This is a genomic window from Streptomyces sp. NPDC001606 (genome assembly GCF_053596835.1).
This window is the reverse complement of sequence record NZ_JBSFHC010000007.1, coordinates 54,387-110,897: the sequence shown is the minus strand read 5'-3', so window position 1 is coordinate 110,897 and position 56,511 is coordinate 54,387. Positions and strand designations below refer to the sequence as shown.

The following is a 56,511-nucleotide window of genomic DNA, read 5'->3' as shown; positions in this document are numbered from 1 at the left end:
GGACACCCGGGCGGCCTGCTGGACGTGCACCGGGCCACGGCCGCCGCGCTGCGCGCCGCCGGCTGCGAGATCGTCGTCATCCCGGACGGGCTCCAGACGGAGGAGGGCTACGTCATGCAGTTCGCCGACGTGGCCGTGCTGGAGCACGGGGCCACGCTGTGGCACACCCACTCCGGGGCGCCGATGCGGGCCATCCTGACGGGGCTTGAGCGGGCCGGGCGTCCGCTGCCCGATCTGGTGGTCGCCGACCACGGCTGGGCCGGGTACGCCGCACAGCACGGGGTGGACTCGGTCGGGTACGCCGACTGCAACGACCCGGCGCTGTTCCTCGCCGAGTCCGAGGGCACCCTCCAGGTCGCCGTCCCGCTCGACGACCATGTGCCGAGCCCCCGCTACTACGACCCGATGACCGCCTATCTCCTCGCGGAGGCCGGGCTGTCGGCCTGAGCCGCGCACATGCCCCGACACGAATGTGCGGTCCCGCGACGGGGCCGCACATCGTGTGTCAGGACGCTGTGGGATCAGTAGCCGCCACGGCCTCCGTGGTCGCCACCGCCGCCGTAGCCGCCGTGGTCTCCGAAGTCGCCACGGTCGCCGTAGCCGCCGTGGTCACCGCGGTCTCCGCGGTCTCCGCGGTCGCCGTAGCCGCCGTGGTCGCCACGGTCGCCGCGGTCGCCGCGGTCGTCGTGACGGTTGTTGAAGCGGCCGTTGTCGCAGTCGTCGTCGTTCCACCAGCGGTTGTGGCGGTTGGAGTCGTCGTCGCAGGACCTGCTGTAGGAACCGTGGTCGTTGTGGTGTGCCGGGGCCGCTGAGGCGGTGCCCGCCGCGCCGAGCGCGGCTCCGCCGGCCAGCGCAAGGCCGGCTGCGGACATCGCGACAAGACGCCTCGTGCGCTGTGCTCGCATGGGAATTGCCCTTCCGTTCCATCGTCTCTCGCGGCTCCGGACGGGGACGCGAAATGGATGGCCGTCACCGCGTGCGGTGGAAAGCGATCGCGGCACGGTCTTCAGGTTCACCGCAGATCGTTCCTTGGAACGGCGGGCACCGCCGACGCCTGCGAGTCACCCGTGCGCCTCACGCGCCCCGGGTGTGCGGCTGAGGTCCGAGACGATCCGGTACCTCGTCGGCCGGGCATGCCGTCCACTGCGGCTTTCACTCATGAGCCTAGACCCCCACGGGGCACGCGCAACCCGGGCGGAACGGCTCAGCGCGGGACGCGGACCACGCCCTCCTGGATCACCGTGATGGCGAGCTGTCCGTCCTGGGTGTAGATCCGGGCCTGGCCGAGGCCGCGGCCGCCGTGCGCGGAGGGCGACTCCTGGTCGTACAGCAGCCATTCGTCGGCGCGGAAGGGGCGGTGGAACCACATCGCGTGGTCCAGCGAGGCGCCCACGACGTCGCCGACCGCCCAGCCGCCGCGGCCGTGCGCGAGCAGCACGGAGTCGAGCAGGGTCATGTCGGAGACGTAGGTGGCGAGGACGACGTGCTGGAGCGGGTCGTCGTCCAGCTTGCCGTTGGTGCGGAACCACACCTGGCTGTGCGGTTCGCGCGGCGCGCCGAACTCGCCGTACGGCGGCTCGTCCACATAGCGCAGGTCGATCGCCTCGCGGGCCTCCAGGAAGCGCTCGACGACGTCGGGGGCGAGGTGGTCGTAGCCGCGCAGCCGCTCCTGCGAGGTGGGCAGGGTCGCCGGGTCCGGGGCGGGCGGCATCGGGGCCTGGTGGTCCAGGCCCTCCTCGTACGTCTGGAAGGACGCCGAGAGATGGAAGATCGGCTTGCCGTGCTGGACCGCGACCACCCGGCGGGTGGTGAAGGAGCGGCCGTCGCGGATGCGGTCGACCGTGTAGACGATGGGCGCGCCGGGGTCGCCCGGGCGCAGGAAGTAGGCGTGCAGGGAGTGGGCGGGACGGTCCGCGGGGACCGTCCGGCCGGCCGCGACCAGCGCCTGCGCCGCCACCTGTCCGCCGAAGACCCGGGGGACCACGGCGGAGCGGGACCGGCCGCGGAAGATGTTCTCCTCGATCGGCTCGAGGTCGAGCAGATCGAGGAGATCCTGGAGTGCCTGGCTCATGGCAGACAGTTGTACCCGCCAGTCGTTTCCTCGGTCTCGCGGACCCTTTACAGGCCCATGTCCTTGGCGATGATCGACTTCATGATCTCGCTGGTGCCGCCGTAGATGCGGTTGACGCGGTTGTCCGCGTACAGGCGGGCGATCGGGTACTCGTTCATGTAGCCGTAGCCGCCGTGCAGCTGGAGGCAGCGGTCGATCACACGGTGCGCGACCTCGGTGCAGAACAGCTTGGCGGAGGCGGCCTCGGCGGGGGTCAGCTCACCGGCGTCCAGGGCCTCCGTGGCGCGGTCGGCGACGGCCTCGGCGGCGTCCACCTCGGCCTGGCAGGCGGCCAGCTCGAACTTGGTGTTCTGGAAGTGGGCGACCGGCTTGCCGAAGACGGTGCGCTCCTGCACGTACTGCTTGGCGAACCGGACGGCGGCCTTGGCCTGGGCGTAGGCGCCGAAGGCGATGCCCCAGCGCTCCGAGGCCAGGTTGTGGCCGAGGTAGTAGAAGCCCTTGTTCTCCTCGCCGAGCAGGTCCTCGACCGGCACCTTGACGTCGACGAAGGCCAGCTCGGCGGTGTCGGAGGTGCGCAGGCCCAGCTTGTCCAGCTTGCGGCCGACCGAGTAGCCCTCGGACTTGGTGTCCACGGCGAACAGCGAGATGCCGTGCCGGCGGTCCTCGGCGGTCGGCGCGGCGGTGCGGGCGCACACGATCACGCGGTCGGCGTGGACGCCACCGGTGATGAAGGTCTTGGCGCCGTTGAGGACGTAGTGGGTGCCGTCCTCGGAGAGCTTGGCGGTGGACTTCATGCCCGCGAGGTCGGAACCGGTGCCCGGCTCCGTCATCGCGATGGCCCACATCTCCTCGCCGGTGACGAACTTCGGCAGGTAGCGCTTCTTCTGCTCGTCGGTGGCGAGCATCTTGATGTACGGCAGGGCGAGCAGCACGTGCACGCCGGAGCCGCCGAACTGGACGCCGGCGCGGGCGGTCTCCTCGTACAGGACGGCCTCGAACTTGTGGCTGTCCAGGCCCGCGCCGCCGAACTCCTCGGGCACGTTGATGCCGAAGATGCCCAGCTCGCCGAGCTTGTAGTAGAAGTCGCGGGGAGCCTGACCGGCGGCGAACCACTCGTCGTAGACGGGGACGACCTCGGCCTCGATGAAGGCGCGCAGGGTCTCCCGGAACGCCTCGTGATCCTCGTTGAACACCGTACGGCGCACGCCGCCCACCTCCAGGTACCTGTCTAAGCGCTTGCTCAGATTCGAAGATACCGACGGGTAGGCCCAGCCGTCCAGGGTGAGCTTGACCACGCGGGCGGGCGCGTCAGTCGCCCTGCGCCGCCCCGAACGCCCCGCGCGCCATCCGGTGCAGCAGGGCCGCCGTCGCCGCGCGGCTCGGCAGGGTGCCGGCGCGGCCCAGGTGCGGGGTGGAGTTCAGCAGGCCGAACACGGAGTGGACGGCCGAGCGGGCCGAGGGCTCCGACAGACCGGGGTACACCTCCCGCACCACCTCGACCCACAGCTCGACGTACTGCCGCTGGAGCTGGCGGACCAGCTTGCGGTCGCTGTCGCGCAGCCGGTCCAGCTCGCGGTCGTGCAGGGTGATCAGCGGACGGTCGTCCAGCGCGAAGTCGATGTGGCCCTCGATGAGGGAGTCCAGGACCGCCGAGGGGCCGGTGTGGCCGTCACTCTCCGCCAGCCGCCGCTTGGCCCCGGTCAGCAGCCGGCCGCTGATGCCGACCAGCAGCTCGGCCAGCATCGCGTCCTTGCCCGGGAAGTGCCGGTAGAGGCCGGGGCCGCTGATGCCGACGGCGGCGCCTATCTCGTCGACCCCGACGCCGTGGAAGCCGCGCTCGGCGAAGAGCCGGGCGGCCTCCTTGAGGATCTGCTCGCGGCGGGTCGTGGCGTCGGTTCTGGTGACCATGCAATCAATTCTAGACAGCGAGGTTAGCGGTCGTTAACCTGGAGGAAATGGTTAACGCTCATTAACCGGTGAGGGGACCGCAGGATGCAGGAGGCACCGGAGCTTCACAGCGCGGCCGATCCCGCGTCGGAAGCCTGGCGGGCCAATGAAGAGGCACATCTCGCCCTGGTCGAGGAGCTGCGCGGCAAGCTGTCCGCGGCGGCTCTCGGCGGCGGCGAGAAGGCCCGGGCCCGGCACACCGCGCGCGGCAAGCTGCTGCCGAGGGACAGGGTGGACACGCTGCTCGACCCGGGCTCGCCCTTTCTCGAACTGGCTCCGCTCGCGGCCGACGGGATGTACGACGGACAGGCCCCGGCCGCCGGGGTCATCGCCGGCATCGGCCGGGTCAGCGGACGCGAGTGCGTGATCGTCGCCAATGACGCCACGGTCAAGGGCGGGACGTACTACCCGATGACCGTGAAGAAGCACCTGCGCGCCCAGGAGGTGGCCCTGGACAACCGGCTGCCGTGCGTCTACCTGGTGGACTCCGGCGGCGCCTTCCTGCCGATGCAGGACGAGGTGTTCCCGGACCGGGACCACTTCGGGCGGATCTTCTACAACCAGGCCCGGATGTCGGGCGCCGGGATCCCGCAGATCGCGGCCGTCCTCGGCTCGTGCACGGCGGGCGGCGCCTACGTCCCCGCGATGAGCGACGAGGCGGTGATCGTCCGTAACCAGGGGACCATCTTCCTGGGCGGCCCGCCGCTGGTGAAGGCGGCGACCGGCGAGGTCGTCACCGCGGAGGAGCTGGGCGGCGGCGAGGTCCACTCGCGGGTGTCCGGCGTCACCGACCACCTCGCCGAGGACGACGCGCACGCACTCCGGATCGTCCGGAATATCGTCGCCACCCTCCCGGCCCGGCAGTCCCTGCCCTGGGAGGTCCGGCCGGCGGTGGAGCCCAAGGTCGACCCGGCCGGGCTGTACGGCGCCGTCCCGGTCGACAGCCGCACCCCCTACGACGTCCGCGAGATCATCGCGCGCGTGGTCGACGGCTCCCGGTTCGCCGAGTTCAAGGCCGAGTTCGGGCAGACGCTCGTCACCGGCTTCGCGCGCATCCACGGCCACCCGGTCGGGATCGTCGCCAACAACGGCATCCTGTTCTCCGAGTCCGCCCAGAAGGGCGCCCACTTCATCGAGCTGTGCGACCAGCGCGGGATCCCGCTGGTGTTCCTCCAGAACATCTCCGGCTTCATGGTCGGCAGGGACTACGAAGCCGGCGGCATCGCCAAGCACGGCGCCAAGATGGTCACCGCGGTGGCCTGCACGCGCGTGCCGAAGCTGACGGTGGTGGTCGGCGGCTCGTACGGCGCGGGCAACTACTCGATGTGCGGCCGGGCCTACTCCCCCCGCTTCCTGTGGATGTGGCCCAACGCCAAGATCTCCGTCATGGGCGGCGAGCAGGCCGCGTCGGTCCTCGCCACGGTCAAGCGCGACCAGCTGGAGGCGCGCGGCGAGGAGTGGCCCGCCGAGGACGAGGAGAGCTTCAAGGCGCCCATCCGCGCGCAGTACGAGCGCCAGGGCAACGCCTACTACGCCACCGCCCGCCTCTGGGACGACGGCGTGATCGACCCGATGGACACCCGCCAGGTGCTGGGCCTCGCCCTGACCGCCTGTGCCAACGCGCCCCTGGGAGACCCCCAGTTCGGCGTCTTCCGGATGTGAGGAGGGGAACCGTGTTCGACACAGTGCTGGTGGCCAACCGGGGCGAGATCGCCGTACGCGTCATCCGTACGCTCCGCTCGCTGGGCGTGCGCTCGGTGGCGGTCTTCTCCGACGCCGACGCCGACGCGCGGCACGTCCGGGAGGCCGACACGGCGGTACGGATCGGTCCGCCGCCCGCGGCCGAGAGCTATCTGTCGGTGGAGCGGCTGCTCGAGGCCGCCGCCCGCACCGGCGCCCAGGCGGTCCATCCCGGGTACGGCTTCCTCGCCGAGAACGCCGCCTTCGCGCGCGCGTGCGAGGAGGCGGGGCTGGTCTTCATCGGCCCGTCCGCGGACGCGATCGCGCTCATGGGCGACAAGATCCGGGCCAAGGAGACGGTGCAGGCGGCCGGGGTGCCGGTGGTGCCCGGCGGCCGGGACCCCGAGCTGGCCGAGGCGGCCCGTGCGCTGGGCGCGCCCGTGCTGCTCAAGCCCTCCGCCGGCGGTGGCGGCAAGGGCATGCGGCTGGTGCGGGACATGACCGTGCTGGAGGAGGAGATCGCCGCCGCCCGCCGCGAGGCCCGCGCCTCCTTCGGCGACGACACGCTGCTGGTGGAGCGGTGGGTCGACCGGCCCCGGCACATCGAGATCCAGGTGCTGGCCGACGGCCACGGCAATGTGGTCCACCTCGGGGAGCGCGAGTGCTCGCTCCAGCGACGCCACCAGAAGATCATCGAGGAGGCGCCGAGCGTCCTCCTGGACGAGGAGACCCGGGCCGCGATGGGCGAGGCGGCCGTGCAGGCGGCCCGTTCGTGCGGGTACCGGGGCGCGGGCACGGTGGAGTTCATCGTGCCGGGCGGCGACCCCTCGTCGTACTACTTCATGGAGATGAACACCCGTCTCCAGGTGGAGCACCCGGTCACCGAGCTGGTCACCGGCCTGGACCTGGTCGAGTGGCAGCTGCGGGTGGCGGCCGGCGAGAAGCTGGGCTTCGCGCAGGAGGACGTGGCCCTGACCGGGCACGCGGTCGAGGCCCGCATCTGCGCCGAGGACCCGGCCCGCGGCTTCCTGCCCTCCGGCGGCACCGTCCTCAGGCTCCACGAGCCCCAGGGCGAGGGCGTCCGCACCGACTCCGGGCTCAGCGAGGGCACCGAGGTCGGCAGCCTGTACGACCCGATGCTGTCCAAGGTCATCGCGTACGGCCCCGACCGCGCGACCGCGCTGCGCAGGCTCCGTGCGGCCCTCGCCGACACGGTCACCCTGGGCGTGCCGACCAACGCGGGCTTCCTGCGCCGCCTGCTCGCCCACCCTGCGGTCGTCCAGGGCGACCTGGACACCGGCCTGGTCGAGCGCGCGGTGGACGACCTGGTCTCCACCGACGTACCGGAGGAGGTGTACGAGGCGGCGGCGGCCGTACGGCTGGAGCGGCTGAAGCCGCGCACCGACGGCTGGACGGACCCGTTCTCGGTGCCGAACGGCTGGCGCCTGGGCGGCACCCCCAAGCCGCCCGCCTTCCACCTGCGGGTGCAGGACCCGGTGCGGTACAGCCCGCGCGGCACGCACACCGTGACCGAGGACCGGGTCGGCGTCACCCTGGACGGGGTCCGGCACACCTTCCACCGCGCCGGTGACTGGCTCGGCCGGGACGGCGAGGCCTGGCTGGTCCGGGACCACGACCCGGTGGCCGCGTCGCTCAGCGGCTCGGCGCACGCGGGCGCGGACTCCCTCACCGCGCCCATGCCGGGCACCGTGACCGTGGTGAAGGTCGCCGTCGGCGACGAGGTGGCCGCCGGCCAGAGCCTGCTGGTGGTGGAGGCGATGAAGATGGAGCACGTCATCTCCGCCCCGCACGCGGGCACGGTCGCCGAACTGGATGTGACACCGGGGACGACGGTCGCCATGGACCAGGTGCTGGCCGTCGTCACCCCGCACGAGGAGGTGGCGGAGTGAGCGCGCAGGGTCTGCCCATGGCCGTACCGGCGTCCGGCCTGCCCGCGCGGGTGCGGATCCACGAGGTCGGCGCGCGCGACGGCCTCCAGAACGAGAAGACGGCCGTACCGACCGAGGTCAAGGCGGAGTTCATCCGCCGGCTGGCCGACGCGGGCCTGACGACCGTCGAGGCGACCAGCTTCGTGCACCCCAAGTGGGTGCCCCAACTGGCCGACGCCGAGCAGCTGTTCCCGATGGTGAGCGGCCTGCCCGGCGTGGCACTGCCGGTGCTGGTGCCCAACCAGCGCGGCCTGGACCGCGCGCTGGCCCTCGGCGCCGAGCGCATCGCCGTGTTCGCCAGCGCCACCGAGTCCTTCGCCAAGGCCAACCTCAACCGCACCCTGGACGAGTCGCTGGCCGTGTTCGAGCCGGTGGTGCGGCACGCCAAGGACGCGGGCGCGCACGTACGCGGCTATGTGTCGATGTGCTTCGGCGACCCCTGGGAAGGCCCGGTCCCGCTGCACCAGGTGGCCCGGGTCTGCACGGCGCTGCGGGACATGGGCTGCGACGAGCTGAGCCTCGGCGACACCATCGGCGTCGCCACCCCCGGCCACGTCCGCGCCCTGCTCGGACTGCTCGATGAGGAAGGCGTGCCGACGGACATGCTCGGCGTGCACTTCCACGACACCTACGGCCAGGCGCTCGCCAACACCTACGCGGCCCTGGAGCACGGCGTGACGACGGTCGACGCGTCCGCCGGCGGCCTCGGCGGCTGCCCGTACGCCAAGTCCGCCACCGGCAATCTCGCCACCGAGGACCTCGTCTGGATGCTGCACGGACTCGGCATCGAGACCGGGGTCGACCTCGGCCGTCTGACCGCCACCAGCGTGTGGATGGCCGAACAGCTGGGCCGCCCCAGCCCCTCCCGTACCGTCCGCGCTCTCTCCCACAAGGACCAGTGATCAGCATGGACCACCGTCTCAGCCCCGAGCTGGAGGAACTCCGCCGTACGGTGGAGGAGTTCGCGCACGACGTGGTGGCGCCGAAGATCGGCGACTTCTACGAGCGGCACGAGTTCCCGTACGAGATCGTCCGCGAGATGGGCCGGATGGGCCTGTTCGGGCTGCCGTTCCCGGAGGAGTACGGCGGGATGGGCGGCGACTATCTGGCCCTCGGCCTCGCCCTGGAGGAACTGGCCCGGGTGGACTCCTCGGTGGCCATCACCCTGGAGGCCGGGGTCTCGCTCGGCGCGATGCCCCTGTACCTCTTCGGCACGGAGGAGCAGAAGCGCGAGTGGCTGCCCCGGCTGTGCGCGGGCGAGATCCTGGGCGCGTTCGGGCTGACCGAGCCGGAGGGCGGCAGCGACGCCGGCGCGACCCGGACGACGGCCCGCCTGGACCCGGACACCGACGAATGGGTGATCAACGGTTCCAAGTGCTTCATCACCAACTCCGGCACGGACATCACCGGGCTGGTGACGGTCACCGCGGTCACCGGCCGCAAGCCGGACGGCAGGCCGCTGATCTCCTCGATCATCGTGCCCTCCGGCACCCCCGGCTTCACGGTCGCCGCGCCCTACTCCAAGGTCGGCTGGAACGCCTCCGACACCCGTGAGCTGTCCTTCCAGGACGTCCGCGTGCCCGCCGCCAACCTGCTCGGCGAGGAGGGCCGCGGCTACGCCCAGTTCCTGCGCATCCTGGACGAGGGCCGCATCGCCATCGCGGCGCTCGGCACGGGCCTGGCGCAGGGCTGCGTCGACGAGTCGGTCAAGTACGCCAAGGAACGCCACGCCTTCGGCCGTCCGATCGGCGCCAACCAGGCCATCCAGTTCAAGATCGCCGATATGGAGATGAAGGCCCACACGGCCCGCCTCGCCTGGCGCGACGCGGCGTCCCGCCTGGTCGCCGGCGAACCCTTCAAGAAGGAGGCGGCCCTGGCCAAGCTGTACTCCTCCACGGTCGCCGTGGACAACGCCCGCGACGCCACACAGATCCACGGCGGCTACGGCTTCATGAACGAGTACCCGGTGGCCCGCATGTGGCGCGACTCCAAGATCCTGGAAATCGGCGAGGGCACGAGCGAGGTCCAGCGCATGCTGATCGCGCGCGAGCTGGGACTGGTGAGCTGAGGTAGTTCCGGGTCGGTGTCAGGGGGAGCGGCGTACCGGTGCGGTACGACGGTCACCCTGGCACAGGCGCGTCCGTCCAGGCGGCACATGTGACGGACTGCGCAGGACACGGTGGTGCCGCGAGGCCGGCACTCCAGCCGCAGATGGTGATTCTCGCGGTTTCGGGCTGCCCCGGAACGCAGGCTGCCCGCTGCGCCTTCAGCGGCAGGAATGTCCGTGCGGCAAAGATCCTTCCACGCTCAGGTGCACGCCTTCAGTCCATCGCGGACGACCGCACGGGCGCGCTTCGCGGACTCCGGGTGGCCGTCCAGGTGCTCCAGCATGCGGCAGGTACCCACCAGGATCGCAGTCAGCTCCGGCACCTCCAGGTCCCGTCTCACCACGCCGGCCCGCTGGGCGCCGTCGAGGAGCGCGGTGAGCACCTCGCCCAGGGCACGCCCAGCCTCTGAGGTGGCAGCCCGGACATCGACTCCCGCGTCCGCGAGCGCCGCAGCGAAGGCATTCTTGACCGGGGACTGATCCAGCACCAGGTCGAAGAACGCGAAGAGAGCGTCCGCCGGGCCGATCTCGGCAGCCAGGCGTCGCCCCTCCTCGGCCAGCCGTTCCAGTCGCCGGACGAGCACGGCTTCCAACAGGGCTTCCTTGGTGGGGAAATGCCGGAACACGGTGGCGATTCCGACGTTCGCCTGGCGGGCGACCTCCTCCGTGGACGCGCCAGTGCCCTGCGCGGTGAAGACCGCCTCAGCGACCTCCAGCAGCCGCGCGCGGTTTCGCCGCGCGTCGGCACGCAAGGGCTTCGCGCCCGTGACGGGCGGAGTCTGATCAGTCGTCAAGTGGTCCTCGCCATGCCTGGACAAACGGAGTCACGTATCCGTATCGTTCGGAAACGGAGTCGCCTATCCGATTATAGGCGGCGAGATCAGGGGGTAGCCATGTCTGCGACAACTACGCCGCAGGAGATCTTCGAGCGGTTGATCGGCCGCATCTCGGCGGGCAAGTGGAGCGAACTCGCCGAGCTCTACGCGGAGGACGCCGAGGTGGAGATCGTCTTCTCGCCCATTCCCCCCCGCCGTATCCACGGCCGGGCGGAACTCCGTAAGCACTTCGCCGCTCTGGAGGCCGCCGACGCGATCCGCCTGCGCGCCGAGAACATCCACGTCCACAAGACCGACGACCCCGAGGTCGTGATCGCGGAGTTCGACTACGAGGGCCTGTACCCCGCCACCGGCCGCACTTTCCGTACCGCCAACATCCAGGTCCTGCGCATCAGGAACGGCCTGATCGTCGAGACCCGCGACTTCCACGACCACCTCGCCTTCGCCGCAGCGGACGGACGCGCGAGCCAGTTGCTCGCCACCCTCGACCAGCAGGATGCCTGACGCATGACGAGAGGTCGGTCTGCCACCGGAGCGGAAGGCACGCAGCCCGTGATCACGCCGGGGCCGGCGCGGAGATGATCAGTCCCGCCGCACCCGAGGCGAGACCGGTCAGCGGGTGGCGCGGATCATCACCGTGAGGAGTGGGGAAGCCGCCGACGGCTGACTCTGGCCGATGTCCTCGTAGCCCCAGGACCGGTAGACCGCGTGCACCTTCCCGACGGCCGGATGCTTGGTGTACTCGTCACCCGGTGCCGGAGTGGTGCGCTGCCAGTACCGGTCACCGTGTGCGACGGTGTTGCCGTAGCCGTAACGGCAGGTGGAAAAGCGGAGCCCTAGTCACGCCCAGGGCGTTTTCCGAGCTTCACGGGCGTGCTCGTTCCATGCCTGCACGATGTGGCCGCCGGGTGCGGCGCTGTGCAGTGCGGCCCCGAACTCCTCCAACATGCCCGTCACCCGGGCGTGCTGGGTAGCAATGTCGGAGGGGACCTTCATCACCGTGGCAACGGCCAGTTCCGCCTCACCTTGCCCCAGTTGGGCGGTTGCCAGCCGGGTCGTGTTGATGGCACGGTCGCGCCGCATCTGAGGGCGGAGCAGGGTCAGGCTCCGATGGGCATGCGTTTCGGCCTGTGCAAAGTTTCCCAGGCGCAGGTGCGCGGCGAGCGCCAGGGTTTCAAGCTCTCCTCCACTGCGGACCGCGGCCATCCACACCGGTCGGGGCAGGTCTGGATCGGCGCGCTCAAGTGCGGCCTGTGCGCAGCCGAGGGCCCGCTGCACGGATGCGGTGTCGCCGACGAGCCCGAGGGTGGCGGCCTGGCGAGCGTGCCCCAGGCAGGCAAACAGAGGGTCGCGGCGTGTGATGTGCAGGTTGCGGGCGACGTCGTTAGCCGCGAGTGCATCGGCTGGTCGGCCCATGTGCCGGTACAGAGTTCCTGCATGGCTCCAGATGCGGAACTTGATCGCCTGGTCGCCGGAGAGTTCGGCGAGCGACTGGGCCTCCCTCATATGCGCCTCGGCATCGCCATAGCGGCGACCGTCGATGGCTGCCCACATCGCCGAGGAGCGAAATGCCGCTGCGGCTGCGTACACATTGCTGCGCACACGCTGGGTGGCACTCCCGGCGTTCTGGAGGTTCAGTGCCTCGTCGGCGAGCGCGGCGGCCCGGTACTCCAGGCCGCGTTGCCCGCCGTGGCACTGGTCGCTGGCGATGATCTCGGCGAATCGTTGCTGGAGCCGTTCGATGTCGCTCATGCCGATACGGCGGGGTACGGCGGCGCCAGGGGCCGCCACTGCTGCGACAGCAGCCGCGATGCCGCCGACGAGGGTTCGGCGCTTCATGTCGAGGTCCTCCTGCCGTGGGGCTGACGCGGATGGAATCCGGCCCCGCGGCACGAACCCTAAGGCGGTAGCGGTCAGGCCGGTGACATCCTCAAGCGCCCGACGTGTAGCCGACTTGGGCCACTTGACCCGGCCTGCCTTCCAGTCCCGGACCGATGAGCCGTCCAGCCCGCCCGCACGCCCCGTAAGCCGCTCAATAGCCGTGTTCACGGCGTCAGCCAGGCTGTTGGAGCTGTACCCGTGCTCTTTCATCCACGCCTCGAGAGCGGTGTTGCGCGTGGTGTTCATGCACGCACCGTAGCGTCACCGTCTCGCTCCGTCAGGCAAATGAAGACCCAAATCGCCCTATGCAGGTCCGACGGATGGCCGCCGAATCTGCCTAACCAAATGGACTCGCGCGGGAGTTGCCTGGTTACCGGCCGCCCCACCAAGGGGCGAGCCGAGCACCGAGACAACGACGAAGGCTCACTCCCCCATGACGAGTGTCAGTACGCCCGTTGCGGCCGCCCACGTCGGCCCTCCCGCCTACACCCAGACCTTCCCGTGCGAGCCGCAGACGGCCGAGCGTGGCCGCAAGCTCGTCCGTGACGCCCTCGGTGCCTGGCACCTCGATGACCTCACCGAGCCGGCCCAGCTGATCATCTCGGAACTGGTCGCGAACGCCGCCCGGCACACCCCGTGCCGCTCGATTCGTCTGCTCATCGAGCGGCCGACCGCGAGGCGGGTGCACATCGGAGTGGTGGACCGGGCACCATCGCGCCTGCCTGCACTCGGCCCGGCCGATGCCGACTCGGAATCGGGCCGGGGTCTGCTCCTCATCGACGCGCTCGCGGAGCGCTGGGGCTACACCCTGCTCGGCAGCCATCCCAGACGCGGACCTTGGGGCAAGGAGACCTGGGCGGAACTCAAGGCCACCCGGTGATCCTCGACGGCTTGGACGAGGTGCTGAAGGAGACCACCCGGCCGCCACACAAAGTCCTTGCGGTCACCGCCTTCGTCAGCCACGACGTACGTCCATGGAAGGAGCACGTCTTGACCGTAAGCAAGGACCACGCCCACGGCAGTGACACCAAGCCCGACGCCGCCGTGATCGTCGCACGCGACGGTCAAGGACGGGTCGCCGTCCTGACCGCAGCCTTCCCCCGGCATGGAGGCGAGTACCTGTTCCTCCCCGGCGGCAAGGCGGAATCCGGCGAGATGCCTGAGGAGTGCGCCCGCCGCGAGCTCCTCGAAGAGGCCGGCGTCGTCGCCGAGTCCTGGCGGCCCCTGGGCTCGTACGTCATGGTCCCCGACTCGCCCGCCAGACTGCACCTGTTCGAGGCCACGCAGCTCACCCTCGGGCCACCGCAGCTCATGCCGTGGGAAGCGGACTTCACGCTCATGTGGTGGTCTCTGGAAGACGCGCTCAAGGCCGTCGACGAGGGCCGCTTCCTCCTCCAGGGCGGCCCCTTGGCACTGCTGCTCGCAAACAGGGCCGCCACCGAGTCATAGTCGAACGGTGCCGAATCCGCACAGATCCTGGAGCACCTGCTCACCTCAGTGAGCGTTCCAACACCTCCCGGTGGTCGCGGACCCACTGGCGGGCCGCCTGAACCTCCCGCACCGCCCCCGCCTCACGGAGCCGGGCCATGGCGACGTCACCCGCGTCGGCCCCGGCCTCGATGCCCCGCCGGCACCGGTCCTGCCACCACAGGATCGTGGCCACGAGATCCTGCCGGTCGGACAGCCCGTAGCTGTCGGCGATCAGCCTCGTGCGCCGGGCTGCCTCCCCGACGTCGGTGACCGAGGGGCCCAGGCCGAGGTACTGCCAGCAGACATGGGCGATGTCATGGATCCGCGCGCCCGGCGCGGCGAGGTCCCAGTCGATGAACGCCGTCGGCCGAAGCTCGCCCCCGCGCAGCCGGTAGACGGTGTTCTTCGGCGACAGGTCGTTGTGACACACGACCTCCCGGTCACCGGCCAGCGGGGTCCCGGCCGTCAGGTCGTGGAACTCCCGCACCAGCCGGGCGACCGCCACCAGACTTGCGTCCGAGGACACGGCGGCGGGCTGTCGCGGCTCCCATGCCACATAGCCCTCGAGGTAACCGAGCACCTCACGGCCCTCGTCGTCCACACCGAGATACCGCGGAGCACCACTCCAGCCCCTGGCTTCCAGCAACCTCAGCAGCTCCCCCACGAACCCCGTACGCGCCGAGACCGGCCGGCGCACTGTGTCCCCGACCCGCACCACCGCATTGACGAAACCTCCGGACAAGGGTGACTCAGCCATCCCCCCAGCCTGCCTGATCGCCGCCTCCCCCTCGGCATGGGGCCGCGCCGAAGTCACGACTGGCCCCCGGGACTTGTCAGAGCAGCCCACTACCGTCCTCCCATGACCAACACACCGAGCAATACCCACCGCATCAGGCCGCAGCAGTTCCACCGGAGTGCCGGGGTCGAGGACTGGCGGGTCGTGGGTGAGGGGGCGTGTGCGTATTTCCGGACCGGGTCGTTCGTGGCCGGGGCCCGGTTCGTGCAGGCGATCAGTGAGATACCGGCGGGTGACGGCGAGCACCCGGATGTGGATGTGCGGCAGGAGGGGGTGACCGTACGACTGATCGCGGTCACGGACGACTACTACGGGCTGACCGAACGGCACGTGGAGCTGGCCCGGCGGATTTCCGACGTGGCTCGTGCGCTGGGCGTACCGGCCGATCCGTCCGCCGTGCAGACCGTCCAGGTCACCGTCGACGCCCTCGCCGGTCCTGACGTGGTGGCGTTCTGGCGGGCGCTGCTCGGCTATCAGGAGCGGGCGGGCAGTGGGGAGGACCTGATCGACCCGCGGCGGCGCGGGGCGCCGTTCTACTTCCAGCGGATGGACGCGCCGCGTCCGCAGCGCAACCGGGTGCACGTCGACGTGTGGGTGCCGTACGACCAGGCCGAGGCGCGGATCGCCGCGGCGCTCGCGGCCGGGGGCCGTCTGGTGAACGACGCCGACGCGCCGTCGAACTGGGTGCTGGCCGACCCCGAGGGGAACGAGGCGTGTGTCGGTGTGGCCGGCCCGCCCGGAGGGGAGTGAACAGGAACGCCCCCTGGGAGATCGACTGAGGTTAGGCTAACCTACCTTCGAACGTGTCCGGCGGGCGCCTCGCCCCGGTCGAAAGCAGTCATACCCATGCCCAACGCCCGTGCTTCCCACCCGACTCGTCGCGGCCTCCTCGCCGCGGGCGGCGCCCTCGGCCTCGGTGCCGCGCTCGCCGCCTGCGGGGACGGCAAGGGCAAAGGCAGCGGCACGGCGAAGAACGGCGCGTCCGGGCCCTGGTCCTTCAAGGACGACCGCGGCACCACGGTGAAGCTCGACAGGGTCCCGGCGAACATCGTCGCGTTCACCGGGGTCGGCGCCGCGCTCTACGACTACGGCATCCAGGTCAAGGGCGTGTTCGGCCCGACGAAGACCTCGGACGGCAAGCCCGATGTGCAGGCCGGCGACATGGATGTCAGCAAGGTGACGGTCCTCGGCAACACCTGGGGCCAGTTCAACATCGAGAAGTACGCCTCCCTCGCCCCGGACGTGCTCATCACGACCATGTTCGACGGCGCCGGCGCCCTCTGGTACGTCCCGGAGGAGTCCAAGGACAAGATCGCCAAGCTGGCGCCCAGCGTCGCGCTCTCCGTCTACGACCGCCAGCTCACCCAGCCGCTCCAGCGCATGTGGGACCTCGCCGCATCGCTGGGCGCGGACATGAAGGCGAAGAAGGCGACGGACGCGAAGAAGCGGTTCGAGGCGGCCGCCGCCCGGCTGCGCGCGGCGGCCAAGGCCAAGCCCGGCATCAAGGTGATGGCCGGCAGCGCGAGCGACCAGCTGTTCTACGTCTCCGGCACCAACCTCTCCATCGACCTGGAGTACTTCAAGGCCCTCGGCGTGAACTTCGTGGAGCCGCCGGAGAGCGCGAAGAAGCAGGGCGGCGGCTGGTACGAGTCGCTGAGCTGGGAGAACGTCGACAAGTACCCGGCCGACATCATCATGATGGACGACCGGTCGTCGGCCATCCAGCCCGCGGACATCACCAAGCCGACCTGGAAGAAGCTGCCCGCGGTGAAGGCGGGCCAGGTCATCGCGCGGTCCCCCGAGCCGATCCTGTCGTACGACAAGTGCGTGCCCCTGCTGACGAACCTCGCCGAGGCGCTGGAGAAGGCCAAGAAGGTCAGCTGAGCGACACACAGGAGCCCCCCATGACGACGGCCGTAGCCGCCCCTTTCCGGTTCTTCTCTCTCGAGGTCGTACGGACGAGGCGGCTGGGGCCGTCTCTCGTCCGGGTCACCTTCGGCGGACCCGATCTGCACGCCTTCCGGTCCGACGGATACGACCAGTCGCTGTCCCTCTTCCTGCCGCACCCGGGGCAGCAGGCGCCCGTCGTGCCGCTGGAGTTGGGGGACGAGTGGTGGCAGGGGTGGCGGGAGCTGCCCGATGACGTGCGGGCGGTGATGCGGTCGTACACGCTGCGCGCGCTGCGCCGGGACCCCGACGAGATCGATGTCGACTTCGCCCTGCACCGGCCCGCCGGGCCCGCCTCCCGCTGGGCCGAGCGGGCCACGGCCGGGGACCGGGTGCTGCTGCTCGGTCCTGCCGTCGCCGACAACCGGGCCATCCGGTTCCGGCCGCCCGAGGACACGGATCTCGTGGTGCTGTGCGGTGACGAGACCGCCGTACCCGCCGCGACCGCGGTCCTGGAGGCCCTTCCGGCCGGTACCCGCGTCCGGGCCTGGCTGGAGGTGCCGCACGCCGGTGACATCCAGGACGTGCGCACGGCGGCGGACGCGGAGATCACGTGGCTCGTACGGCACGACGGGTCCCCCATGGCCGTCGATGCCGTACGAGCCGCCCCGCTCCCCCGCGCCGAACGGCCGTATGTGTGGCTCGCCGGGGAGAGCGGTCGGGTGAAGGCGCTGCGACGGCACTTCGTCGGGGAGTGCGGGGTCGACCGGCGCCGGGTGACCTTTGTGGGGTACTGGCGGCAGGGCATGACGGAGGACCAGCTGCGGGCCGCCGGGTAACTCCCCTGCGCGTGACGCCGGTCACGGATCACGCATGCCTTGATCCAAAGAACTTAGGTTAGGCTAACCTAAGCTCAACCCCGCACGGACTGTCCCCTCGGAGGACCCCCACATGCGCTCGCACCTGCTCAATGGCCTCACCGCGGAGCACTACCGCCGCTCCGTGACCGAAGGAGTCGAGCGGGTGGCGGCCAAACTCGCCACCACCGACCGTCCGTTCACCGGCGTCACCGTCGACGCCCTCACTCCGCGCGTCGACGCGATCGACCTCGACCGCCCGCTGGGCGACACCGCCGCCGTCCTGGACGAGCTGGAGGAGGTCTATCTGAAGGACGCGGTCTACTTCCACCACCCCCGCTACCTCGCCCACCTCAACTGCCCCGTCGTCATCCCCGCGGTACTCGGCGAGGCCGTGCTCTCCGCGGTCAACTCCTCGCTGGACACCTGGGACCAGTCGGCCGGCGGCACGCTCATCGAGCGCAGGATCGTCGACTGGACGGCCCGGCGGATCGGGCTCGGCCCCGCCGCCGACGGCGTGTTCACCTCCGGCGGCAGCCAGTCCAACCTCCAGGCGCTGCTGCTGGCCCGGGAGGAGGCGAAGAGCGAGCAGCCCGGGAAGCTGCGGATCTTCGCCTCCGAGGCCGGCCACTTCAGCGTGCAGAAGTCCGCGAAACTGCTCGGGCTGGGGCCGGACGCCGTGGTCACCGTGCCCGTCGACCAGGACAAGCGCATGCAGACCGTCGCCCTCGCCCGCGAGCTGGAGCGCTGCACCCGGGACGGCCTGGTGCCGATGGCCGTCGTCGCCACCGCCGGCACCACCGACTTCGGCTCCATCGACCCGCTGCCGGAGATCGCCGCGCTGTGCGCCCAGTACGGGGTGTGGATGCACGTGGACGCCGCCTACGGCTGCGGACTGCTCGCCTCCCTCAAGTACCGGGACCGCATCGACGGTATCGAGCGCGCCGACTCCGTCACCGTCGACTACCACAAGTCCTTCTTCCAGCCGGTGAGTTCCTCCGCCCTGCTGGTCCGGGACGCGGCCACCCTGCGGCACGCCACCTACCACGCGGACTACCTCAACCCGCGCCGCATGGTGACCGAGCGCATCCCCAACCAGGTCGACAAGTCCCTCCAGACCACCCGGCGGTTCGACGCCCTGAAGATGTGGCTGACGCTGCGCGTGATGGGCGCGGACGGCATCGGCGCCCTCTTCGACGAGGTGTGCGACCTGGCGGCCGAGGGCTGGAAGCTGCTCGCGGCCGACCCGCGCTACGACGTCGTGGTCCGGCCCACCCTGTCCACCCTGGTCTTCCGCTACATCCCCGCGGCCGTCACCGACCCCGCCGAGATCGACCGCGCCAACCTCTACGCACGCAAAGCCCTGTTCGCCTCCGGGGACGCCGTCGTCGCGGGCACCACGGTCGGCGGCCGCCACTACCTGAAGTTCACCCTGCTCAACCCCGAGACCACGACGGCCGACATCGCGGCCGTCCTCGACCTGATCGCCGGCCATGCCGAGCAGTACCTGGGAGAGTCCCTTGACCGCGCTTGCTGAAGCCCCGGAGAAGACCTACGACTTCGTGGGGATCGGGCTCGGCCCCTTCAATCTCGGCCTCGCCTGCCTCACCGAGCCGATCGCCGAGCTGGACGGCGTCTTCCTGGAGTCCAAGCCCGACTTCGAGTGGCACTCCGGGATGTTCCTCGACGGCGCCCATCTCCAGACCCCGTTCATGTCGGACCTGGTCACCCTCGCCGACCCCACCTCCCCCTACTCCTTCCTCAACTACCTGAAGGAGAAGGGCAGACTGTACTCGTTCTACATCCGGGAGAACTTCTATCCGCTGCGGGTGGAGTACGACGACTACTGCCGCTGGGCGGCCGGCCAGCTGAGCTGCGTCCGCTTCGGCACCACGGTCACCGAGGTGTCGTACGACGAGACGGGCGAGGTGTATGTCGTCCGTGCCGAGGGCGGCCGGACGTACCGGGCGCGGCGGCTGGTCCTCGGGACCGGGACCGTGCCCTTCGTTCCCGAGCCGTGCCGGGGGCTGTCCGGCGACGTCGTCCACACCTCCCAGTACATGCACCGCAAGGCCGAGCTCCAGCGGAAGAGGTCCATCACGATCGTCGGCAGCGGGCAGAGCGCCGCCGAGATCTACTACGAGCTGCTGGCCGGGATCGACGACCACGGCTACCAGCTCAACTGGGTCACCCGCTCCCCACGGTTCTTCCCGCTGGAGTACACCAAGCTCACCCTGGAGATGACCTCCCCGGACTACATCGACTACTTCCGCGCCCTGCCGGAGGAGACCCGCTACCGGCTGGAGAAGCAGCAGAAGGGCCTGTTCAAGGGGATCAACTCGGACCTGATCGACTCGATCTTCGACCTGCTCTACCAGAAGAACGTGGAGAGCGGGGACCGGCCGGTGCCCACCCGGCTGCTCACCAACTCCTCGCTCACCAGCGCCGCGCACACCGACGGCGCCTTCGCCCTCGGCTTCCGCCAGGACGAGCAGGGCAAGGACTTCGAGATCCGCTCCGAGGCGCTGGTGCTGGCCACCGGCTACCACTACACGCCCCCGGCCTTCCTCGACCCCATCCGCGACCGGCTCCGCTTCGACGGCCACGGCCGCTTCGACGTGGCCCGCAACTACTCCGTCGACCACACCGGCCGGGGCGTCTTCCTCCAGAACGCCGGCGTCCACACGCACAGCATCACCTCTCCGGACCTGGGCATGGGCCCGTACCGGAACGCGTACATCATCCGCGAGCTGCTCGGCACCGAGTACTACCCGGTCGAGAAGACCATCGCCTTCCAGGAGTTCGGAGCATGACCTTCACCATCCGTCCCCTCGACCCGCTGAAGGACGCCGAGCTGCTGCACGGCTGGGTCACGCACCTCAAGGCCGCGTTCTGGATGATGCAGGACGCCCGGCTGGAGGACGTCGAGCGGACCTACCTGGAGATCGCGGCCGACGAGCACCACGAGGCGTTCCTCGGGCTGCACGACGGCCGGCCGGTCTTCCTGATGGAGCGGTACGACCCCGCACACCGCGAGCTGGCCGGGCTCTACGAGCCGGAGCCGGGCGACATCGGCATGCACTTCCTGGTGGCGCCCACGGACACCCCGGTGCACGGGTTCACCCGGGCCGTCATCACCGCCGTCATGGAGCACCTCTTCGCGGACCCGGCCGTCACCCGGGTCGTGGTCGAACCCGATGTGCGCAACACGGCGGTGCACGCCCTGAACAAGGCCGTCGGGTTCGTGCCCGACCGGGAGATCCAGAAGCCGGAGAAGAAGGCCCTGCTGAGCTTCTGCACCCGCGAGGACTTCCTGCGGGCGGTGGCCGCATGAACCTCGCCGACGCCGTGGCCCACCTCTCCCCCGAGCGCTGGGCGACCGCCAACCGCCTGCTGATACGCAAGGCGCTCGCGGAGTTCGCCCACGAGCGCCTGATCACCCCCGAGCCGGACGGCGAGGGGTATGCCGTCCGCAGCGACGACGGGCTCACCGTCTACCGGTTCCGGGCCGTCCGCCGCGCCCTCGACCACTGGCAGGTCGACGCCGAGTCCGTCACCCGGCACCGCGACGGCGCCGAACTCCCGCTGACCGCACTGGACTTCTTCATCGAACTGAAGGAGTCGCTGGGGCTGAGCGACGAGATCCTGCCGGTCTATCTGGAGGAGATCTCCTCCACCCTCTCCGGCACCTGCTACAAGCTCACCAAGCCCCGGATCACCTCCGCCGAGCTGGCGGACAGCGGCTTCCAGGCCATCGAGACCGGGATGACCGAGGGCCACCCCTGCTTCGTCGCGAACAACGGGCGGCTCGGGTTCGGCGTCCACGAGTACCTGTCGTACGCGCCGGAGACCGCGAGCCCGGTGCGGCTGGTGTGGCTGGCCGCGCACCGGTCGCGGGCCGCGTTCACGGCGGGGGCGGGGATCGAGTACGACACGTTCCTGCGGGAGGAGCTGGGCGAGACCACGCTGAACCGTTTCCGCGCCGTCCTCACCGGCCAGGGGCTCGACCCGGACGACTACCTCCTCATCCCCGTCCACCCGTGGCAGTGGTGGAACAAGCTCTCCGTCACCTTCGCCGCCGAGGTGGCCCGGCGCCATCTGGTCTGTCTCGGCGAGGGCGACGACGCGTACCTGGCCCAGCAGTCGATCCGGACCTTCTTCAACACCACCCACCCCGAGAAGCACTATGTGAAGACGGCCCTGTCCGTCCTCAACATGGGCTTCATGCGCGGCCTGTCCGCCGCCTACATGGAGGCCACCCCGGCCATCAACGACTGGCTGGCCCAGCTGGTCGAGAACGACCCGGTGCTGAAGTCGACGGGGCTGACGATCATCCGGGAGCGGGCGGCCGTCGGCTACCGGCACCTGGAGTACGAGCGGGCCACCGACCGCTCCTCGCCGTACCGCAAGATGCTGGCCGCCCTGTGGCGGGAGAGCCCGGTGGCCTCGCTGGGGGACGGCGAGTCGCTCGCCACCATGGCCTCCCTGCTGCACACCGACCACGAGGGCGCCTCCTTCGCGGGCGCGCTGATCACCCGCTCCGGGCTCGCCCCCGCCGAGTGGCTGCGGCGCTATCTGCGGGCCTACTACACCCCCCTCCTGCACAGCTTCTACGCCTACGACCTGGCGTTCATGCCGCACGGCGAGAACGTCATCCTGGTGCTCAAGGACGGCGTGGTGCAGCGGGCGGTGTACAAGGACATCGCCGAGGAGATCGTGGTGATGGACCCCGACGCGGTGCTGCCGCCCGAGGTGCGGCGGATCCGCGTCGAGGTCCCGGAGGGCCAGAAGCTGCTGTCGCTCTTCACCGATGTCTTCGACTGCTTCTTCCGGTTCCTCGCCGCGCACCTCGCCGAGGAGGGGTTCCTGACCGAGGACGAGTTCTGGGGCACGGTCGCCGAGGTCACCCGCGCGTACCAGGAGTCGGCGCCGGAACTGGCCGAGAAGTTCCGGCAGTACGACATCTTCGCCCCCGAGTTCGCGCTGTCCTGCCTCAACCGGCTCCAGCTGCGGAACAACCGCCAGATGGTGGACCTCGCCGACCCGTCCGGCGCGCTCCAGCTCGTCGGCACGCTCAGGAACCCGCTCGCTCAGCGCGCCGGCCAGGGCACCTGAGGCGACCTGTAGTAGGTGATGCCCAGGGCGTCCCAGCGCGGGCCCTGGACCGCCAGCCGCACCTTGTAGGCGTCCCAGTCGTGGCTGGCCGCCGGGGACCAGCCCAGCTCGGCGGCGCCCGCGAGGCGCGGGAACGCCAGGTACTCGAGGTCGGCGGAGGTCTTCAGCGTCTCGGACCACAGCGGCGCCTCCACGCCCCTGATCGCCGACGCGGGCGCCCCCGGCAGATAGGCGCCCGGGTTCCAGTCGTAGGACCGCCGCACCTCCACCAGGCCCGCCCAGGTGAGGCCCAGCCGGGTGGCCTTGGTGTACTTCATGTCGAGGTAGATCCGGTCGGCCGGGGACAGGATCAGTCCGGTGCCGTTGCGGGCGGCCCGCGCCACCTGCTCCTTCTCCGTGGCGCTGGTGCCGTCCAGGCCCCAGTACTGGGCGAGGGCGCCCGGGGCCGGGCGGGCGCCGGTGAGCTGGTGCCAGCCGATGACCTTCTTGCCGTACCGGGCGACGACCGGCTGCACCCGGTCCATGAAGGTGACGTAGTCGGCGTGGCTGGTGGAGTGGGCCTCGTCGCCGCCGATGTGGAGGTAGCGGCCGGGGGTGAGCGCCGCCAGCTCACGGACGACGTCGTCCACGAAGTCGTACGTCACCTGCTTGCCCACGCACAGCGAGCTGAAGCCGACGTGGGTACCGGTGTAGCGCGGGGGTGCCACGCCGTCGCAGTTCAGCGGGGCGTAGGAGGCGAGGGCCGCGTTGGTGTGGCCCGGCATGTCGATCTCCGGGACGACCTCCAGATAGCGGGCGGCCGCGTAGCGCACGATCCGCCGGTAGTCGGCCTTGGTGTAGTAGCCGCCGGGGCCGCCGCCCACCTCGGTGCCACCGCCGTAGGCCGCCAGGCGGGGCCAGGAGTCGACGGCGATGCGCCAGCCCTGGTCGTCGCTGAGGTGCAGATGCAGCTCGTTGATCTTGTAGAGGGCGAGCTGGTCGATATAGCGCTCGACCTGGGCGACGGTGAAGAAGTGCCGGGCGACGTCGAGCATGGCGCCCCGGTAGGCGTAGCGGGGCCGGTCCTCGATGGTGCCGCCCGGGACCACCCACGGGCCGGGCTGCACGCTTCTGTGCTCGACGGCCGCCGGGAGCAGCTGACGCAGGGTCTGCACGCCGTGGAAGAGACCGGCGGGCGCGCTCGCGGTGAGGGTCACGCCCAGCGGACCGCTGCTCAGCCGGTACCCCTCCGCCCCGAAGTAGCCTTTGCGCAGGCGCAGTTGGATTCCCCCGGTACCCGGCCCTGTGACCGGCAGGCGGTAGCCGGTGGACGGTCGCAGCAGGCCGGCGAGGTAGCCGCCGATCCGGCGGACCTCGGCCGAGTCGTCGGCGTGCACCTGGGTGGCGCGGGTGATGCGGTACGGCACTTTGCCCGGCGTGACCGAGGCGGGCGCCGGGATCACCCGGCCGGGCAGGGCCGGTGCGGCGGCGGCCGGGGGTGCGGCGGTGAGGGTGGACACGCCTGCCGCGGCGAGCAGCAGGGCGCCGAGGATGCGGGTGATGCGGGGAGTCGTGCCGTGGTCGCGTCTCACTTGCGCTCCCTTCGGATGTGGTCGAGACCACTGTCCCGCAGATCCGGTGAAACAATCCCTCCATGGCGGAAATCATCCAGAAGGACGGCACCTGGGCCTTCGAGGCGGACACTCTGCGGCTGACTCCGGGCCGGGACAAGGGCGTCGACCCGTTCCGCCGGGAGCTGGGCGAACTGGTCGTGCCGCTGCGGGCGTTGGCCGGGATCGCCTTCGAGCAGGGCCGGCGGTCGGGGCGGCTGCGACTGCGGCTGCGCGACGGCGCCGATCCGCTGCTCCAGGCGACCGGCGGCCGGCTCGCCGACCCGCTCGACCCCTATCAGCTGACCGTGGAGCCCGACCGGTACGGCGTCGCCGAGTACTTCGCGGAGGAGGTCCGCAACGCCCTGCTGCTGGAGGAGGTTTCCGCGGACCCGGTGGACGAGTATCTGCTGCCGGGTCCGGCCCTGCCGGTGTCCGCCTCGGCCGGCGACGGCACGGCGAGCTTCGACGGGCAGCGGGTGCGGCTGGAGTGGAACTGGAAGACCGAGGGCGCCAAGGCCGCCACCGGCCCGCGGACGATCCCGCTCGCGGACCTCACCGGCGTGGCCTGGCAGCCGGCCGTCGGGCTGGAGAACGGCCACCTCCGCTTCCTGGTGCGCGGCGCCCCGGCGACCGCTCCGGCCAAGTTCGACCCGAACGCGATCGAGCTGTGGGGGTTCAAGAAGGACCCGCTGATGGCCCTGGTGGCCGCCGCCGTACAGGCTCGGCTGCCGCACCCGGCGAAGGACATACCCGTACAGAAGGAACTGTCCACGGACATACACGACGACAGTCATGACGCGCTGCTGCGGCGGCTGCGGGAGCTGGGCGAGCTGCACCGCGAGGGCATCCTGACGGAGGAGGAGTTCGCGCTGGCCAAGCAGGCGATTCTGCGGCGCATGTGAGACGCAGACCACATCAGCCGGTGCCTCTGCCCGAAATCGGGCACGATTCTTGCGAAACCGCGTCCGGTACCCCAGGATCTACCGGGTGCACGACGAACTTGTTGATCATCTGACGCGCTCGACGCCCCTGAACCGGGGCGAGGCGCTGCGGGTGATCCAGGACGTGCTCGCCTACTTCGACGAGACGATCCAGGAGTTCGTCCGTCGCCGCCACCGCGAGCTCCAGGCCCAGGGCCTGGTGAACACGGAGATCTTCGAACGGATCGAGGCGGACCTGAGATACCGGGCGGTGGCACCGCCGGAGCTGACCCTCCGGCAGCTGCGCCGCATGGTCTACGGCTGAGAGATACGTATATATGTGCGGCATTGTCGGATACATCGGGAAGCGTGACGTGGCCCCCCTCCTGCTGGAGGGCCTCCAGCGGCTGGAGTACCGCGGCTACGACTCGGCGGGCATCGTCGTCACCTCCCCGAAGGCGCCCGGCCTGAAGATGGTCAAGGCCAAGGGCCGGGTGCGCGACCTGGAGGCCAAGGTCCCGGCGCGCTTCAAGGGCACCACCGGCATCGCCCACACCCGCTGGGCCACCCACGGCGCCCCCTCCGACGTCAACGCCCACCCGCACATGTCGGCCGACAACAAGGTCGCCGTCGTGCACAACGGCATCATCGACAACGCCTCCGACCTGCGCCGCAAGCTGGAGGCGGACGGTGTCGAGTTCCTCTCCGAGACCGACACCGAGGTGCTCACCCACCTGATCGCCCGCTCCACCGCCGAGAAGCTGGAGGACAAGGTCCGCCAGGCGGTCCGGGTGATCGAGGGCACCTACGGCATCGCCGTGCTGCACGCCGACTTCCCGGACCGGATCGTGGTGGCCCGCAACGGCTCCCCGGTCGTCCTCGGCATCGGCGAGAAGGAGATGTTCGTCGCCTCGGACATCGCCGCCCTGGTCACCCACACCCGTCAGATAGTGACCCTGGACGACGGCGAGATGGCCACCCTCAAGGCCGACGACTTCCGCACCTACACCACCGAGGGCACGCGCACCACCGCCGAGCCCACCACCGTGGAGTGGGAGGCCGAGTCGTACGACATGGGCGGCCACGACACCTACATGCACAAGGAGATCTTCGAGCAGGCCGACGCCGTGGACCGCGTGCTGCGCGGCCGCATCGACGACCGCTTCTCCACCGTGCACCTCGGCGGCCTCAACCTGGACGCCCGCGAGGCCCGCCGGATCCGCCGGGTGAAGATCCTCGGCTGCGGCACCTCGTACCACGCGGGCATGATCGGCGCCCAGATGATCGAGGAGCTGGCCCGGATCCCCGCCGACGCCGAGCCGGCCTCCGAGTTCCGCTACCGCAACCCGGTCGTGGACCCCGACACCCTGTACATCGCGGTCTCCCAGTCCGGTGAGACGTACGACGTCCTCGCCGCCGTGCAGGAGCTGAAGCGCAAGGGCGCGCGGGTCCTCGGCGTCGTCAACGTGGTCGGCTCCGCGATCGCCCGCGAGGCCGACGGCGGCGTGTACGTGCACGCGGGCCCCGAGGTCTGCGTGGTCTCCACCAAGTGCTTCACCAACACCACCGTCGCCTTCGCGCTGCTCGCCCTGCACCTGGGCCGCACCCGCGACCTCTCGGTCCGTGACGGCAAGCGGATCATCGAGGGTCTGCGCCGGCTGCCCGGGCAGATCGCCGAGATCCTGGAGCAGGAGGAGGAGATCAGGAAGCTGGCGGAGCAGTTCGCCGACGCCCGCTCGATGCTCTTCATCGGCCGCGTCCGGGGCTACCCGGTGGCGCGCGAGGCCTCCCTGAAGCTGAAGGAGGTCTCCTACATCCACGCCGAGGCCTACCCCGCCTCCGAGCTGAAGCACGGCCCGCTGGCCCTGATCGAGCCGGCCCTGCCCACGGTCGCGATCGTCCCCGACGACGACCTGCTGGAGAAGAACCGCGCGGCCCTGGAGGAGATCAAGGCCCGCAGCGGCAAGATCCTCGCGGTGGCCCACCAGCACCAGGAGAAGGCCGACCAGACGATCGTCGTCCCGAAGAACGAGGACGAGCTCGACCCGATCCTGATGGGCATCCCCCTCCAGCTCCTCGCCTACCACACGGCGAAGGCCCTGGGCCGGGACATAGACAAGCCCCGCAACCTCGCGAAGTCGGTGACGGTGGAGTAGCCGCCCCCCTCGGACAGAACGGACCCCCACGTGGCCACCTTCACGCGGGGGTCCATTCACGTGCCGCTGCGGATCAGCCGGTGGCCGTCACCCCCCGGCCCGCGGCACGACCGGGAAGCGCCGTCGGCCAGTGCGCCAGCGCGGCCGTGGCGGCGTACCAGGCCACCGCGCCCGACACGGCCCCGATCCAGCCGCCCGCCTTGGCCAGGGAAGAGCTGTCGGCGAAGGCCGAGACGGCCAGCACCAGCATCGCCAGGAACAGCAGCCCGTACATGACCTGGCCGAGGCCGTCCCCGCCCGCGAGGGTCAGGGTGAGCGCCACCAGGGCGAAGAGGAGCAGGAAGAGTCCGGCCGCGTCGGCGGAGGAGTGACCGCCGACCGCCCAGGTGAACCACAGCGCGCCGAGGGCCGCGAAGCCCGTGCCGGACACGCCGTCGCCGCCGCGGAAGGCCAGCAGGCCGACCAGGAACAGGGCAACTCCGCCCACGTAATGGGCCACTGACACGGCGTCGGACGCGGCCACACCGTGGATCACGCCTGTCGTACCGAGACCGAACGCCAACAGGGTGATACCCAGGGCGAGTCGGCCGACCACCGTAGTACTTCCGTTGTCCACGGCGGGCTCCCTTCATGCTGTGCTGTTGCGCGGTGACCGATATATGCCCTTCACAAGGGCACAAACCACCTCTACGCGCGAGTAGTTTCGCGTTGCACAAAGGGAGTTGGGCGACTCAGGGGATGACGATGACGGGCCGCTTCGCCCGCTTGGCGAGCCGGCCGGCCACCGAGCCGAAGATCCGGCCCACGATGCCGTGCGTGGAGCCGACGACGATCGCGTCCGCCTCGTACTCCCGCCCCACCTCTTCGAGTTCGTGGCAGATGTCCCCGCCCCGCTCGACCAGGATCCAGGGCACCTCGGCCAGATAGTCCGCACAGGCCAGTTCCAGCCCCAGGACCTCGGTGCGGTGGTCCGGGACGTCGACGAAGACGGGCGGCTCACAGCCGGCCCACACCGTGGTGGGCAGCCGGTTCGCCACATGGACGATGATCAGACCGGAGCCGGAGCGATGGGCCATGCCGATGGCGTAGGCGAGGGCGCGCTCACTGGAGGTGGACCCGTCGAAGCCGACGACGACTCCGTGCCGGAAGGCGGGATCGCAGGAAGGGCGTGACTCTGCCGCCGCCAGGGGATCGGCCGCCGTGGGATCGGCGACCGGCCGCTTGCGGTCCGCGGGTTCGAAGAATTCGTGACCGGCCATGGCTGTCTCGGCGTTGTGATCCTTTTATGGGTGGGACGACAGTCGTACGACGGAACTGCGCGGTGGAGCCGTGCCCGGAGCTGTGTCCGGGAAACATCTTCCCAACCCCATACCCCCAAGGGTACGGCGGCACGCCTCCGGAGCCCAGTTCCCGCGCACGCTCCGTAAGCGGAGCGGTCCCCCGACGTCCGCAGGGGTTCACCGGAGCATGCACGAGCCGCGCCCGTAACGCAATGGTTGCTGCCCCGTACAGGCGGTTTGCACACGCTTCCCGGGGATCCCCGGCGTACGGCCGGTGACCGACCGGTCGCCCGGGCGTTGAAGGGGTGAGCCACCGCCCCAGGGAGTGACGAGATGCCCGGACACCGCTCCAGCAGCGAGCCGCCCGCCGCGCCGGACAGCGCGAGCGCGGTGATCCGCTGGGCCGCGTTCAGCTGCGTCGTGGTCCCCGTCGTCCTGGTCGGCTACGGCACCTCGCTGGCCGGCGCGGCGGGCGCGGCGCTGGGCCTGGCCGCCGTCACCGCCGTCTGCCGGGTGCTGCTGCGGCGCTCGGAGCGGTGCGCGGAGCGCTACGGCGACCGTTGCGTCGCGCAAAGAGGCGGACGTCACACCCGGGGACAGACACCGACCGACTGACCTGTTTCTGCGCTTCGGAACGCTTCTTTTCAGCCAACTTCTGGATATCGCCCCAGGGGGGTCCCGACCACCCCCAAACCCCCGTTCCACCTGCACGGAAAGGGTCTACGGACGGCTGCGCACCCTACGCGGTTTGGCCACCGCGACAAGGCGCACTTCCCTGCGCGCTCCGCGAGTGCAACGCTTCGTGATCGAATGCTTCACGCCAAGTTGTCATGTCGACAATCTGGGGCGTGTGGAACTGGTCACCGTGAGACCGCGGGACCCAGTAGATTCGATCTTGACTTGCTTACGGCGGGGGACTCGTGCAGGACCGAGGGGAAACGTGCAGGAGCGACACAACCGAGGAGCCGCGACCACCGAGGGGGGCTTAGCAGTATGAGCCACGACTCCACCGCCGCGCCGGATGCCGCAGCCCGGAAACTCTCCGGGCGACGCCGCAAGGAGATCGTCGCGGTGCTGCTGTTCAGCGGCGGTCCCATCTTCGAGAGTTCCATTCCGCTGTCGGTGTTCGGAATCGACCGCCAGGACGCCGGGGTACCGCGCTACCGGCTGCTGGTGTGCGCCGGTGAGGAAGGCCCGCTGCGGACCACAGGGGGCCTGGAACTCTCCGCGCCGCATGGACTGGAGGCGATCTCACGCGCCGGGACGGTCGTCGTACCGGCCTGGCGGTCGATCACCTCACCACCGCCCGAAGAAGCGCTCGACGCGCTGCGCCGGGCCCATGAGGAGGGCGCCCGCATCGTCGGGCTGTGCACGGGCGCGTTCGTGCTCGCCGCGGCCGGACTGCTGGACGGACGCCCGGCGACCACCCACTGGATGTACGCGCCGACGCTGGCCAAGCGCTATCCGTCGGTGCACGTCGATCCACGGGAGCTGTTCGTCGACGACGGCGATGTGCTGACGTCGGCGGGTACGGCCGCCGGGATCGACCTCTGTCTCCACATCGTGCGCACGGACCACGGCAACGAGGCGGCCGGCGCGCTCGCCCGGCGCCTGGTGGTCCCGCCGCGCCGGTCGGGCGGGCAGGAACGCTACCTCGACCGGTCTTTACCCGAGGAGATCGGCGCCGACCCGCTCGCCGAGGTCGTCGCCTGGGCGCTGGAACACCTCCACGAGCAGTTCGACGTGGAGACACTGGCGGCACGCGCCTATATGAGCCGCCGCACGTTCGACCGCCGGTTCCGCTCGCTGACCGGCAGCGCACCGCTCCAGTGGCTGATCACCCAGCGGGTGCTCCAGGCACAGCGGCTGCTGGAGACGTCGGACTACTCGGTGGACGAGGTGGCGGGACGCTGCGGCTTCCGCTCCCCGGTGGCCCTGCGCGGCCACTTCCGCCGCCAGCTCGGCTCCTCCCCCGCCGCCTACCGGGCCGCCTACCGGGCCCGCAGGCCCCAGGGCGACCGGCCGGAGGAGGCGGAGGCGCCGGCCGTCCAGCCGGGTCACCCGTCCCCGATGGGTCTGTCGGGTCACGGTCCCGTCGGCCACGGGCCCGCGGTGCTGCACCCGGACAGCGGGGTGCCGATCCAGAGCCGGCGTACGCCGGCCGGCGCGGTGAGCCTGCTGCCGGGGCCGCGCAGCGCCAGCTGAGCGAGGAGTGAGGAAGGGAGGGGGCGGAGTCTCGTACTCCGCCCCCTCCCCCTTGTCTTCTGGCCGTCTTTTCTCGCTCCTGTGCGGGTGCACGCTCGGTTCCGCTCGCGGCGGCGCGCCGTAAGGTGAGACACATGAACGATCGCATGGTGTGGATCGACTGCGAGATGACCGGCCTCTCGCTGTCCGACGACGCTCTCATCGAGGTGGCCGCCCTCGTCACCGACTCCGAGCTGAACGTACTCGGCGAGGGGGTCGACATCGTCATCCGCCCGCCGGAGCGGGCGCTGGAGACGATGCCGGAGGTGGTGCGTCAGATGCACACCGCGTCCGGCCTGCTCGCGGAGCTGCCGAACGGCACGACGCTGGAGGACGCCGAGCAGCAGGTGCTGGCGTATGTGAAGGAGCATGTGAAGGAGCCCGGCAAGGCCCCGCTGTGCGGGAACTCCGTGGGCACCGACCGCGGCTTCCTGCTGCGGGACATGCCGACCCTGGAGGACTACCTCCACTACCGGATCGTCGACGTCTCCTCCATCAAGGAGCTGGCCCGGCGCTGGTACCCGCGGGCCTACTTCAACAGCCCGGAGAAGAACGGCAACCACCGGGCGCTGGCCGACATCCGCGAGTCCATCGCCGAACTGCGCTACTACCGCGAGGCCGTCTTCGTGCCGCAGCCCGGGCCCGACTCCGAGACCGCGAAGGCGATCGCCGCCAAGCACGTCCTGCCCGCGCCCTGACCTGCCGGTCGCGGCCCCGAGAAGCCCGCCGGAAGGCCCGCGCGAAAACCTGTGCGCGAGCACCCCTTCGGACCCTGTAGACTTCTTCTCGGCCGGTCGGGGAAACGACAAGTTCCACCGCCGGTCGTGGTGGGTGTAGCTCAGCTGGTAGAGCACCTGGTTGTGGTCCAGGATGTCGCGGGTTCGAGTCCCGTCACTCACCCTCGGTGATCAGCCGGTGGCTCCGTCGAAAGACGGGTCACCGGCTGTTCCGTTTTCCCGGGCAGGACCGGGCCGCTTCCCGGACGAGCGGCGGAGGCCGCTCTTCCGAGTGTGCAGTCCCTGCGTTGCGCGGGGCCGGGAGGCCCGGTGTGCGCCAGGATGGCCCCTGCGTCAGAGCACTGCCTCGCCACGCGCGACCCACCCGACGGCGCGTCACGACCGGACGCGGCGCGTGGCGATTCGTCTCACACGAGGGGAACGCAATGTCACGCAGTCGTGCACGCACCACCGCCCTCGCCGCGACAGCGGCGGTGGCGGCCGTCGCCGGTGCCACGGGGGCCGCACCAGCCCACGCCCCGGCCCAGACCTCCCAGACGATCCGCTTCTTCTCCGACCGGCCGCTGCCGGCGAACGGGGCGACGGCGGTGTCCGCCCTCCCGGCCTCCGCGCGCGCCCTCCTCACCGGCGAGCGCTCCGTGAGCCCGGACACGGACACGCCCCGCGGGTACAAGCTCCGCAAGGGGAACACCCCCACGCCGTACATCTACAAGTCGGGCGACGTGTACGCCATCGAGGCGCACTGCGACGCCCACGAGTGCCACGCGATCCAGCAGGTCGAGCTGGCCATCAAGGAGTACGTGCGCGGCCGGACCTCCAAGAACTGGGAGATCACCTTCTACGGGCGCCGCTACACGGGTTCGGCGGACTTCCACATGGAGTACACCTACGAGTGCGGGGTCAACATCCCGCACGCCAAGGACAAGACCTGCTCGACCTGGAGGCACGACGGGGCGCAGGGCCCGGCGGGTCCTGCCGTCGCCGTCAACAAGCAGTACATCGTGAAGAACTTCGGCAAGACCCCCGTGGTCACCAAGTTCCCCATGGTCAAGATGCTGGTGGAGTTCCACGACGGCTCCGAGGCGATCGGCGACGACGGCAAGCCCGGCGAGAAGTTCCGCGGCTGGGACGTCTGCGTCACCAAGACGACCACCAAGCTGTGCCACAGTACGGGCGACGGCAGTTGAGCCGACGGCGCTGGAGGCCCCCATGGCGAGCTGGACCGAGCTGCGTGAACTCCTCGACCGCACGCCCAAGCCCGCCGTGGTGGGCCGCCACCTCTCCGTCCAGCCGCGGCGCGACGACGGGCAGGGCTGGCCGCCCGCCAGCCCGGTGCGCCGTACCGTGTCCTTCGCCTACCGGCCCCCGGGGGACTGGTTCCTCGACCACGGCGACGGGGACATCACCCTCGACACGGGGCGGGACGCGGCGGCCGGGCTCGGCTTCGGGCCGCGGTTCCCCTGGGACCTGGCCCCCTCGCCGGACCGGCTGATCACCTGCGCGCACAGCCCGGCGCTGGCCGCGGCCGACGCCGTGGGCGAACCGGAGCGGGTACGGCACGAGGGGCGCCCGGCGTGGGCGGTCACGCTGCGCACCCCGGCGCTGCCGCACCCGTTGCGGGTGGTCGTCGACCCCGCCGCGGGCATCCTGCTGTCGGCGGCGGTCGAGGAGACCGGCTACCGCGAGGAGCTGTCCGGGCTGGAGTTCCCTCCCGGCCAGCCGGACGACCGCTTCCGGTGGACCGACGCCCTGGAGGCGGCCGAGGAGGCCCGGCAGAAGCGGCGCGCCGAGGTCGCCGCGCACCACGGTGCGGAGAGTCTGCCCGTCCCCGCCTTCTGGCCCGGCGGGCGCGAGCACTTCGAGCCCCGGGTGTTCGACGGCGACCTCACCACCGGTCTGCTCGCCCTGGACCTCTACAACGAAGGTGCCCCGGCGGGCACTCCGGACATGGCCGTGCTGGTACGGCAGCCGCCGGACACCCCGCTGTTCGAGCCCGGCTGGGTCGCGGACCCGGAGGCGTACGTGCACCACTGGGCGGACGGGACCTGGCAGTGGACGCTCGCCCTGTGGGGCCGGCCGCTGACCCCCGAGGAGCTGGACCGGGTCGTCGCGTCCCTGCCCGGCTCCCCGCGCTGACCGGGCCGGCAGGGTTCGGTGGGGGCCGAACCGTCGGCCGGGATACTGGACGCATGGGTGCGGACAGCGCGGGCAAGGACGTCGGTGTCGATCTCGCGGCGGTGGCCCGGCTGCTCGCGGACGGCACACGTGCCGGTATCCGCCTGGCCCTGCTGGACGGCCGGGCCTGGACGGCGCGCGAGCTGGCCCGGCACACCGGTGTGGCGCCCTCGACGGCCACCGAGCATCTGAACCTGCTGGTCGGCGGGGGTCTGCTGGCCGAGGAACGGCAGGGCCGGCACCGCTCTGTCCGGCTCGCCGGCCCCAGGGTGGCGGCCCTGATCGAGTCCCTGGCCGAGCTCGCCCCGCGCCACCCCGCCCGGCCCGCCTCCCTCGGCGCGAGCGGCCGGTCCCGGGCGCTGGGCCGCGCCCGGCTCTGCTACGACCATCTCGCCGGCGCGCTCGGCCTGGCCGTGACGGACGCCCTGCTCACGAACGGCCTGATCGCCTGGGACCCCCAGCCGTCCCTGGCCCGGGCGGGATCCGCCGCTCTGGCCGAGCACGGCATCGCGCTGCCCACCGCGTCCCGGCGCCCGCTGGTGCGGTCCTGCCTGGACTGGACCGAGCGCCGCCCCCATCTGGGCGGCGCGGTGGGGGCGGCGGTCTGCTCCCACGCCCTGGCCGCGGGCTGGATCACCCGGATCGGCACCAGCCGGGCCCTGGCGCTGACCCCGGCCGGCCGGGAGGCGTTCACCGACCGCCTCCACCTCCCCCCGGAGCGGCTGCCCGCCCGGGCGAACGGCGACTGACTGCTCGGTCCGGGCGCGCAGCGGAGACCCGCTCAGTCCCCGATGGCCTCGCGGAGCAGCAGGACCGTGCCCGGGCAGGAGCGGGGCGGGGCGTTGAGGACCAGGAGTTGGCCGACCGCGCCGGGACGGTCGTACGCCTCCTGGGTGTGGGCGGATTCCGGCGGGAGGGCGTGCTCCTGGAGGCGGCGCAGCGCGGTGTCCAGGTCGGGCACCACCTTCTGCGCCCCGACGACCCAGACCGCCCGCCCGGCGCCGCCGGCGTACGCGGGCAGCCGGTTTCCGGTGCCGGAGGCGGCGACGAGGGAGCCGGTCTCGGTGACCGCGGCGACGCTGCCCACGACGACGTCCGGGCAGGTGACCAGCCGCCGCAGGTCGTCGGCCTCGGCGCTGGGGTCCATGGCCGTCGCCCGGGGCACGACGGCCCGGTACCGGTCGCCGGTGTTGATGTCGTCGTCGATGCCGGACAGCCGCAGCGTCTCGCCGGCCGCGGTGAACACCTCTGCCTTCTCCGGAACCAGCTGCCGGACGCGGGCCCGCGCGGCGGCGGCGTCATCGAGGATCTCCACGGTGAAGCCGTGCTCTCTCAGCGCGGCGGCGGCCCGCTCCAGGCGGTGGTCGGGCGCCTGCTCGGTGAACGACGCCTCCGGCTCCGGTCCCGTGGGGGCAGAGCCCGCCAGCGGGGAGGTGTCGAGGTAGCGGACCTCGTAGACCCGCTCGGCGAACCGCCAGCCGTCCGGTGTGCGCCGGTAACGGTCGTGGTAGACGGCGTGGTTGAGCCCCTGCACGCCGTTCTTCAGGCGCGCGACCTCGTGGATGTAGGCGCGGCCGGTCGCGGTGTCGCCGTCGATCCGGACCGTCCCCGGATGCGTGTTCTGCACGAAGAAGTCCCACTGCTCCTGGAGCCGCTCGCCCCCGGCACGGATCTGCTCCGGGCCGACCAGTTCGACGGGGATGTTCGGCATCCGCAGCACGCCGTCCGGCGTGAACAGCCCGGCGAGGCGGGCGCGGTCGCGCATCATCACCGCGTCGGTGAACTCGGCGCGCAGCGCATCGATCTCGACCCGGTCGGCGATCGCTCGAAAGTCGTCCATCGGTGTCCTTCCCTCCGTCTGCCCGGCACGACCACGCAGCCGTGCGGAATGCGAGGCACGGCGCCCTCCCCTCTACGACCGTCCCGGGCGCCGGAGTGTGACATCGGGGGGAGGGCGTAGGGCTTTCCCCACCCCGCTTCGGCGGCTCGCCGTAGTGCCTGCGGCCGGGGCCGCGTGATCCGCTGGCCGGTACGGAAATCCGGCGGCGGAAAGGGGGACGGACGGATGAAGGTCCGGATCGGATGCTGGGCGTGGATCGCGGCCGTGGTGCAGTTCTTCGCGGTGCAGGCAGTCGTGGAGTCGGCCTGGTCACGGCCGTACAGCTGGGCGCGGAACAACATCAGCGACCTGGGAAACGCCCACTGCGCCCTGCAACGGCAACCCGAGCCACGGTACGTCTGCTCCCCCGACCACGCCCTGATGAACGGCTCGTTCGCCGCCCTGGGCGCGCTCCTCGTCGTCGGCGCCGTCCTGACCGGCCCCCTGTGGCACCGGTCCGCGTCCGCCCTCGCGGCCCGGATCCTGCTGGCCGGGGCCGGTCTGGGCTTCCTGCTGGCCGGGCTGGCCCCCGCGGACGTCCACGAGAACCCGCACGTCCTGGGCGCCCTGCTCATCATGGGAGGCGGCAACATCGCCCTGCTGACGGCGGGCCCCGGCCTCTCGGCGACCGCCGTCCCGCACGCCCTGCGCCGGACCACCCCCCTGCTCGGCCTCACGGGCCTCACGGGCCTGTGCCTCTTCCTCTCCCACCACTACCTCGGCCTGGGCATGGGAGGAATGGAGCGGGTGGCCCTGTTCCCGCTGCTGGTGTGGGCGCTGGGCGCGGGCGCTGTCGGACTGACCCTCCTTGCTCCAGGGCGAGTTGAGGCGGCCGACGTGTAAGGATCGAGGCATGGATGATCTGTGTCTTCGCTCCGCCACCGAAGCCGACCTCGGGCTTCTCGTGCGGCTTCGGGACGAGGCCGCGCGGTGGATGCTCGGGCGTGGGGTGACCGGGCAGTGGCGGCCCGGGGAGTTGGACGAGGAGCACTTCCGGCGGGTCATGGCGGACGGTGAGGTCTGGCTCGCTAAGGCCGGGGGGCGGGTGGTCGGGGCCTGGGAGTTGTGGTGGGAGGACGAGGCAGCCTGGGGGCCGCAGCCGCCCGTGGCCGGGTATGTGCACCGGCTCATGGTCGACCGGGAGGCCGCCGCGCCCGGCACCGGCAGGATGCTGCTGCGGGCCGCCGAGCAGCGGGTGGCCGCGGCCGGGCCGAGCCGGGTGCGGCTGGACTGTGTCGCGGACAACGAGCGGCTGGGCGCCTATTACCGGCAGGCCGGTTACCGGCTCGTGGGCCGCACGGAGGGCAAGCCGCAGCCGGACGGGATGGCCAAGGCGTTCAGCCTGCTGGAGAAGGTGCTGCCCGAGCAGTCGTAGGGCGGACGTATCGCCCCGCTGGGACCGCACGATGCAGCACGGCCGGCCCGCGGCGGCGGCCCGTTACGAGGACTCCCGCGGCACCAGCTTCGCCGGGAGGACCGCGTGCCTGCGCTCCAGGCCCCGGGACGCCATCGGGCGGCGGTCGGCGATGTCCGACAGCAGCAGGTCGATCATGGCCCGGCCCATCTCCTCGATCGGCTGGCGGACGCTGGTCAGCGGCGGGTCCATGTGGCGGGCGATGACCGAGTCGTCGTAGCCGACCAGGGCCACGTCGTCGGGGATGCGGCGGCCCGCCTCGCGCAGCACCTGGCGGGCGCCCGCCGCCATCACGTCCGAGCCGGCGAAGACCGCGTCCAGGTCGGGGGCCTGGTCGAGCAGCGCGGTCATCGCCCGGCGGCCGCCCTCCTCGGTGAAGTCCCCGGGTTCCAGGAGGAGTTCTTCGGGTTTGCGGCCCGCCGAGAGCAGGGCGTCCCGGTAGCCCGCGGCCCGGCACTGGGCGCCGTACACGTCCAGGCGGCCGGTGATGTGGGCGATGCGCCTCCGTCCGCGGGAGAGGAGGTGTTCGACCGCCGCGCGGGCGCCGCCGTAGTTGTCGGAGTCCACCGAGGTGAGCGTCTCGCCGGCCGAGCGCGGGCCGCTGATCACGGCCGGGATCTCCAGCTGGGACAGCAGGTCGGGGAGCGGGTCGTCGGCGTGCACCGAGACCAGCAGGACGCCGTCGACCCGGTGGGCGGCCAGGTACTGGGCGAGGCGCTGCCGCTCCCGGTCGCTGCCCGCGAAGATCAGCAGCAGCTGCATCTCGGTGTCGGAGAGTTCCGCTCCCACGCCGCGCAGCATGTCCGAGAAGTACGGCTCGGTGAAGAAGCGGGTCTCCGGCTCGGGGACGACGAGCGCGATGGCGTCGGTGCGGTTGGCGGCGAGGGCGCGGGCCGCCGTGTTGGGGACATAGCCGAGTTCGGCGACCGCCGCCTCGACCGCGGCGCGGGTGGCGTCGCTGACCCGGGGCGAGCCGTTGATCACGCGGGACACCGTCCCCCGTCCGACCCCGGCCCGGGCGGCGACCTCTTCGAGCGTGGGCCGCCCTCCGCTCCGGCCCCGCCCCGCATGGCTTGCCATGGGCTCCGCCTCTCTCGACCGAGTTCCTGCTCCTGGCTGGAATGTAACAGTCCTGGGGATCGCTCCCCGGGGCCCCGTCCCGCACCGGGCGCCGCACGGACGGCCGGTTTGCGTCTGGCCCTGTCGGCGGACAACGGATGGAATCGGTCCACTTAACGGCCCGATAACCGAACGCCACTCGCGCTGTCCGGTCCCTTGACAGGCCGCCGGGAACCGACGACCCTTCAACTCATCATCGATGGGAGCGCTCCCACCCTACCTGACACATACATATCCCGCACGTTCCCCGCCCGAGCCGCAGCGAGTAACTGAGGGGCCCAACCATGCCGTTGGCCGGGGGGTCGCACGTCAGGGCAACAGGAGGACGCAACATGCGCACACGTACCCGAACCGCCCGCAGGGCGGTGGTCCTGGCGGCAGTCGCGACGCTCGGCGCCGGGCTGCTGTCCGGCTGCGCCAACGACAAGGGCGGCTCCGGTGGCGCCGACGGTGGCGGCAGCGGAAGCGGCAAGACCACGATCACCCTGGGGCTTTTCGGTACGCAGGGCTTCAAGGAGGCCGGCCTGTACGCCGAGTACGAGAGGCTCCACCCCGACATCAAGATCGAGGAGAACGTCACCGAGCGGAACGAGAACTACTACCCGGCGCTGGTCAACCACCTCACCACCAACAGCGGCCTCCAGGACATCCAGGCGGTCGAGGTCGGCAACATCGCCGAGATCGTGCAGACCCAGTCGGACAAGCTGGAGGACTTCTCCAAGCTTTCGGGCGTGAACAAGAGCAACTGGCTGGACTGGAAGTGGGAGCAGGCCACGAAGGACGGCCGCACCATCGGGCTCGGCACCGACATCGGGCCACTGGCGATCTGCTACCGCAAGGACATGTTCCAGAAGGCCGGGCTGCCCACCGACCGGGACGCGGTGGGCAAGCTGTGGGCGGGCGACTGGAACAAGCTGGTCGACGTCGGCGAGCAGTACAAGAAGAAGGCGCCCGAGGGCACCTACTTCATGGACTCCCCCGGCGGTCTGCTGAACGCGATCGTCTCCAGCCTGAAGGAGAAGTTCTACGACGCCTCGGGCAACGTCGTCTACAAGACGAACCCGGCCGTCAGGACCAGCTTCAACATCGCCGCCCGCGCCGCCAAGGACGGACTGGTCGGCTCGCAGACCCAGTTCCAGCCGGCCTGGAACCAGACGATCGCCAACAGCAAGTTCGCGACCGTGGCCTGCCCGCCGTGGATGCTCGGCTACCTCAAGGGCCAGTCGAAGCCGGAAGCCGCCGGCAAGTGGGACGTGGCCCCCGCTCCGCAGGCGGGCGCCTGGGGTGGCACCTTCCTGACCGTGCCGAAGAGCGGCAAGCACGTGAAGGAGGCGGAGGCGCTGGTCGAATGGCTCACCGCCCCCGCCCAGCAGGCCAAGCTCTTCAGCGTCCAGGGCAGCTTCCCGAGCGCGCCGGCCGCCTACGACCTGCCCTCGGTCAAGAACGCCAAGAACGCCATGACCGGTGACGCGCCGATCGGCCAGATCTTCGCCGAGGCCGCCAAGTCCATCCCGCACCAGCCCATCGGCCCGAAGGACCAGATCATCGGGGCCGGCCTCGGCGACAACGGGGTGATCCTCGTGACGAAGGGCACCTCCCCCGAGGACGCCTGGAAGACGGCCAGCAAGACGATCGACAACAACCTGGAGAAGTGACCGGCATGTCCAGGACGATCGACAACACCCAGGAGAAGTGACCGGTATGTCCCGGCACGACACCGCCGCGTCCCCGGTGCACGACCGGGGCGCGGCCCCCGCCCGCGCTGTTGCGGACCCCGTGTCCCCGGCCGAGACCAGGCGCCGGGCCCGGCTGTCCCGCCGGTGGCAGCGGGACCTGCGCTGGAGCCCGTACGCCTTCGTCTCCCCGTTCTTCCTGCTCTTCCTCGCCTTCGGCCTGTTCCCGCTGGTGTACACCGGCTGGGCCTCGCTGCACACGGTGGAGCTGACGGCGCCCACCGACATGCAGTGGGCGGGGATGCACAACTACATCCGGATCTTCGACGACGACTTCTTCTGGAACGCGGCGAAGAACACCCTGACCATCGGCATCATCTCGACGGTCCCGCAGCTGCTGATGGCGATGGGGCTCGCCCACATCCTCAACTACAAGCTGCGCGCGTCGACCTTCTTCCGGGTCGCGATGCTCGCGCCGTACGCGACCTCGATCGCCGCGGCCTCGCTGGTCTTCGTGCTGCTCTTCGGGCGTGACTACGGGATGATCAACTGGGCGCTGCACTTCGTCGGCGTCGACAAGATCGACTGGCAGAACGACAAGTGGTACTCGCAGATCGCGGTGTCCTCCGTCGTCATCTGGCGCTGGACCGGCTACAACGCGCTGATCTACCTGGCGGCGATGCAGGCCGTACCGCACGACCTGTACGAGTCGGCGGCGCTGGACGGCGCCAACCGCTTCCAGCAGTTCTTCCATGTGACGCTGCCCCAGCTGCGGCCGACGATCCTGTTCACGACGGTGGTGTCGACGATCGGCGCGAGCCAGCTGTTCGGCGAGCCGCTGATGTTCGACTCCATCAAGGGCGCCTCCGGTGGTACCGACCACCAGTTCCAGACGCTGGGCCTGTACCTGTACGAGCAGGGCTGGGTGAACCAGCACCTGGGCCGGGCCTCCGCCATCGCCTGGACGATGTTCCTGATCCTCATCCTGATCGGGGTCGTCAACTACGTCATCTCGCGCCGGCTGCGCGCCAGCAGTTAGGAGAACCAGCCGTGACGACGACCCTGACCAACCCCGCCGGCGAGGCGCCGCCCGAGACGGCGCGGGCCCGGCGGGCCAAGGCCGGGCGGGCCGGCGGGCAGCTGCACGCCGGGCCGGTGACCCACGCGGTCCTGGTGCTGTTCACCATCGGCTCGCTGTTCCCCCTGGTGTGGACGGCGATCGCCGCCTCCCGGGACAACAACCGGCTGGCCGAGACCCCGCCGCCGTTCTGGTTCGGCTCGAACCTGATGAACAACCTCCAGGTGGCATGGACGGACGCCAACCTGGGCAAGGCGTTCGTGAACACCACGATCGTGGCGGGCACCTCGGCGCTGACCATCGTGTTCCTGTCGACGATCGCCGGCTTCGCCTTCGCCAAGCTGCGCTTCAAGGGCCGTAACGCCCTGATGCTGGTGGTGATCGGCACCATGATGGTGCCGCCGCAGCTCAGCATCATCCCGCTGTTCATGATGGTGGCCAAGCTGGACTGGTCCGACCAGTTGCAGGCGGTGATCCTGCCGTCGCTGGTCAGCGCGTTCGGTGTGTTCTTCATGCGGCAGTACCTGGTGCAGGCGCTGCCGGACGAGCTGATCGAGGCCGCCCGGGTGGACGGTGCGAGCAGCTGGCGCGTGGTGTGGCACGTGGTGTTCCCGGCGGCCCGGCCGGCGATGGCCGTGCTCGGCATGCTGATGTTCGTGCAGTCCTGGAACGACTTCCTGTGGCCGTTCCTGGTGCTGTCCCAGAACGGCAACCCGACCGTGCAGGTCGCCATCGCGGGGCTGGGCCGCGGCTACACCCCGGACCAGTCCCTGATCATGGCGGGTGCTCTGCTCGGTACGCTGCCGCTGCTGCTGGTCTTCGCGATCTTCGGCAAGCAGATCGTCGGCGGCATCATGCAGGGCGCGGTCAAGGGCTGAGGCCCGCCGCACCCGGGCCGGGGCAGCACCGCCCCGGCCCTCCTCCCGTCCCTCTCCTCCCGTCCCTCCCCTTCTCACCGTCGTCTCGTCGACCCTCTATGGGAGCGCTTCCATGTCTGAGTCCGCCACTTTTCCCCCCGCCTTCCTCTGGGGCGCCGCGACCTCCGCGTACCAGATCGAGGGGGCGGTGCGGGAGGACGGCCGTACGCCCTCGATCTGGGACACCTTCAGCCATACGCCGGGCAGGACGGCCGGCGGCGACCACGGTGACATCGCTGTCGACCACTACCACCGCTGGCGCGAGGACGTGGCGCTGATGGCGGAGCTGGGCCTGACCGCGTACCGCTTCTCCGTCTCCTGGCCGCGGGTGCAGCCGACCGGCCGGGGCCCCGCGGTCCAGGTGGGCCTGGACTTCTACCGCCGGCTGGTGGACGAGCTGCTCGCGCACGACATCAAGCCCGCCGTCACCCTCTACCACTGGGACCTGCCGCAGGAGCTGGAGGACGCGGGCGGCTGGCCGGCCCGGGACACGGCCCTGCGCTACGCCGAGTACGCGCAGCTCGTCGGCGAGGCGCTGGGCGACCGGGTCGAGCAGTGGATCACGCTCAACGAGCCCTGGTGCAGCGCCTTCCTCGGGTACGGCTCCGGGGTGCACGCGCCCGGCCGTACCGACCCGGTGGCGGCGCTGCGCGCGGCCCACCATCTCAACCTGGGGCACGGGCTGGGCATCTCGGCGCTGCGGGCGGTGATGCCGGCCCGCAACTCGGTCGCGGTCAGCCTCAACTCCTCGGTGGTCCGGCCGGTTTCCCAGGACCCGGCGGACCTGGCGGCGGTCCGGAAGATCGACGACCTGGCCAACGGGGTCTTCCACGGGCCGATGCTGCGCGGGGCGTATCCGGCGACGCTGCTGGAGGCGACCTCCTCGGTCACCGACTGGTCGTTCGTGCTCGACGGCGATCTGCGCGCCATCCACCAGCCGCTGGACGCACTCGGCCTCAACTACTACTCGCCCACGCTGGTGTCGGCGGCGGACAAGGCGCCCGCGGGTCCCCGCGCCGACGGCCACGGGACCAGCTCCTTCTCGCCGTGGCCGGGCGCGGACGACGTGGCCTTCCACCAGACGCCGGGCGAGCGCACCGAGATGGGCTGGACGGTCGACCCGGCCGGTCTGCACGAGCTGATCATGCGCTACAGCCGTATGGCACCCGGGCTGCCGCTGTACATCACGGAGAACGGCGCGGCCTACGAGGACAAGGTGGACGCCGACGGCCGGGTGCACGACCCGGAGCGCATCGCCTATCTGCACGGCCATCTGTCGGCGCTGCGCCGGGCGATCGCGGACGGGGCGGACGTCCGCGGGTACTACCTGTGGTCGCTGCTGGACAACTTCGAGTGGTCGTACGGCTATGCCAAGCGGTTCGGCCTGGTGCACGTGGACTACGCGACGCTGGAGCGGACGCCGAAGTCGAGCGCCCGGTGGTACGCGGAGGTGGCCCGCACCGGGTCGCTGCCCGAGGTGCCGGCGGCCTGACCCGGCCCGCTCCGCCGGAGCCGGCGGTACGGCGTTCCGGGTGGGGGGACGCCGTACCGCCCTGCCTTCTTTGCCGGCCGGGCGTGGGTCGCGTCCCGGTTTCCCGGCACCATGCCGAAGCCCCGGCACGCTCCCTGGACCAGGGGCGTGCCGGGGCTTCGGCGTTGAGGTGTGCCCTGCTCAGCCGATGGTGTACGCGTTGTACACGGTGGTGGTCGAGGTGTCGTGGTGCGTGTCGGTGACCGTCGAGCGCAGGCCGACGCGGCCGGAGCCCGGGTTGTGAACGGCCATGGTCCACTTGCCGCCGGACAGCTTGGTGGTGGCGGCGTGCCAGGTCGTGCCGCCGTCGGTGGTGTACCACGCCCGCACGGACTGCACGGCGTCCGACAGCTGCGTGATGGTGCCGTCGTTCGTGCCGTTGCGCTGCATGCCGAGGACGACGGTCGTGGTCGACCCGGGGGCCGCCTGGTTCCTGTTGTTGAGCGCGTTGGGCCAGAAGCGGGTGATGTAGTCCCGGATCTGCTGGTTCTTGCCGGGGTCGGCGTAGAAGTGCAGGGACAGGCTGGCCGTGGTGGACAGCGAGCCGGACGGCAGGCTGCCGCGCCGGGCCGAGGTGTCGAGCGTGTACCAGCCCGCGCCGGGCAGCTTCGGCTGCCCGTCGATCTCCTGGCCGGGGCCGTACTTCTGCGAGTAGAGCGTCTTGCCCGCGTGGGTCAGCTTCACGCTGCCGGCGGCCAGCGTCCCGCCGGCCGTCAGGGTCGGGTCGGCGAACATGTTGAAGGACCCCAGGTACAGCTGCTTGTACCAGGTGTAGGGCAGCTGACCGCTCGGTCCCCAGACCGCGTGCCCGAGCGTCAGGGACGTGGTGTGGCCCGCGGCGTAGGAGTGCCAGCCGCCGTAGACGAAGTCGTTCGCCTGCTGCCCGACCTGCCACTGTCCGGCCGGGAGGTGGGCGGTGAAGGAGTTGGGCAGGTGGCGCTGGAAGGTCAGCGAGTTGGGTCCCCAGGAGCAGGAGCCGCCGCTCTCGGAGGAGTAGTCGAAGGAGAAGCGGGCCTGGCCGCTGTCCGGGCCCGAGCGCGCGGACACCTTCAGGGTGGTCAGCGCGGACTGCCGGAGCGTCGCGGACACCCCGGACGGCACGCCGCCGGTGTGCATGCCGGACGCCACCCAGAAGTCCCCGCCGGTCTCCGACCGCGGCTGGTAGGTGGTGCCGTACGCCAGCTGGTACGCCTTGCTGCCGGTCGGAATGACGTACAGCTCGCCCGCCGGTGCCGAGGTGCCCATGGAGGCCGGGCCGTTGTCGGCGGCGCAGACGTAGGCGCTGACCGTGTGGTCGTAGCCGCTGCCCGGGTTGGGGCTGAGCGAGACCTTGACCGCGCGGCCCTGCCGGGCGTCGAACGTGGTCTTGGTCGTCCCGGAGACGGTCACGTTGTGCCCGCCGACGGTCGAGGCCTCCCCGGTGGCGTCGGTGATGGTGGTGACCAGCTCGTAGCTGCCGGCGGGCAGTGAGGTCGCCTTGTTGCTGTCGATGAAACGGAAGTCGTTCGTCTTCGTGTTGTAGACCGCCACCTGCGCGAAGACCGGCTTGCCGGTCCGGTCCAGCGTCGTGACGGTGAGCGATCCGCCCGCGGCCGACGCCGTCGAGGCACCGGCCAGCAGAAGCGGCGCGAGGACGGTGACGACACTCGCGGCAGCTGTGGTTCGCCGCATGAGACCCCCCAATAGGTACGCGACAAAAGCGAGTCACCGTAGCGCGCCCGCTTCCGCCGCCGTGCTCCGGGGGGTGCCCGTGCGCCCGGCGGCCCCGGCAGGGCACTCCCGTCACCGTCATCCCGCTACGGGTGGCCGAAAATCGACGGTCTGGAGTCGGCCATTCAACGACCACCAGTCTGCGGGAGCGCTCCCACGCCAGAGTGGGAGCGCTCCCGCAGGCACCCGATCGAACACGCCGTTCGACTTGATCATCTACTCCCGGCCACACCCCCTGAACCCGGAATTCCGCATCGCCGGCCACCCCGGAATACCCCTCCATTTCCGCCGCGGAACAGCCGGAAAAGAAGCCGATCCGGCCAGTTCTCGGCAATTCAATAATTCCGAGAAATTATCGACTCCGGCGATAGGGAGGTGATAGCTTCGCACCGTTGATCCAACGGGGAGAGTTCGTCATGGAGATATCCGCGAACGTACTGGGATCCTCAGCCGTGCCGCAGACCTACGTCGGCCAGCTGGTCAGAACCTGACACCGGTCCCGCACCGGTCCTTCCACGCTTCACGGCAATCGCTCGGCGATGGCTCGGGGAAGCCGCCGAGCACGTTTCTCGCGCGGCCGCTGAAGGCTGCCGGAAATTCACCCTGTCGGCCGGATAAACCACCGGCCGGCTGATCCAGAGGGGGATACGTCCATGCCCACGGACATACCCACGGAACGCAATCCGGAGCCCGCACCGGGCGCATTCACCCACGGCGCCTCGGTGCGCGCCGCCTGGCTGGCGGGGAAGCGGCCCCCCGCGGCCCCGCAGCGGCAGGAGACCGCGCTGCGGCCCGACGTGCCGCTCGCCACCGCCCATGTCGCCGACAACCTGGACCTGGTCGGCAAGATCTACCAGGAGTCCGTGTTCCCGAGCGTCCAGCGCGTCGCCCAGGGCGAGCGCCTGGACGCACCGCTCGTGGTCGACCTGGACCCCACCACGGTGTGCGACCTGGCCTGCCCCGAGTGCATCAGCTCCAACGTGCTGCACCACGGGCAGTTGTCGAAGGACCGGATCGTCGAACTGGCCGAGGAGCTGACGCAGACCGGCGTACGGGCCGTCATCCTCATCGGCGGCGGGGAGCCGCTGCTGCACCGGGCCATCGACACCGTGATCGAGACACTGCACGGGGCCGGCATCCGGATGGGACTGGTCACCAACGGCACCCAGATCCACCGCCATCTCGACCAGCTGGCCGGGATGCTCTCCTGGGTGCGGGTGTCGGTGGACGCCGGTACCGAGGAGACGTACCCGCTGTTCCGGCCCAGCCGCGGCGGGCGCAGCGTGTTCCCGCTGGTGACGGAGAACATGCGGCTGCTCGCCGGCCGCAAGAAGGGCCGCCTCGGCTACTCGTTCCTGCTGATGCAGCGCTTCGCGGCCGACGGCACCCTGGAGGCCTCCAACTACGGCGAGGTGTACACGGCGGGCCGGCTGGCCAAGGAGCTGGGCTGCGACTACTTCGAGCTGAAGGCGATGCTCGACCAGGACCACTTCACCGTGAACCAGGACGACCGGTACATCGACCAGGTCGACGAGCAGTGGCAGCGCCTGAAGGAGCTGGAGGACGACTCCTTCCACCTGCTGCGGTCCTCCAACTGGGAGGCGGTGCGGCACGGCGCGGACCCGCACCAGCCCAAGGAGTACGCCACCTGCTCCGTGGCGGAGCTGCGCACCACCGTGACCCCGACCGGGGTCTATGTCTGCCCCTACCACCGCGGCAACGACAAGGGGCGGATCGGGGACATCCGGGACATGTCCTTCACGGAGCTGTGGCAGAAGGCCGACACCACCGTCATCGACCCGCGCCGGGACTGCCGGTTCCAGTGCGCCCGGCACGGCACCAACACCGCGATCGGCGGCCTCGCCGAGCCGGGCCGGCCGGTCACCCTCGTGCCGGACTTCGACCCCTTCATCTGACCGTGCCCCGAACCGTTCTCTGAACCGTTCGCCGACCGGAAGGAAAGACACCACTGTGCGAATCGCCGTGATCGGGGCGGGCCCCGCCGGGCTGACCAGCGCCAGGCAGGCGCTGGCGGCCGGGCACCGGGTCGTCGTGTACGAGCGGACGGACGCGGTCGGGGGCATCTGGAACCCCGCCTCGGGCGGCGCCTACGACAGCGTGCGCATGCAGAGTTCGCGGATGAGTTTCCCGTACTCGGACTTCGCGCCGGGCTTCGGCACGGACTTCGCCACCCGCGGCGAGGTCCACGCCTATCTGCACGCCTACGCCGAGGACTCCGGGGCGCTGGAGGTCATCCGGTTCGGCCACACCGTCACGGAGGTGGTCAAGCGGGACGGCGCCTGGCGGGTGACCGCACACTCCGCCGGCGCCGACTCCGCCGAGGAATTCGACGCCGTGATGGTGGCCAGCGGCGAGCTGTGGGAGTCCCGGCGGCCCGCCTTCGTACCGGACCCGGCGACCGGCGTACAGGTCCGCACGGCGAAGGACTACCGCCGCCCCGAGGACTTCGCCGACCGCCGGGTGCTGGTGGTCGGCGGTGGAGTGAGCGGCGCCGACATCGCCGCCGAACTGGCCGCCCACGGCGCCTCCGTGGACTGGTCGGTGCGCCGCCGCGCGCTGTTCCTGCCCCGCTTCTGCGCCGGCCACTACAACGACGCGCTGTTCTCCTACATCGGCCGGGTCGCGGTGGAGGAACTGCCGTACCAGGACTATCTGAAGTGGCTGGAGAGCCTGCTGCCGGACTACTTCGCGCAGTACCGGGCGACCGGGCTGCTGCCCGAGGACGGGTTCCACGGCGCGGTCCACGTCAACGACCGGATCGTGCCCGCCGTGCACAGCGGCGCGGTGACGGTCGTACCGGCCTTCGAGCGGTTCGAGCCGGACGGGCGGGCCGTGTTCGCCGACGGTTCGGCCGGGCGGTACGACACCGTGCTGCTCTGCATGGGATACGGGCCGCCGGACTACGGCTTCATACCGGGCCTGCGGCGGGAGGAGCTGTACGAGCACTTCTTCCATCTGCCCGACCCGACGCTCGCGGTGATCAACACCCCGGTGGACACCGAGGCGTTCGGCACGGCCTGCCCGTACTTCGAGGCCATCGCGGGCTGGGCGCTGCGGGTGTTCACCGGCGAGGCCGTGCTGCCGCCGGTCGAGGAGCGGGCCGAGTGGTGCGCGCGGCACATGAACCGGCTGACCGACCGGCGCTACTACGACTGCTGGCTGGAGACCGTCCGGATCGGTCTGGCCGCGGGCACGCTGCCCGACCCCGCACGGGACTTCGCGGGGTACTGGCGGATCGTCTCCCGTCAGGTCGATCCGGCCGCCCTGCGGCCCGGCGGCCCCACGCCCCCGCCCGCCGCGCACGACCGCGCCCTGTTCGACCTGGCGGACCTCAAGCACCGGGTGCTGGCCGCGCTGCCCGGCGCCGCGCGGGCCGCGCTGCTCGCGTCGGGCCAGATCACCGCCGACGAGTCCGCCGCGGCCGAGCGGGTGCCCGCCCGGCGGGTGATCCGCCCGGAGCTGCCCTACCGCCAGCGCGCGGAGCGGGAGTCCACCCAGCGGGGCCACGGGTGACGGCGACGGCGGAGCCCGGTGCGCCCGGCCGGGGACGGCTGGCGGCGGTGCGCGCGGGCGCCGCGGAGCTGCTCGGCGACCGGGCGCTCGGCGCGCTGGTCGGCGGCACCGGACTGATCGGCGTCGGCGGGGCCATGGTGACCTCGTCGGTCAGCCTGTTCCTGGCCGACGAGGTCGCGGTGGCCCCGCTGCTGATCGGGCTCTTCTTCGCGGGCCGGGCCGTGCTGGAGATCAGCTCCGACCTCGTCCTCGGAGTGCTGTCGGACCGGATCGGCAACCGCCGCACCCTGCTCGCGATCTGCTCGGTGCTGTCGGCCGCCGGCGCCTTCGGCTACATGCTGCTGCGCAACTACTACCTGCTGTTCGCGGTCGGCGCCGTCTGCTTCGGCCTCGGCAGCGCCTGCTTCTCCCAGCTGTTCGCCTACACCCGGGAGTTCGCCGACCACCGCGCGCTCAATCCGGCCTTCTTCAACGCGGCGCTGCGCTCGGTCACCTCCGTCGCCTGGATCGTCGGCCCGCCGCTGGCGTTCTTCCTGATCGCCGCCCGCGGTTTCGCCGTGCTGTTCTGCACCGCCGGCGCGCTCTACCTCGCGGCGGGCGCGGTGTGCCTGTGGGGGCTGCCGAACCTGGCGTTGAGCGGCGACGGCGAACGGGTGCGCCGGCCGTACGCCGGTCTCGGGCGCCGGATCTGGCTGCTGCTGACCGCGATCGTGCTGCTGCTCGCCGTCAACAGCGCCTACCAGATCGACATCTCCCTGTTCGTCACCCGGGACCTCGGCCTGGACACCGGCTTCACCGGGGTGCTGCTGGGGCTGGCCGCGGCGCTGGAAGTGCCGGTGATGATCTTCTTCGGGGCGCGGGCCGAGCGGATGGGGCTGTGGCGGCTGACGACGACGGCCGCCGCCTGCGCCGCGCTGTTCTTCTGTCTGCTGCCGCTGGCCCGGTCGGCGCCCGAGCTGATCGCGCTGCAACTGCTCAACGCCGTCTGGACCTCGGTCGTGCTCAGCGTCCCGGTGACCATCCTCCAGGACGCCATGACCGAACGCGTGGGGGTCGCCTCCTCGCTGTACTCCGGGGCGTTCAAGGCCGGGATCCTGCTCGGCGGGGCCACCACCGGGGTGGTCACCGAGTGGGCCGGATTCACCAATGTCTTCTGGGTGTGTGCCGCGCTCGCGGCGGCGGCCACCCTGCTACTCGCTCTCGGGAGGGGCCATGGAACCGACCGCACCGCTGTGCAGCGTGGTCGTACCGACGTACAACCGGGCAGGGCTGCTGCGGCTCACCCTGGAGTCGCTGACCCGGCAGACGCTGCCGAGTGACGCCTTCGAGGTGCTCGTCGCCGACGACGGCTCCACGGACGACAGCGCCGAGGTGGCGGCCGGGTTCGGGGACCGGCTGCGGCTGCGGTATCTGCGCCAGGACGACCTCGGCTACCGGGTCGCCGCCGCCCGCAACCTGGGGCTCGCCCACGCCACGGCGCCGGTCACCGTGTTCGTGGACTCCGGGGTGATCCTGCACTCGGGCGCCCTCGCCGCCCATGTGGACAGCCACCGCGATCCGGCCGGTCCGGTCGCCGTGTGCGGGTACGTCTACTGCTTCAACGAGGACAACGAGGACGGCGCACTGATCGAGCGGGCCATCGACTACGCCGACCCGGACGCGACCATGGCCCAGCTGGCCGGGCAGGGCCGCTGGCTGGACATCCGGGAGGAGTTCTACGCCAAGTACGGCGACGACTTCGCCGCGCTGCCGGCGCCCTGGCTGGTGTGGTGGACCTGCAATGTGTCGGCGCGCACCGAGCAGCTGCGGGCGGTCGGCGGCTTCGACGAGGCCTACCGGTCCTGGGGCGCGGAGGACGTCGATCTGAGCTACCGGCTGCACCGGGCCGGCGCCCGTTTCGTGCTGAACCGGGCCGCCGCCGCCATCCATGTGCCGCACCCCAAGAGCTACCACGCGAACATGCGGGCGGTCGCCGGGAACTACCGCTACTTCGCGGAGAAGTACGACACCCCGATCACCCGGCTGGTCCCGGACCACCACTTCTTCGAGATCAACGACCTCGTCGCCGAGCGGGGGCTGCCGTCCTGCCCGGAGTACCTGGCCGGGGCCGAGCCGGAGACGGGTTCCGTGCTGGTGTTCGCGCCCCATCCCGACGACGACGTGATCGCCTGCGGCGGCACCATCGCCCGCAAGACGGCGCGCGGGGCGCGGGTCGGCATCGTCTTCTCCACCGACGGCTCGCGCTCGCACTCCGCCGTCCTCGGCATGGACACCCCGACCCCGCAGGAACTGACCGTCATCCGCGAGGGCGAGGCCCGGGCGGCCGCGGCCCGGCTCGGCGTGGACGACGACGCCCTGCGCTTCCTCGGCTTCACCGACACCGCGCTGGCCGGCGCACTGCCCGACTTCCGTGCCGCGGTCCTGAAGCTGCTCGCCGAGAACCGCGAGGTGGCCGAGGTCTATCTGCCGCACGACGTCAGGGAGCTGAACGCCGACCACCGGCTCACCGGCGAGGTCGTCCTGGACTGTCTCGCCGCCCTCGGCATGACCCCGCGGATCCACAAGTACGTGGTGTGGGACGAGCAGACCGAGGCCGAGTTCGCCTTCGTCAACCGCAGCGAGCCGGCCGCCGCCCGGACCACCGACGAGCGGCGCCTGGTCCGGGACATCGCGCCCCAGCTCGCCGCCAAGCGGGCCGCGCTCCGGGAGCACCGCACCCAGGTGGACCTCTACGCCCCCGGCCAGCGGCGGACCGTCGTACCACCGGAGTTCGTCGAGCGGATCTGTGAGCGCGACATCGAGGAGTTCTGGGTTGCCGCCGACAGCTGAAGCCCGTGAGCACGCACGCGAGGAGAACCGGATGAGCGAACTGCCCTACCACGCCGACTGGCCCGCGGTCCGCTCCGCGATCGCGCCGCTGCCCGAGCAGGAGCGGCGCGTCGAGGAGATCCTCTCCCAGCTCACGCTGGAGGAGAAGGTCGGCCAGATGATCCAGCCCGAACTCGCCGAGCTGACCGCCGAGGACGTGCGGGACTTCCACATCGGCTCCGCGCTCAACGGCGCGGGTATCTGGCCCGGCGGCAACCGGCAGGCGAGCCAGGCCGACTGGATCAAGACCGTGGACGCGTTCTGGGAGGCCGCCGAGAGCGGCTGGGAGGGCCGGCCCTTCCGCATCCCGTTCATGTGGGCGACCGACGCGGTGCACGGCCACAACAACGTCCGCGGCGCCACCGTCTTCCCGCACAACATCGGCCTCGGCGCGGCCCGCGACCCGGACCTGCTGCGCCGGATCGGGGCGGCGACCGCGCGCGAGATCGCCGCCACCGGCATGGACTGGACGTTCGCGCCGACCGTCACCACCCCGCGGGACCGCCGCTGGGGCCGCTACTACGAGGGCTACGCCGAGGACCCGGAGGTCGTCCACGGCTACGCGTCCGCCATGGTGCGCGGCCTCCAGGGCGAGCCGGGCGAACTGACCGCGGACAGCAGGGTGGTGGCCTGTGTGAAGCACTGGGTCGCGGACGGCGGCACCGTGTACGGCGCCGACCGCGGCACCGCCGTGTGCGCCGAGGACCTGGTCCGCAACATCCACGCCGTGGGCTTCTTCTCCGGCCTGGCCGCCGGCGCGCAGTCCGTGATGGTCTCCTTCAGCAGCTGGGACAACCCCGCCAACTACGACCACAGCCCGGACACCGGGCCCGCCTACAACCACAAGATCCACGGCAGCCGCTATCTGATCACCGATGTGCTCAAGGGCCGGATGGGCTTCGACGGGATCGTCATCAGCGACTGGGACGCGCACGCGGAGATCGCCGGCTGCACCGTCGGCGACGCCGGTTACGCCATCGGCGCCGGGATCGACGTGCTGATGGTCGCCGGACGGGAGGCCTGGCAGTCCGTGCACCGCAACGCCTGCGCGGACGTCCGCGCGGGCCGCATCCCCGAGGAGCGGATCGACGACGCCGTACGCCGGGTGCTGCGGGTGAAGCTGCGGGCCGGGCTGTGGGACAAGCCGCGGCCCCGGGAGCGGTCGCTCGCCGTCCGCACCGATGTGCTCGGCTGCGCGGAGCACCGGGCGCTGGCCCGGGAGGCGGTGCGCACGTCGCTGGTGCTGCTCAAGCACCGGGCGGGGGTGCTTCCGCTGGCCCGTTCCGCTCGGGTGCTGGTCACCGGCAGCGGCGCGGACGACATCCAGAAGCAGGCCGGCGGCTGGACCCTCACCTGGCAGGGCAACGACGTCACCCTGGACGACCTGCCCGGCGCGACGACCGTGGCCGGGGCCGTCCGCGAGGTGGTCGGCGAGGCCAACTGCACCGTCGACCCCGCGCTGAGCACCGCGGACCCGGCCCGGTACGACGTGGCGCTGATGGTGCTGGGCGAGGACTCGTACGCCGAGATGCGCGGCACGATCAAGCCGTGGGGCACCCTGTCGTACGCCGGGCTGAAGCGCTCGTACGCCCGCGACCTGGAGATCCTGCGCCGGCTGCGCGCCCAGGGGGTCACCGTCGTCACGGTCTACCTCGGCGGCCGGGCCCTCTACCTCACCGAGGAGATCAACCTCTCGGACGCGTTCGTGGCGGCCTGGCTGCCCGGCACCGAGGCCGGCGGCATCACCGACGTGCTGTTCCGCGCGGCGGACGGCACGCCCGGGTACGACTTCCAGGGCCGGCTCGGCTGCTCCTGGCCGCGCACCCCGCGCTCGCACGCGGTCAACCGGATCCCGCCGCACATCCCCGGCTACCGGGTGCCCGCGGAGGAACAGGCCCCCGAGGGCGAGCACGAGCCGCTGTTCCCGTACGGCCACGGGCTGCGCCTTTCCGACAGCTCGCCCACGGAGCCGCTGCCCGAGGACACCTACCGGGACGACACCCCGGCACCGCCGGTCACCGGCCCGCTCGCGGTGCCGGGCGGGGCGGACACCGGGTTCGTGTTCCGGATCGGCGGCCACAACACCTGGTCGCGTCCGGAGATCTCCTTCGACGGGCCGACGGACGTGCTGGTGGTGCACAGCGAGCCGCTGGCCGACCCGGACCGGCCGGGCGCCCTCGCCCTCCGCTTCAAGGGCTACCCGGCCTTCGTCTACGCCCAGTACGCCTCCGGTGAGCCGGCCGACCTGCGCGGGTACGCCGGAGCCGGGGGGCGGGTCGCGTTCGAGGCGCGGGTGTTCGAGGCACCGTCCGAGGAGTTCTTCCTCGCCTGCCACGACGACTACCCCGCCCAGCCCGCCGTGGACATCTCCGCGACCCTGGCAGAGCTGCCCCGGGGCGAGTGGGCCACGGTGAGCGTGCCGGTGGAGTCGCTGCGCGCGATCGGTTCCGATCTGCGCCATGTGGACGTGCCGTTCATGCTCTACACCGACGGCACGGCCCGCCTCGACGTGGCCCGGGTGCGGTGGCTGCCGCCGGGAGCGGAGGAGTAGGGCTCATCAGGGGCTGCGGTGCGGCTGGGTGCGGCTAGTGGAGGGCGGCGAACGCCTTGGTGAAGGCGTTCGGGTCCTGGACGATCGAGCTGCACGTGGCGTCGGCGGAGTTCTTCGCGCCGCCCGCGCACTGCTTGTCCCGGGCGGCGGACCACATGGAGAGGCCGCCGAGCCCCTTGGCCTTGGCGAAGCTCACGAGCTGACCGGCGTCGTCGACCTTGAACACCTCGGTGGAGACGTCGTTGACGCCGATCATCGGGGTGACGGCGACCGTCTTCCAGGCGGCGGAGTCGGACAGGCCGAGCACGCTCTTGATCTGGGCCTGGGTGGCGGTGGCCGCCTGCTCGGCGTAGTCGCCCATGTCGCCGTTGTAGGAGGCGCCGTAGTCCATCGCCATGATGTTGACGGTGCCGATCCGCACGCCGTGGGACTTGGCGTCGGCCAGCAGGTTGACGCCGTCCTGGGTGAGGCCCTCGGGCATCACCGGGAGGGTGAAGGAGACGTCCAGGTCCGGGTGCTGGGCCTGGAGCTTGGCTATGGCCTGGGCGCGGCGGGTGTTGGCGGCCGTGTTGGGCAGCGCGCCGCCCTCGACGTCGAAGTCCACCTTGGTCAGCTTGAAGGCGTCGACCGCCTTGCCGTAGGCGGCGGCCAGCGCGTCGGCGGAGGAGCAGGTGGTGGCCAGCTCGGAGCCGGAGGCGCCGCCGAAGGAGACCCGGACATCGCCGCCCTTGGCGCGCAGCGCGCCGATCTGCGCGGCCACGGCGTCGCTGGTCAGGTCCGTGACCCCGCCCCACTTGGGGGTGCAGCCGCCGCCGTCGGTGACGAAGGCGAGGTTGTAGTTCTTCACGCCGGTCGCGTCGGCCGCGGCGAGCAGGTCGAAGGCCGGGTAGAGGGAGGTGTCGACGTACGGCGCGAAGCCGGCGGAGGCGGTGGTGCCGGAGCCGGTGCCGGTGGTCGTGGAGGCGGTGGGGGCCGGGGTGGCGGTGGCGCTCGTGGTCGGGGTGGCGGACCGGCTCGGCGTGGCGGACGTGCTCGGGGTGGCGGTCGGGGCCGGCGACTGGCTCGCCGTGGGGCGGCCGCTGGGCTCCGGGGTGGCGCCGTCGGCGGCGGAACACTGCTGGCCGTCGATGTGACAGCCCGCCGGGTCGCCGCTGCCGTCGACCACGAAGCCGACGGTCACCGACTTCCCGGGGGCGAGGCCCTCGGTGTCCCAGGTCGCCGGCTTCACGGTGACGTGCTGCCCGCTCACGCTCGACTGGCCGTTCCACAGCGAGCCCAGCCTGGCGCCCTTCGGCAGGTCGAACTCCAGCGTCCAGGTCTTCTCGGTCTGCCCGCTGTTGTTGGTGACGACGTACTGGGCGGTGTAGCCCGTCGACCAGTCGCTGGTCCTCGTGTAGGCGGCGTTCACCCCGGCCGCGTTGGCGGTGCCGGTGAGCAGGACCGCGCCGCCGCCGACCACGGCCGCGGCCACCAGCCCGCCGATCGCCTTGTTCCTGCCACTGATCCTGCGCCGGTGGGTGCTCATGCGCGTGCCTGCCTTCGTTTGTCACGGGGGTGTGGTGCGGCAGCACGCTAGCGATCCGGAATCGGGCAAATGGCCTGATCGGGGCGGTCGTTGCGGACCTTAGGGTTCGCTTAAGGAAGGGATCGGGGACGATTAATGGTCGAGACCAGTGAGGACCGGTTTGCCCGGCCGGCGCCGTCCGCGCGCACGCCCCCGTCCCGCCGGCTTCCGTCCGTGCAGCTGGAACCAGATCCGCACCTCCGTGCCGCCCAGCACCGAGCGCCCGATCCGGGCGTCGCCGCCGGTGGACTCGGCGAGCCGGCGCACGATGTCCAGCCCGAGCCCGGTCGAACCGGTGGTGCCCGAGCCCCGGCCGCGGGCCATCGCCGCGTCCGGGTCGGGTATGCCGGGGCCCGCGTCGGAGACCAGCACGATCACCGCGTCCTCGCCGTTGTGCACGTCGACCGCGAAGGCGGTGCCCTCCGCGGTGTGCCGGAAGACATTGCCGAGCAGGGCGTCCAGCGCGGCGGCCAGATCGGCGCGGGCCACGGGTATGCGCACCGGCCGGTCCACACCGGCCACCCGCCAGGTGCGGCCCTCGTCCTCGGCGAGCGCGGACCAGAACTCCATCCGCTCCCGGACCACTTCGGCCGCGTCGCACCCGGCGCCCGGACCGGCGGCGGCCGTCTGGGGCTTGGCCTCCCGGGCGGTGCGGATGATGGTGTCCACCTCGCGCTCCAGCTGGGCGACGGCGGCCCGGGTCTGGGCGGCGGCCGGACCGGCGCCGAGCGAGGCGGTGTTCAGCCGGAGCACGGTGAGCGGGGTGCGCAGCCGGTGGGAGAGATCGGCGGCCAGCTCCCGCTCGTTGGCGAGCAGTTGGACCACCTGGTCGGCCATGGCGTTGAACGCCGCGGCGGCGAGTCTCAGTTCGGTCGGGCCCTCCTCGGGGACCCGGGCGCCCAGCTTGCCCTCGCCGAGGTCGCGCGCGCCCTCGACCAGCCGCCGGGCGGGCCGCACCATGCGCACCCCGAGC

At 71.3% G+C, this 56,511-nt stretch carries 50 protein-coding genes, 1 tRNA gene and 1 pseudogene (2 of these 52 running past the window's edge); 36 read left to right on the top strand and 16 right to left on the bottom strand.

The genetic code is table 11. The features are described from left to right. A protein-coding gene (locus tag ACWCV9_RS15800) for a phosphatase (protein ID WP_385843794.1) crosses the window boundary here: on the top strand, positions 1-447 show its 3' portion. It extends 345 nt beyond the left edge of the window; the window shows 447 of its 792 coding nt (coding positions 346-792); its start codon lies beyond the left edge, outside the window; the stop codon is at positions 445-447. 74 nt (positions 448-521) lie between these two features. Here the strand turns inward: ACWCV9_RS15800 and ACWCV9_RS15795 are convergent, their stop codons facing one another. From ACWCV9_RS15795 to ACWCV9_RS15780, 4 genes are all read right to left on the bottom strand, one after another. Then, a complete protein-coding gene (locus ACWCV9_RS15795; protein ID WP_450787067.1) occupies positions 522-872 on the bottom strand; it encodes a hypothetical protein in 351 nt (116 codons plus the stop codon). Positions 873-1,204: 332 nt separating this feature from the next. Further along, on the bottom strand, positions 1,205-2,071 hold the full coding sequence (locus ACWCV9_RS15790) for an acyl-CoA thioesterase (RefSeq protein WP_450787065.1): 867 nt from the start codon (positions 2,069-2,071) through the stop codon (positions 1,205-1,207). A 47-nt stretch (positions 2,072-2,118) separates the two neighbouring features. Beyond that, complete coding sequence (locus ACWCV9_RS15785) at positions 2,119-3,276, bottom strand: acyl-CoA dehydrogenase family protein (RefSeq protein ID WP_385843791.1); 1,158 nt, start codon at positions 3,274-3,276, stop codon at positions 2,119-2,121. A gap of 103 nt (positions 3,277-3,379) precedes the next feature. After that, positions 3,380-3,979 (bottom strand): SACE_7040 family transcriptional regulator, encoded by a 600-nt coding sequence (locus ACWCV9_RS15780; protein ID WP_385843790.1) that lies wholly within the window; start codon positions 3,977-3,979, stop codon positions 3,380-3,382. Between the two features lie 84 nt (positions 3,980-4,063). Here ACWCV9_RS15780 and ACWCV9_RS15775 point away from each other — a divergent pair, with 84 nt between their 5' ends. Genes ACWCV9_RS15775 through ACWCV9_RS15760 form a run of 4 tightly spaced genes read left to right on the top strand, consistent with a single transcriptional unit; the run spans position 4,064 to position 9,715 of the window. Beyond that, positions 4,064-5,680 carry a carboxyl transferase domain-containing protein gene (locus ACWCV9_RS15775; RefSeq protein WP_450787063.1) on the top strand — a complete coding sequence of 539 codons (1,617 nt, stop codon included), beginning with the start codon at positions 4,064-4,066 and terminating at the stop codon, positions 5,678-5,680. Positions 5,681-5,691: 11 nt separating this feature from the next. Next, positions 5,692-7,608, top strand: coding sequence for an acetyl/propionyl/methylcrotonyl-CoA carboxylase subunit alpha (locus tag ACWCV9_RS15770; protein WP_450787061.1), 1,917 nt, complete (start codon positions 5,692-5,694; stop codon positions 7,606-7,608). Further along, entirely contained in the window at positions 7,605-8,549 is a 945-nt protein-coding gene (locus tag ACWCV9_RS15765; protein WP_450787059.1) for a hydroxymethylglutaryl-CoA lyase, read from the top strand. The genes ACWCV9_RS15770 and ACWCV9_RS15765 overlap by 4 nt, the downstream gene beginning before the upstream one ends. Before the next feature lie 5 nt (positions 8,550-8,554). After that, positions 8,555-9,715, top strand: a complete 1,161-nt coding sequence (locus ACWCV9_RS15760) for an acyl-CoA dehydrogenase family protein (protein ID WP_450787057.1) — start codon at positions 8,555-8,557, stop codon at positions 9,713-9,715. A 239-nt stretch (positions 9,716-9,954) separates the two neighbouring features. Here the strand turns inward: ACWCV9_RS15760 and ACWCV9_RS15755 are convergent, their stop codons facing one another. After that, positions 9,955-10,548, bottom strand: coding sequence for a TetR/AcrR family transcriptional regulator (locus tag ACWCV9_RS15755; RefSeq protein WP_450787056.1), 594 nt, complete (start codon positions 10,546-10,548; stop codon positions 9,955-9,957). 99 nt (positions 10,549-10,647) lie between these two features. Between ACWCV9_RS15755 and ACWCV9_RS15750 the strand changes: the two genes are divergently transcribed. Then, positions 10,648-11,094, top strand: coding sequence for a nuclear transport factor 2 family protein (locus ACWCV9_RS15750; RefSeq protein WP_450787054.1), 447 nt, complete (start codon positions 10,648-10,650; stop codon positions 11,092-11,094). Between the two features lie 108 nt (positions 11,095-11,202). Here the strand turns inward: ACWCV9_RS15750 and ACWCV9_RS15745 are convergent. Then, positions 11,203-11,403 (bottom strand): annotated as a pseudogene (locus ACWCV9_RS15745) (GNAT family N-acetyltransferase); the annotation flags it as partial. 27 nt (positions 11,404-11,430) lie between these two features. Continuing rightward, complete coding sequence (locus tag ACWCV9_RS15740; protein WP_450787052.1) at positions 11,431-12,717, bottom strand: XRE family transcriptional regulator; 1,287 nt, start codon at positions 12,715-12,717, stop codon at positions 11,431-11,433. Between the two features lie 187 nt (positions 12,718-12,904). Here ACWCV9_RS15740 and ACWCV9_RS15735 point away from each other — a divergent pair, with 187 nt between their 5' ends. Beyond that, complete coding sequence (locus ACWCV9_RS15735; RefSeq protein WP_450787051.1) at positions 12,905-13,351, top strand: ATP-binding protein; 447 nt, start codon at positions 12,905-12,907, stop codon at positions 13,349-13,351. Between the two features lie 110 nt (positions 13,352-13,461). After that, positions 13,462-13,920 carry an NUDIX hydrolase gene (locus ACWCV9_RS15730; protein WP_450787049.1) on the top strand — a complete coding sequence of 153 codons (459 nt, stop codon included), beginning with the start codon at positions 13,462-13,464 and terminating at the stop codon, positions 13,918-13,920. 40 nt (positions 13,921-13,960) lie between these two features. Here ACWCV9_RS15730 and ACWCV9_RS15725 read toward each other — a convergent pair whose 3' ends face one another. Then, on the bottom strand, positions 13,961-14,698 hold the full coding sequence (locus ACWCV9_RS15725; protein WP_450787047.1) for a phosphotransferase: 738 nt from the start codon (positions 14,696-14,698) through the stop codon (positions 13,961-13,963). A 102-nt stretch (positions 14,699-14,800) separates the two neighbouring features. Between ACWCV9_RS15725 and ACWCV9_RS15720 the strand changes: the two genes are divergently transcribed. The 7 genes from ACWCV9_RS15720 to ACWCV9_RS15690 all read left to right on the top strand — a co-directional run bounded on the left by ACWCV9_RS15720 (position 14,801) and on the right by ACWCV9_RS15690 (position 22,596). Continuing rightward, entirely contained in the window at positions 14,801-15,487 is a 687-nt protein-coding gene (locus ACWCV9_RS15720; RefSeq protein WP_450787045.1) for a VOC family protein, read from the top strand. A gap of 96 nt (positions 15,488-15,583) precedes the next feature. Then, on the top strand, positions 15,584-16,621 hold the full coding sequence (locus ACWCV9_RS15715) for an ABC transporter substrate-binding protein (protein WP_450787043.1): 1,038 nt from the start codon (positions 15,584-15,586) through the stop codon (positions 16,619-16,621). A 20-nt stretch (positions 16,622-16,641) separates the two neighbouring features. Next, complete coding sequence (locus ACWCV9_RS15710; protein ID WP_450787042.1) at positions 16,642-17,463, top strand: siderophore-interacting protein; 822 nt, start codon at positions 16,642-16,644, stop codon at positions 17,461-17,463. 112 nt (positions 17,464-17,575) lie between these two features. Next, entirely contained in the window at positions 17,576-19,018 is a 1,443-nt protein-coding gene (gene desA / locus ACWCV9_RS15705) for a lysine decarboxylase DesA (RefSeq protein ID WP_450787040.1), read from the top strand. Then, positions 19,002-20,294 carry a lysine N(6)-hydroxylase/L-ornithine N(5)-oxygenase family protein gene (locus ACWCV9_RS15700; RefSeq protein ID WP_450787039.1) on the top strand — a complete coding sequence of 431 codons (1,293 nt, stop codon included), beginning with the start codon at positions 19,002-19,004 and terminating at the stop codon, positions 20,292-20,294. The genes desA and ACWCV9_RS15700 overlap by 17 nt, the downstream gene beginning before the upstream one ends. Then, positions 20,291-20,815, top strand: a complete 525-nt coding sequence (locus ACWCV9_RS15695) for a GNAT family N-acetyltransferase (RefSeq protein WP_450787038.1) — start codon at positions 20,291-20,293, stop codon at positions 20,813-20,815. Before ACWCV9_RS15700 ends, ACWCV9_RS15695 begins: the two co-directional genes overlap by 4 nt. Then, on the top strand, positions 20,812-22,596 hold the full coding sequence (locus ACWCV9_RS15690) for an IucA/IucC family protein (protein WP_450787037.1): 1,785 nt from the start codon (positions 20,812-20,814) through the stop codon (positions 22,594-22,596). The genes ACWCV9_RS15695 and ACWCV9_RS15690 overlap by 4 nt, the downstream gene beginning before the upstream one ends. Here ACWCV9_RS15690 and ACWCV9_RS15685 read toward each other — a convergent pair. Further along, positions 22,572-24,167 carry a beta-N-acetylhexosaminidase gene (locus ACWCV9_RS15685; RefSeq protein ID WP_450787036.1) on the bottom strand — a complete coding sequence of 532 codons (1,596 nt, stop codon included), beginning with the start codon at positions 24,165-24,167 and terminating at the stop codon, positions 22,572-22,574. The genes ACWCV9_RS15690 and ACWCV9_RS15685 overlap by 25 nt on opposite strands. A gap of 62 nt (positions 24,168-24,229) precedes the next feature. Between ACWCV9_RS15685 and ACWCV9_RS15680 the strand changes: the two genes are divergently transcribed. From ACWCV9_RS15680 to glmS, 3 genes are all read left to right on the top strand, one after another. Continuing rightward, positions 24,230-25,090, top strand: a complete 861-nt coding sequence (locus ACWCV9_RS15680; protein ID WP_450787034.1) for a DUF4429 domain-containing protein — start codon at positions 24,230-24,232, stop codon at positions 25,088-25,090. A gap of 85 nt (positions 25,091-25,175) precedes the next feature. After that, positions 25,176-25,433 carry a hypothetical protein gene (locus ACWCV9_RS15675; protein ID WP_385843774.1) on the top strand — a complete coding sequence of 86 codons (258 nt, stop codon included), beginning with the start codon at positions 25,176-25,178 and terminating at the stop codon, positions 25,431-25,433. 13 nt (positions 25,434-25,446) lie between these two features. After that, positions 25,447-27,264, top strand: a complete 1,818-nt coding sequence (glmS, locus tag ACWCV9_RS15670; protein ID WP_385843773.1) for a glutamine--fructose-6-phosphate transaminase (isomerizing) — start codon at positions 25,447-25,449, stop codon at positions 27,262-27,264. A 73-nt stretch (positions 27,265-27,337) separates the two neighbouring features. On the opposite strand, the gene ACWCV9_RS15665 is transcribed toward glmS, so the two are convergent. Both ACWCV9_RS15665 and ACWCV9_RS15660 read right to left on the bottom strand, forming a co-directional pair. Continuing rightward, a complete protein-coding gene (locus ACWCV9_RS15665; RefSeq protein ID WP_450787032.1) occupies positions 27,338-27,880 on the bottom strand; it encodes a GPR1/FUN34/YaaH family transporter in 543 nt (180 codons plus the stop codon). Between the two features lie 115 nt (positions 27,881-27,995). After that, the gene (locus ACWCV9_RS15660; protein WP_201830499.1) at positions 27,996-28,523 is read right to left on the bottom strand and encodes a universal stress protein; all 528 of its coding nucleotides are present in this window, start codon (positions 28,521-28,523) and stop codon (positions 27,996-27,998) included. 354 nt (positions 28,524-28,877) lie between these two features. Between ACWCV9_RS15660 and ACWCV9_RS15655 the strand changes: the two genes are divergently transcribed. The 7 genes from ACWCV9_RS15655 (at position 28,878) to ACWCV9_RS15625 (ending at position 34,449) form a co-directional block, all read left to right on the top strand. Continuing rightward, positions 28,878-29,159 carry a hypothetical protein gene (locus tag ACWCV9_RS15655; protein ID WP_450787030.1) on the top strand — a complete coding sequence of 94 codons (282 nt, stop codon included), beginning with the start codon at positions 28,878-28,880 and terminating at the stop codon, positions 29,157-29,159. 378 nt (positions 29,160-29,537) lie between these two features. After that, the gene (locus ACWCV9_RS15650) at positions 29,538-30,749 is read left to right on the top strand and encodes a helix-turn-helix domain-containing protein (protein ID WP_450787028.1); all 1,212 of its coding nucleotides are present in this window, start codon (positions 29,538-29,540) and stop codon (positions 30,747-30,749) included. 134 nt (positions 30,750-30,883) lie between these two features. After that, complete coding sequence (gene orn / locus ACWCV9_RS15645) at positions 30,884-31,486, top strand: oligoribonuclease (protein WP_385843769.1); 603 nt, start codon at positions 30,884-30,886, stop codon at positions 31,484-31,486. 129 nt (positions 31,487-31,615) lie between these two features. Continuing rightward, positions 31,616-31,688, top strand: a tRNA-His gene (locus tag ACWCV9_RS15640). A gap of 262 nt (positions 31,689-31,950) precedes the next feature. After that, positions 31,951-32,712, top strand: a complete 762-nt coding sequence (locus ACWCV9_RS15635; protein ID WP_450787026.1) for a hypothetical protein — start codon at positions 31,951-31,953, stop codon at positions 32,710-32,712. A gap of 22 nt (positions 32,713-32,734) precedes the next feature. Then, positions 32,735-33,661 (top strand): hypothetical protein, encoded by a 927-nt coding sequence (locus ACWCV9_RS15630; protein WP_450787024.1) that lies wholly within the window; start codon positions 32,735-32,737, stop codon positions 33,659-33,661. Between the two features lie 53 nt (positions 33,662-33,714). Then, positions 33,715-34,449: an ArsR/SmtB family transcription factor gene (locus tag ACWCV9_RS15625; RefSeq protein ID WP_450787023.1), complete on the top strand. Its 735-nt coding sequence runs from the start codon at positions 33,715-33,717 to the stop codon at positions 34,447-34,449. 32 nt (positions 34,450-34,481) lie between these two features. Here the strand turns inward: ACWCV9_RS15625 and ACWCV9_RS15620 are convergent, their stop codons facing one another. Continuing rightward, positions 34,482-35,540 carry a nuclear transport factor 2 family protein gene (locus ACWCV9_RS15620; protein WP_450787022.1) on the bottom strand — a complete coding sequence of 353 codons (1,059 nt, stop codon included), beginning with the start codon at positions 35,538-35,540 and terminating at the stop codon, positions 34,482-34,484. Positions 35,541-35,765: 225 nt separating this feature from the next. Between ACWCV9_RS15620 and ACWCV9_RS15615 the strand changes: the two genes are divergently transcribed. Together ACWCV9_RS15615 and ACWCV9_RS15610 are read left to right on the top strand one after the other, a co-directional pair. After that, complete coding sequence (locus ACWCV9_RS15615) at positions 35,766-36,422, top strand: DUF998 domain-containing protein (RefSeq protein WP_450787020.1); 657 nt, start codon at positions 35,766-35,768, stop codon at positions 36,420-36,422. A 10-nt stretch (positions 36,423-36,432) separates the two neighbouring features. Beyond that, the gene (locus ACWCV9_RS15610; protein WP_450787019.1) at positions 36,433-36,954 is read left to right on the top strand and encodes a GNAT family N-acetyltransferase; all 522 of its coding nucleotides are present in this window, start codon (positions 36,433-36,435) and stop codon (positions 36,952-36,954) included. A 63-nt stretch (positions 36,955-37,017) separates the two neighbouring features. Here ACWCV9_RS15610 and ACWCV9_RS15605 read toward each other — a convergent pair whose 3' ends face one another. Then, positions 37,018-38,073, bottom strand: coding sequence for a LacI family DNA-binding transcriptional regulator (locus ACWCV9_RS15605; protein ID WP_450787018.1), 1,056 nt, complete (start codon positions 38,071-38,073; stop codon positions 37,018-37,020). 371 nt (positions 38,074-38,444) lie between these two features. Between ACWCV9_RS15605 and ACWCV9_RS15600 the strand changes: the two genes are divergently transcribed. From ACWCV9_RS15600 to ACWCV9_RS15585, 4 genes are all read left to right on the top strand, one after another. Then, positions 38,445-39,767, top strand: coding sequence for an ABC transporter substrate-binding protein (locus ACWCV9_RS15600; RefSeq protein WP_450787017.1), 1,323 nt, complete (start codon positions 38,445-38,447; stop codon positions 39,765-39,767). Between the two features lie 46 nt (positions 39,768-39,813). Continuing rightward, the gene (locus ACWCV9_RS15595; protein WP_385843858.1) at positions 39,814-40,824 is read left to right on the top strand and encodes a carbohydrate ABC transporter permease; all 1,011 of its coding nucleotides are present in this window, start codon (positions 39,814-39,816) and stop codon (positions 40,822-40,824) included. Between the two features lie 11 nt (positions 40,825-40,835). Then, positions 40,836-41,741, top strand: coding sequence for a carbohydrate ABC transporter permease (locus tag ACWCV9_RS15590; RefSeq protein WP_450787015.1), 906 nt, complete (start codon positions 40,836-40,838; stop codon positions 41,739-41,741). Between the two features lie 112 nt (positions 41,742-41,853). Next, on the top strand, positions 41,854-43,272 hold the full coding sequence (locus ACWCV9_RS15585) for a GH1 family beta-glucosidase (protein ID WP_450787014.1): 1,419 nt from the start codon (positions 41,854-41,856) through the stop codon (positions 43,270-43,272). A gap of 180 nt (positions 43,273-43,452) precedes the next feature. On the opposite strand, the gene ACWCV9_RS15580 is transcribed toward ACWCV9_RS15585, so the two are convergent. After that, positions 43,453-44,982: a hypothetical protein gene (locus ACWCV9_RS15580; RefSeq protein ID WP_450787012.1), complete on the bottom strand. Its 1,530-nt coding sequence runs from the start codon at positions 44,980-44,982 to the stop codon at positions 43,453-43,455. Positions 44,983-45,674: 692 nt separating this feature from the next. On the opposite strand from ACWCV9_RS15580, the gene ACWCV9_RS15575 reads away from it, so the two are divergent. The 5 genes from ACWCV9_RS15575 to ACWCV9_RS15555 are packed head-to-tail and all read left to right on the top strand — an operon-like array spanning position 45,675 to position 53,974. Beyond that, the gene (locus ACWCV9_RS15575) at positions 45,675-46,937 is read left to right on the top strand and encodes a radical SAM protein (protein WP_450787010.1); all 1,263 of its coding nucleotides are present in this window, start codon (positions 45,675-45,677) and stop codon (positions 46,935-46,937) included. A gap of 55 nt (positions 46,938-46,992) precedes the next feature. After that, entirely contained in the window at positions 46,993-48,555 is a 1,563-nt protein-coding gene (locus tag ACWCV9_RS15570) for a flavin-containing monooxygenase (RefSeq protein ID WP_450787008.1), read from the top strand. Then, entirely contained in the window at positions 48,552-49,874 is a 1,323-nt protein-coding gene (locus ACWCV9_RS15565) for an MFS transporter (RefSeq protein WP_450787007.1), read from the top strand. Before ACWCV9_RS15570 ends, ACWCV9_RS15565 begins: the two co-directional genes overlap by 4 nt. Continuing rightward, on the top strand, positions 49,768-51,384 hold the full coding sequence (locus ACWCV9_RS15560) for a PIG-L family deacetylase (RefSeq protein ID WP_450787005.1): 1,617 nt from the start codon (positions 49,768-49,770) through the stop codon (positions 51,382-51,384). Before ACWCV9_RS15565 ends, ACWCV9_RS15560 begins: the two co-directional genes overlap by 107 nt. 31 nt (positions 51,385-51,415) lie before the next feature. Next, entirely contained in the window at positions 51,416-53,974 is a 2,559-nt protein-coding gene (locus ACWCV9_RS15555) for a glycoside hydrolase family 3 N-terminal domain-containing protein (protein WP_450787004.1), read from the top strand. A gap of 34 nt (positions 53,975-54,008) precedes the next feature. Here ACWCV9_RS15555 and ACWCV9_RS15550 read toward each other — a convergent pair whose 3' ends face one another. Beyond that, entirely contained in the window at positions 54,009-55,499 is a 1,491-nt protein-coding gene (locus ACWCV9_RS15550) for a glycoside hydrolase family 18 protein (protein ID WP_450787003.1), read from the bottom strand. 132 nt (positions 55,500-55,631) lie between these two features. Beyond that, positions 55,632-56,511, bottom strand: the 3' portion of a protein-coding gene (locus tag ACWCV9_RS15545) for a sensor histidine kinase (RefSeq protein ID WP_450787002.1). Its footprint extends 506 nt past the window's final position; only the last 880 of its 1,386 coding nucleotides appear in the window; its start codon lies off the right edge, out of view; it ends in the stop codon at positions 55,632-55,634.

What these genes read in the sequence shown, in the direction of transcription:
- ACWCV9_RS15660 (WP_201830499.1), bottom strand. Translation starts at nt 28,523, where the DNA reads ATGGCCGGTCACGAATTCTTCGAACCCGCGGACCGCAAGCGGCCGGTC.
- ACWCV9_RS15555 (WP_450787004.1), top strand. Translation starts at nt 51,416, where the DNA reads ATGAGCGAACTGCCCTACCACGCCGACTGGCCCGCGGTCCGCTCCGCG.
- ACWCV9_RS15595 (WP_385843858.1), top strand. Translation starts at nt 39,814, where the DNA reads ATGTCCCGGCACGACACCGCCGCGTCCCCGGTGCACGACCGGGGCGCG.
- ACWCV9_RS15615 (WP_450787020.1), top strand. Translation starts at nt 35,766, where the DNA reads ATGAAGGTCCGGATCGGATGCTGGGCGTGGATCGCGGCCGTGGTGCAG.
- ACWCV9_RS15735 (WP_450787051.1), top strand. Translation starts at nt 12,905, where the DNA reads ATGACGAGTGTCAGTACGCCCGTTGCGGCCGCCCACGTCGGCCCTCCC.
- ACWCV9_RS15550 (WP_450787003.1), bottom strand. Translation starts at nt 55,499, where the DNA reads ATGAGCACCCACCGGCGCAGGATCAGTGGCAGGAACAAGGCGATCGGC.
- ACWCV9_RS15650 (WP_450787028.1), top strand. Translation starts at nt 29,538, where the DNA reads ATGAGCCACGACTCCACCGCCGCGCCGGATGCCGCAGCCCGGAAACTC.
- ACWCV9_RS15630 (WP_450787024.1), top strand. Translation starts at nt 32,735, where the DNA reads ATGGCGAGCTGGACCGAGCTGCGTGAACTCCTCGACCGCACGCCCAAG.
- ACWCV9_RS15635 (WP_450787026.1), top strand. Translation starts at nt 31,951, where the DNA reads ATGTCACGCAGTCGTGCACGCACCACCGCCCTCGCCGCGACAGCGGCG.
- ACWCV9_RS15655 (WP_450787030.1), top strand. Translation starts at nt 28,878, where the DNA reads ATGCCCGGACACCGCTCCAGCAGCGAGCCGCCCGCCGCGCCGGACAGC.
- orn (WP_385843769.1), top strand. Translation starts at nt 30,884, where the DNA reads ATGAACGATCGCATGGTGTGGATCGACTGCGAGATGACCGGCCTCTCG.
- ACWCV9_RS15715 (WP_450787043.1), top strand. Translation starts at nt 15,584, where the DNA reads ATGCCCAACGCCCGTGCTTCCCACCCGACTCGTCGCGGCCTCCTCGCC.
- ACWCV9_RS15795 (WP_450787067.1), bottom strand. Translation starts at nt 872, where the DNA reads ATGTCCGCAGCCGGCCTTGCGCTGGCCGGCGGAGCCGCGCTCGGCGCG.
- ACWCV9_RS15600 (WP_450787017.1), top strand. Translation starts at nt 38,445, where the DNA reads ATGCGCACACGTACCCGAACCGCCCGCAGGGCGGTGGTCCTGGCGGCA.
- ACWCV9_RS15690 (WP_450787037.1), top strand. Translation starts at nt 20,812, where the DNA reads ATGAACCTCGCCGACGCCGTGGCCCACCTCTCCCCCGAGCGCTGGGCG.
- ACWCV9_RS15585 (WP_450787014.1), top strand. Translation starts at nt 41,854, where the DNA reads ATGTCTGAGTCCGCCACTTTTCCCCCCGCCTTCCTCTGGGGCGCCGCG.
- ACWCV9_RS15775 (WP_450787063.1), top strand. Translation starts at nt 4,064, where the DNA reads ATGCAGGAGGCACCGGAGCTTCACAGCGCGGCCGATCCCGCGTCGGAA.
- glmS (WP_385843773.1), top strand. Translation starts at nt 25,447, where the DNA reads ATGTGCGGCATTGTCGGATACATCGGGAAGCGTGACGTGGCCCCCCTC.
- ACWCV9_RS15625 (WP_450787023.1), top strand. Translation starts at nt 33,715, where the DNA reads ATGGGTGCGGACAGCGCGGGCAAGGACGTCGGTGTCGATCTCGCGGCG.
- ACWCV9_RS15750 (WP_450787054.1), top strand. Translation starts at nt 10,648, where the DNA reads ATGTCTGCGACAACTACGCCGCAGGAGATCTTCGAGCGGTTGATCGGC.
- ACWCV9_RS15610 (WP_450787019.1), top strand. Translation starts at nt 36,433, where the DNA reads ATGGATGATCTGTGTCTTCGCTCCGCCACCGAAGCCGACCTCGGGCTT.
- ACWCV9_RS15575 (WP_450787010.1), top strand. Translation starts at nt 45,675, where the DNA reads ATGCCCACGGACATACCCACGGAACGCAATCCGGAGCCCGCACCGGGC.
- ACWCV9_RS15695 (WP_450787038.1), top strand. Translation starts at nt 20,291, where the DNA reads ATGACCTTCACCATCCGTCCCCTCGACCCGCTGAAGGACGCCGAGCTG.
- ACWCV9_RS15790 (WP_450787065.1), bottom strand. Translation starts at nt 2,071, where the DNA reads ATGAGCCAGGCACTCCAGGATCTCCTCGATCTGCTCGACCTCGAGCCG.
- ACWCV9_RS15740 (WP_450787052.1), bottom strand. Translation starts at nt 12,717, where the DNA reads ATGAACACCACGCGCAACACCGCTCTCGAGGCGTGGATGAAAGAGCAC.
- desA (WP_450787040.1), top strand. Translation starts at nt 17,576, where the DNA reads ATGCGCTCGCACCTGCTCAATGGCCTCACCGCGGAGCACTACCGCCGC.
- ACWCV9_RS15720 (WP_450787045.1), top strand. Translation starts at nt 14,801, where the DNA reads ATGACCAACACACCGAGCAATACCCACCGCATCAGGCCGCAGCAGTTC.
- ACWCV9_RS15580 (WP_450787012.1), bottom strand. Translation starts at nt 44,982, where the DNA reads ATGCGGCGAACCACAGCTGCCGCGAGTGTCGTCACCGTCCTCGCGCCG.
- ACWCV9_RS15620 (WP_450787022.1), bottom strand. Translation starts at nt 35,540, where the DNA reads ATGGACGACTTTCGAGCGATCGCCGACCGGGTCGAGATCGATGCGCTG.
- ACWCV9_RS15680 (WP_450787034.1), top strand. Translation starts at nt 24,230, where the DNA reads ATGGCGGAAATCATCCAGAAGGACGGCACCTGGGCCTTCGAGGCGGAC.
- ACWCV9_RS15780 (WP_385843790.1), bottom strand. Translation starts at nt 3,979, where the DNA reads ATGGTCACCAGAACCGACGCCACGACCCGCCGCGAGCAGATCCTCAAG.
- ACWCV9_RS15760 (WP_450787057.1), top strand. Translation starts at nt 8,555, where the DNA reads ATGGACCACCGTCTCAGCCCCGAGCTGGAGGAACTCCGCCGTACGGTG.
- ACWCV9_RS15605 (WP_450787018.1), bottom strand. Translation starts at nt 38,073, where the DNA reads ATGGCAAGCCATGCGGGGCGGGGCCGGAGCGGAGGGCGGCCCACGCTC.
- ACWCV9_RS15710 (WP_450787042.1), top strand. Translation starts at nt 16,642, where the DNA reads ATGACGACGGCCGTAGCCGCCCCTTTCCGGTTCTTCTCTCTCGAGGTC.
- ACWCV9_RS15560 (WP_450787005.1), top strand. Translation starts at nt 49,768, where the DNA reads ATGGAACCGACCGCACCGCTGTGCAGCGTGGTCGTACCGACGTACAAC.
- ACWCV9_RS15725 (WP_450787047.1), bottom strand. Translation starts at nt 14,698, where the DNA reads ATGGCTGAGTCACCCTTGTCCGGAGGTTTCGTCAATGCGGTGGTGCGG.